The 55,640-nt window shown below is 64.7% G+C and carries 55 protein-coding genes and 1 other RNA gene (2 of these 56 running past the window's edge); 32 read left to right on the forward strand and 24 right to left on the reverse strand.

The genetic code is table 11. The annotated features are described in order from the left end of the window. Positions 1–575, reverse strand: partial view of a hypothetical protein gene (locus NOG11_RS01845; RefSeq protein WP_256617925.1) — the 5' portion only. The gene continues 772 nt to the left of window position 1, outside the view; the window shows 575 of its 1,347 coding nt (coding positions 1–575); the start codon lies at positions 573–575; its stop codon lies off the left edge, out of view. A gap of 452 nt (positions 576–1,027) precedes the next feature. On the opposite strand from NOG11_RS01845, the gene NOG11_RS01850 reads away from it, so the two are divergent. Next, the gene (locus tag NOG11_RS01850) at positions 1,028–2,401 is read left to right on the forward strand and encodes a DUF2254 domain-containing protein (RefSeq protein WP_256617926.1); all 1,374 of its coding nucleotides are present in this window, start codon (positions 1,028–1,030) and stop codon (positions 2,399–2,401) included. 38 nt (positions 2,402–2,439) lie between these two features. Here the strand turns inward: NOG11_RS01850 and NOG11_RS01855 are convergent, their stop codons facing one another. From NOG11_RS01855 to NOG11_RS01865, 3 genes are all read right to left on the reverse strand, one after another. Continuing rightward, on the reverse strand, positions 2,440–2,961 hold the full coding sequence (locus tag NOG11_RS01855; RefSeq protein ID WP_256617927.1) for a dihydrofolate reductase: 522 nt from the start codon (positions 2,959–2,961) through the stop codon (positions 2,440–2,442). Continuing rightward, a complete protein-coding gene (locus tag NOG11_RS01860; protein ID WP_256617929.1) occupies positions 2,958–3,752 on the reverse strand; it encodes a thymidylate synthase in 795 nt (264 codons plus the stop codon). The genes NOG11_RS01855 and NOG11_RS01860 overlap by 4 nt, the downstream gene beginning before the upstream one ends. A gap of 230 nt (positions 3,753–3,982) precedes the next feature. Continuing rightward, positions 3,983–4,915, reverse strand: coding sequence for a D-Ala-D-Ala carboxypeptidase family metallohydrolase (locus NOG11_RS01865; RefSeq protein ID WP_256617930.1), 933 nt, complete (start codon positions 4,913–4,915; stop codon positions 3,983–3,985). Positions 4,916–5,127: 212 nt separating this feature from the next. Here NOG11_RS01865 and NOG11_RS01870 point away from each other — a divergent pair, with 212 nt between their 5' ends. The 3 genes from NOG11_RS01870 to NOG11_RS01880 all read left to right on the forward strand — a co-directional run bounded on the left by NOG11_RS01870 (position 5,128) and on the right by NOG11_RS01880 (position 7,666). Then, entirely contained in the window at positions 5,128–6,417 is a 1,290-nt protein-coding gene (locus NOG11_RS01870; protein WP_256617931.1) for a hypothetical protein, read from the forward strand. A gap of 69 nt (positions 6,418–6,486) precedes the next feature. Continuing rightward, positions 6,487–6,843, forward strand: a transfer-messenger RNA (tmRNA) gene (gene ssrA / locus NOG11_RS01875). Positions 6,844–7,084: 241 nt separating this feature from the next. Further along, complete coding sequence (locus NOG11_RS01880; RefSeq protein ID WP_256617932.1) at positions 7,085–7,666, forward strand: DUF427 domain-containing protein; 582 nt, start codon at positions 7,085–7,087, stop codon at positions 7,664–7,666. 132 nt (positions 7,667–7,798) lie between these two features. Here NOG11_RS01880 and NOG11_RS01885 read toward each other — a convergent pair whose 3' ends face one another. The 8 genes from NOG11_RS01885 to NOG11_RS01920 form a co-directional block, all read right to left on the reverse strand. After that, a complete protein-coding gene (locus tag NOG11_RS01885; RefSeq protein ID WP_256617933.1) occupies positions 7,799–9,295 on the reverse strand; it encodes a SpoVR family protein in 1,497 nt (498 codons plus the stop codon). Positions 9,296–9,421: 126 nt separating this feature from the next. After that, on the reverse strand, positions 9,422–9,724 hold the full coding sequence (locus tag NOG11_RS01890; RefSeq protein ID WP_256617934.1) for a hydroxymethylglutaryl-coenzyme A reductase family protein: 303 nt from the start codon (positions 9,722–9,724) through the stop codon (positions 9,422–9,424). A gap of 4 nt (positions 9,725–9,728) precedes the next feature. Next, positions 9,729–10,094 (reverse strand): hypothetical protein, encoded by a 366-nt coding sequence (locus NOG11_RS01895; protein ID WP_256617935.1) that lies wholly within the window; start codon positions 10,092–10,094, stop codon positions 9,729–9,731. Continuing rightward, a complete protein-coding gene (locus NOG11_RS01900; protein WP_256617936.1) occupies positions 10,087–10,413 on the reverse strand; it encodes a hypothetical protein in 327 nt (108 codons plus the stop codon). Before NOG11_RS01900 ends, NOG11_RS01895 begins: the two co-directional genes overlap by 8 nt. A 37-nt stretch (positions 10,414–10,450) precedes the next feature. Beyond that, entirely contained in the window at positions 10,451–11,761 is a 1,311-nt protein-coding gene (locus NOG11_RS01905; RefSeq protein WP_256617937.1) for a YeaH/YhbH family protein, read from the reverse strand. A 36-nt stretch (positions 11,762–11,797) separates the two neighbouring features. Next, complete coding sequence (locus tag NOG11_RS01910; RefSeq protein ID WP_256617938.1) at positions 11,798–12,031, reverse strand: helix-turn-helix transcriptional regulator; 234 nt, start codon at positions 12,029–12,031, stop codon at positions 11,798–11,800. Further along, the gene (locus NOG11_RS01915) at positions 12,028–12,414 is read right to left on the reverse strand and encodes a hypothetical protein (protein WP_256617939.1); all 387 of its coding nucleotides are present in this window, start codon (positions 12,412–12,414) and stop codon (positions 12,028–12,030) included. The genes NOG11_RS01910 and NOG11_RS01915 overlap by 4 nt, the downstream gene beginning before the upstream one ends. Before the next feature lie 317 nt (positions 12,415–12,731). Beyond that, on the reverse strand, positions 12,732–13,433 hold the full coding sequence (locus tag NOG11_RS01920) for a protein tyrosine phosphatase family protein (RefSeq protein WP_256617940.1): 702 nt from the start codon (positions 13,431–13,433) through the stop codon (positions 12,732–12,734). A 235-nt stretch (positions 13,434–13,668) separates the two neighbouring features. Between NOG11_RS01920 and NOG11_RS01925 the strand changes: the two genes are divergently transcribed. The 5 genes from NOG11_RS01925 (at position 13,669) to NOG11_RS01945 (ending at position 17,577) form a co-directional block, all read left to right on the forward strand. After that, positions 13,669–15,129, forward strand: coding sequence for a hypothetical protein (locus NOG11_RS01925; protein WP_256617941.1), 1,461 nt, complete (start codon positions 13,669–13,671; stop codon positions 15,127–15,129). 25 nt (positions 15,130–15,154) lie between these two features. Further along, positions 15,155–15,439, forward strand: a complete 285-nt coding sequence (locus NOG11_RS01930; RefSeq protein ID WP_256617942.1) for a hypothetical protein — start codon at positions 15,155–15,157, stop codon at positions 15,437–15,439. Positions 15,440–15,527: 88 nt separating this feature from the next. Continuing rightward, a complete protein-coding gene (locus NOG11_RS01935; protein WP_256617943.1) occupies positions 15,528–16,115 on the forward strand; it encodes a LemA family protein in 588 nt (195 codons plus the stop codon). 8 nt (positions 16,116–16,123) lie between these two features. Next, a complete protein-coding gene (locus NOG11_RS01940; protein ID WP_256617944.1) occupies positions 16,124–16,969 on the forward strand; it encodes a TPM domain-containing protein in 846 nt (281 codons plus the stop codon). Further along, a complete protein-coding gene (locus NOG11_RS01945; RefSeq protein ID WP_256617945.1) occupies positions 16,963–17,577 on the forward strand; it encodes a TPM domain-containing protein in 615 nt (204 codons plus the stop codon). The genes NOG11_RS01940 and NOG11_RS01945 overlap by 7 nt, the downstream gene beginning before the upstream one ends. A 328-nt stretch (positions 17,578–17,905) precedes the next feature. Here NOG11_RS01945 and rpoH read toward each other — a convergent pair whose 3' ends face one another. The 3 genes from rpoH to NOG11_RS01960 form a co-directional block, all read right to left on the reverse strand. Then, the gene (gene rpoH, locus NOG11_RS01950; protein ID WP_256617946.1) at positions 17,906–18,817 is read right to left on the reverse strand and encodes an RNA polymerase sigma factor RpoH; all 912 of its coding nucleotides are present in this window, start codon (positions 18,815–18,817) and stop codon (positions 17,906–17,908) included. Between the two features lie 220 nt (positions 18,818–19,037). After that, positions 19,038–20,942, reverse strand: a complete 1,905-nt coding sequence (locus tag NOG11_RS01955) for a matrixin family metalloprotease (RefSeq protein ID WP_256617947.1) — start codon at positions 20,940–20,942, stop codon at positions 19,038–19,040. A gap of 27 nt (positions 20,943–20,969) precedes the next feature. After that, positions 20,970–21,461: a hypothetical protein gene (locus tag NOG11_RS01960; RefSeq protein WP_256617948.1), complete on the reverse strand. Its 492-nt coding sequence runs from the start codon at positions 21,459–21,461 to the stop codon at positions 20,970–20,972. A gap of 367 nt (positions 21,462–21,828) precedes the next feature. Between NOG11_RS01960 and NOG11_RS01965 the strand changes: the two genes are divergently transcribed. After that, positions 21,829–23,412, forward strand: a complete 1,584-nt coding sequence (locus NOG11_RS01965) for a hypothetical protein (RefSeq protein ID WP_256617949.1) — start codon at positions 21,829–21,831, stop codon at positions 23,410–23,412. A gap of 97 nt (positions 23,413–23,509) precedes the next feature. Here the strand turns inward: NOG11_RS01965 and NOG11_RS01970 are convergent, their stop codons facing one another. After that, the gene (locus NOG11_RS01970) at positions 23,510–24,517 is read right to left on the reverse strand and encodes an RluA family pseudouridine synthase (RefSeq protein ID WP_256617950.1); all 1,008 of its coding nucleotides are present in this window, start codon (positions 24,515–24,517) and stop codon (positions 23,510–23,512) included. Positions 24,518–24,561: 44 nt separating this feature from the next. On the opposite strand from NOG11_RS01970, the gene NOG11_RS01975 reads away from it, so the two are divergent. After that, entirely contained in the window at positions 24,562–24,870 is a 309-nt protein-coding gene (locus tag NOG11_RS01975; RefSeq protein ID WP_256617951.1) for a DUF6476 family protein, read from the forward strand. A gap of 75 nt (positions 24,871–24,945) precedes the next feature. Here NOG11_RS01975 and rarD read toward each other — a convergent pair whose 3' ends face one another. After that, positions 24,946–25,902, reverse strand: coding sequence for an EamA family transporter RarD (rarD, locus tag NOG11_RS01980; protein ID WP_256617952.1), 957 nt, complete (start codon positions 25,900–25,902; stop codon positions 24,946–24,948). Between the two features lie 156 nt (positions 25,903–26,058). Here rarD and NOG11_RS01985 point away from each other — a divergent pair, with 156 nt between their 5' ends. From NOG11_RS01985 to NOG11_RS02015, 7 genes are all read left to right on the forward strand, one after another. Further along, positions 26,059–26,778 carry a hypothetical protein gene (locus tag NOG11_RS01985; protein ID WP_256617953.1) on the forward strand — a complete coding sequence of 240 codons (720 nt, stop codon included), beginning with the start codon at positions 26,059–26,061 and terminating at the stop codon, positions 26,776–26,778. An 11-nt stretch (positions 26,779–26,789) separates the two neighbouring features. Continuing rightward, the gene (locus NOG11_RS01990; RefSeq protein WP_256617954.1) at positions 26,790–27,245 is read left to right on the forward strand and encodes a phage holin family protein; all 456 of its coding nucleotides are present in this window, start codon (positions 26,790–26,792) and stop codon (positions 27,243–27,245) included. Beyond that, the gene (locus NOG11_RS01995) at positions 27,245–28,228 is read left to right on the forward strand and encodes a hypothetical protein (protein WP_256617955.1); all 984 of its coding nucleotides are present in this window, start codon (positions 27,245–27,247) and stop codon (positions 28,226–28,228) included. Before NOG11_RS01990 ends, NOG11_RS01995 begins: the two co-directional genes overlap by 1 nt. A 98-nt stretch (positions 28,229–28,326) precedes the next feature. Further along, positions 28,327–28,761 carry a tellurite resistance TerB family protein gene (locus tag NOG11_RS02000; RefSeq protein WP_256617956.1) on the forward strand — a complete coding sequence of 145 codons (435 nt, stop codon included), beginning with the start codon at positions 28,327–28,329 and terminating at the stop codon, positions 28,759–28,761. After that, positions 28,758–30,158 carry a 30S ribosomal protein S6--L-glutamate ligase gene (gene rimK / locus NOG11_RS02005; RefSeq protein WP_256617957.1) on the forward strand — a complete coding sequence of 467 codons (1,401 nt, stop codon included), beginning with the start codon at positions 28,758–28,760 and terminating at the stop codon, positions 30,156–30,158. The genes NOG11_RS02000 and rimK overlap by 4 nt, the downstream gene beginning before the upstream one ends. A gap of 5 nt (positions 30,159–30,163) precedes the next feature. After that, positions 30,164–31,195, forward strand: a complete 1,032-nt coding sequence (locus NOG11_RS02010) for a quinone-dependent dihydroorotate dehydrogenase (RefSeq protein WP_256617958.1) — start codon at positions 30,164–30,166, stop codon at positions 31,193–31,195. A 16-nt stretch (positions 31,196–31,211) separates the two neighbouring features. Then, a complete protein-coding gene (locus tag NOG11_RS02015; protein WP_256617959.1) occupies positions 31,212–32,864 on the forward strand; it encodes an amidohydrolase in 1,653 nt (550 codons plus the stop codon). Here the strand turns inward: NOG11_RS02015 and NOG11_RS02020 are convergent. Beyond that, positions 32,790–33,377, reverse strand: a complete 588-nt coding sequence (locus NOG11_RS02020; RefSeq protein WP_256617960.1) for a DUF7010 family protein — start codon at positions 33,375–33,377, stop codon at positions 32,790–32,792. The genes NOG11_RS02015 and NOG11_RS02020 overlap by 75 nt on opposite strands. 132 nt (positions 33,378–33,509) lie before the next feature. Here NOG11_RS02020 and cmk point away from each other — a divergent pair, with 132 nt between their 5' ends. The 4 genes from cmk (at position 33,510) to NOG11_RS02040 (ending at position 37,904) form a co-directional block, all read left to right on the forward strand. After that, positions 33,510–34,142, forward strand: coding sequence for a (d)CMP kinase (cmk, locus tag NOG11_RS02025; protein WP_370468215.1), 633 nt, complete (start codon positions 33,510–33,512; stop codon positions 34,140–34,142). A gap of 268 nt (positions 34,143–34,410) precedes the next feature. After that, complete coding sequence (locus tag NOG11_RS02030) at positions 34,411–35,070, forward strand: VPLPA-CTERM sorting domain-containing protein (RefSeq protein WP_256617962.1); 660 nt, start codon at positions 34,411–34,413, stop codon at positions 35,068–35,070. A gap of 248 nt (positions 35,071–35,318) precedes the next feature. Continuing rightward, positions 35,319–37,019, forward strand: a complete 1,701-nt coding sequence (gene rpsA, locus NOG11_RS02035; protein WP_256617963.1) for a 30S ribosomal protein S1 — start codon at positions 35,319–35,321, stop codon at positions 37,017–37,019. Positions 37,020–37,133: 114 nt separating this feature from the next. Then, positions 37,134–37,904 carry a DUF481 domain-containing protein gene (locus NOG11_RS02040; protein ID WP_256617964.1) on the forward strand — a complete coding sequence of 257 codons (771 nt, stop codon included), beginning with the start codon at positions 37,134–37,136 and terminating at the stop codon, positions 37,902–37,904. Positions 37,905–38,204: 300 nt separating this feature from the next. On the opposite strand, the gene NOG11_RS02045 is transcribed toward NOG11_RS02040, so the two are convergent. From NOG11_RS02045 to rpsU, 3 genes are all read right to left on the reverse strand, one after another. Then, positions 38,205–38,939: a pirin family protein gene (locus tag NOG11_RS02045; protein WP_256617965.1), complete on the reverse strand. Its 735-nt coding sequence runs from the start codon at positions 38,937–38,939 to the stop codon at positions 38,205–38,207. A 134-nt stretch (positions 38,940–39,073) separates the two neighbouring features. Continuing rightward, positions 39,074–41,074: a M36 family metallopeptidase gene (locus NOG11_RS02050; RefSeq protein WP_256617966.1), complete on the reverse strand. Its 2,001-nt coding sequence runs from the start codon at positions 41,072–41,074 to the stop codon at positions 39,074–39,076. Between the two features lie 338 nt (positions 41,075–41,412). Further along, positions 41,413–41,622, reverse strand: coding sequence for a 30S ribosomal protein S21 (rpsU, locus tag NOG11_RS02055; protein WP_173201516.1), 210 nt, complete (start codon positions 41,620–41,622; stop codon positions 41,413–41,415). Between the two features lie 100 nt (positions 41,623–41,722). On the opposite strand from rpsU, the gene NOG11_RS02060 reads away from it, so the two are divergent. Next, positions 41,723–42,421, forward strand: coding sequence for a COQ9 family protein (locus tag NOG11_RS02060; protein ID WP_256617967.1), 699 nt, complete (start codon positions 41,723–41,725; stop codon positions 42,419–42,421). A 26-nt stretch (positions 42,422–42,447) separates the two neighbouring features. Continuing rightward, the gene (locus NOG11_RS02065) at positions 42,448–43,674 is read left to right on the forward strand and encodes a serine hydrolase domain-containing protein (RefSeq protein WP_256617968.1); all 1,227 of its coding nucleotides are present in this window, start codon (positions 42,448–42,450) and stop codon (positions 43,672–43,674) included. Between the two features lie 21 nt (positions 43,675–43,695). Here the strand turns inward: NOG11_RS02065 and NOG11_RS02070 are convergent, their stop codons facing one another. Both NOG11_RS02070 and NOG11_RS02075 read right to left on the reverse strand, forming a co-directional pair. Then, the gene (locus NOG11_RS02070; protein WP_256618236.1) at positions 43,696–44,403 is read right to left on the reverse strand and encodes an SDR family NAD(P)-dependent oxidoreductase; all 708 of its coding nucleotides are present in this window, start codon (positions 44,401–44,403) and stop codon (positions 43,696–43,698) included. 5 nt (positions 44,404–44,408) lie between these two features. Further along, positions 44,409–44,573, reverse strand: a complete 165-nt coding sequence (locus tag NOG11_RS02075) for a DUF2256 domain-containing protein (protein WP_256617969.1) — start codon at positions 44,571–44,573, stop codon at positions 44,409–44,411. Between the two features lie 120 nt (positions 44,574–44,693). Here NOG11_RS02075 and NOG11_RS02080 point away from each other — a divergent pair, with 120 nt between their 5' ends. From NOG11_RS02080 to rfbA, 8 genes are all read left to right on the forward strand, one after another. Then, complete coding sequence (locus tag NOG11_RS02080) at positions 44,694–46,298, forward strand: M28 family peptidase (RefSeq protein ID WP_256617970.1); 1,605 nt, start codon at positions 44,694–44,696, stop codon at positions 46,296–46,298. 186 nt (positions 46,299–46,484) lie between these two features. Continuing rightward, entirely contained in the window at positions 46,485–48,155 is a 1,671-nt protein-coding gene (gene recN, locus NOG11_RS02085; RefSeq protein WP_256617971.1) for a DNA repair protein RecN, read from the forward strand. A 215-nt stretch (positions 48,156–48,370) separates the two neighbouring features. Beyond that, positions 48,371–50,500, forward strand: coding sequence for an NAD-dependent DNA ligase LigA (gene ligA, locus NOG11_RS02090; RefSeq protein ID WP_256617972.1), 2,130 nt, complete (start codon positions 48,371–48,373; stop codon positions 50,498–50,500). A 227-nt stretch (positions 50,501–50,727) separates the two neighbouring features. Continuing rightward, positions 50,728–51,870 (forward strand): saccharopine dehydrogenase family protein, encoded by a 1,143-nt coding sequence (locus NOG11_RS02095; RefSeq protein ID WP_256617973.1) that lies wholly within the window; start codon positions 50,728–50,730, stop codon positions 51,868–51,870. A gap of 53 nt (positions 51,871–51,923) precedes the next feature. Continuing rightward, positions 51,924–52,484 carry a dTDP-4-dehydrorhamnose 3,5-epimerase gene (gene rfbC / locus NOG11_RS02100; protein WP_256617974.1) on the forward strand — a complete coding sequence of 187 codons (561 nt, stop codon included), beginning with the start codon at positions 51,924–51,926 and terminating at the stop codon, positions 52,482–52,484. A 6-nt stretch (positions 52,485–52,490) separates the two neighbouring features. Then, positions 52,491–53,552, forward strand: coding sequence for a dTDP-glucose 4,6-dehydratase (gene rfbB, locus NOG11_RS02105; RefSeq protein ID WP_256617975.1), 1,062 nt, complete (start codon positions 52,491–52,493; stop codon positions 53,550–53,552). Positions 53,553–53,554: 2 nt separating this feature from the next. Next, complete coding sequence (gene rfbD / locus NOG11_RS02110) at positions 53,555–54,442, forward strand: dTDP-4-dehydrorhamnose reductase (RefSeq protein ID WP_256617976.1); 888 nt, start codon at positions 53,555–53,557, stop codon at positions 54,440–54,442. A 4-nt stretch (positions 54,443–54,446) separates the two neighbouring features. Continuing rightward, positions 54,447–55,313 carry a glucose-1-phosphate thymidylyltransferase RfbA gene (gene rfbA / locus NOG11_RS02115; RefSeq protein ID WP_256617977.1) on the forward strand — a complete coding sequence of 289 codons (867 nt, stop codon included), beginning with the start codon at positions 54,447–54,449 and terminating at the stop codon, positions 55,311–55,313. 9 nt (positions 55,314–55,322) lie between these two features. Here rfbA and NOG11_RS02120 read toward each other — a convergent pair whose 3' ends face one another. Beyond that, on the reverse strand, positions 55,323–55,640 hold the final stretch of the coding sequence (locus tag NOG11_RS02120) for a UDP-glucose dehydrogenase family protein (RefSeq protein WP_256617978.1). The gene runs 1,005 nt beyond the window's last position; only the last 318 of its 1,323 coding nucleotides appear in the window; its start codon lies beyond the right edge, outside the window; its stop codon occupies positions 55,323–55,325.

Genomic DNA, 55,640 nt, shown 5'->3' on the forward strand with positions numbered 1-55,640 from the left:
TCGAAGGGTTCGATGCCGCCCACATAGACGAAGGTGCCGCCCTCTGTCTCGTAGGTGCGGCCGGGCTCGATCACCCCATCGGTCGTCACCATGGGCCGGTCGGCGGTGATCCGTGTAAGGAGGGGGAACTGCACCCCTTGTGAGCGGGAAAGGTCACCGCCCATGGCTTCGATGGCCGCGACGTTCTCGGCCGAAAGGAGCCCGAACTGCCCGGTGAAGAGCGCGGCGCTGCCATCGGAGAAGGGGATGAAGGGGGTGTAGTCCTGGCGGATGGGCTCCGTGTGGGGCAGGACGCGGAAGGACAGCTCCGTCAGCGGCCTATCCGACGTGACCGCATCGAAGCCGCCGATGTTCTGGAGGGAGGCACCCTCGGTCAGCAGCGCCCAACGCTCGGCCCTCGTCCCAAGGGCGCGGTCGAAGAGCACGGCTTGCGCCTCCATAGGGAGCATGAGGTCCGCCTGCCACTGCCCATCGCTCAGCTCCACGTCGGCCACCATGGCTACCGATGCACGGTCGGAAGACGGCGTCTCCGGCTCGGTGGCGGTGCAGGCGGCAAGGAGAAGGAGGGCTAGCATTCGGTACATGTGGGCAGCTTGGCTGGGGCGGACGGGGTCCGCAAGGCGGGCGGGACGTGGGTAGTGTCTCAGTTCGAAAGCCTGGCAAGTACCGCCTCCCTCTCCCGCGCCGCGGGAGAGGGACCGAGGGTGAGGGGGTTCTGAGCGCCGTTCGCGATGGTAAGCGCAGCAGAACGGCTTCGCCGAGGCCCTCACCCAAAGCCTGCTACGCAGCCTTTGACCTCTCCCGCAGGCGGGAGAGGTGGGCATTGAGCAAATCTCTCGGACAGGATCCAAACTGAGACACTACCGGGAGCTGAGCGCGCTCGATGAACGCCCTCACCCGAAGCCTGCTTTGGCAGCCTTCGACCTCTCCCGGAGGGAGAGGTGAGATAAGGCCGCGAATGAGAGAAGCTGCGGCAGCCCTATCACCGCCCCTTGCCTTTCCTTGCGTGCGGGTAATCTAACATGCGATGCGAACGTTCCTTATCAGCCTCATCCGTCAGGTCCGCGCGAGCTACTGGTTCCTTCCGAGCGTCATGGTGCTGCTGGCGTTCGTCCTGGCGAGCGGGACGCGCCGCCTCGACCTCGTGATCGACGCCGAAGCGCTGCGCGGTTTCGGGCCGCTTTCGGTGGCCTCGCCCGGCGGCGCGCGGGCGATCCTGTCGGCCATTGCCGGCTCGATCATCTCGGTGGCTGGGGTGACCTTCTCGATCACCATCGCCACGGTCAGCTTCGCCAGCGGGAACTACGGCCCGCGCCTGATCGGCAACTTCATGCGCGACCGGGCCAACCAGGCGACCTTGGGCATCTTCATCGCCACCTTCGTCTACGCCATCCTCATCCTGGGCTCCGTGCGCCAGTCTGGCGAGGCGGGGGAGATCGAGGCGTTCATCCCCTACGCCTCGCTGCTCGTGACCCTGGTGCTGGCGCTGATCTCGATCGGCATGCTGATCTACTTCTTTCACCACGTGCCTGAGTCCATCGATATCCAGCACCTGACGACGGAGATCGGCGGTCAGCTTCGCGACAAGATGACCGACCTCTTCCCCAACGACTACGACGGCAGCGACGAGGTCGAGGCGCTCGGCGAGGACTTCGACAAGGCGGCGGAGGGGCGGGAGCGCATCTCGATCGCGGCGGGCAAGGACGGCTATGTCGAGACGATCGACACTGCCTCCATCGAGAGGCTGGCCGAGGAAGAGGACCTGCTGATCGACCTTCAGTACGCCCCCGGCGACTTTCTGACGAGAGAGGACGTGCTGATGGATGTCATGCCGCCGGCGGGTGTTTCCGAGGGCGTCGCGGACAAGCTCCGCAGCATGTTCTCGGTGGGCAAGCAGAAGACCCCCGACCAGAACGTCCTCTTCCTTGTGGATACGCTGGTGGAGATCGCAGGCAGGGCGCTCTCCCCCGGCATCAACGATCCGCAGACCGCGGCGGCGTGCTTCAACTGGCTGCATGTGGGCGCCAACGCCTACGGGTCGAGAGACGAAGAGGCGGGGCACGGACCGCACCGGGTGAAGATCTCCACAATGACCTTCGACCAGTTCGTCAGCCGCAGCTTCAGCGCGGTCAGGCCCTATGCAGCCACCGACCGCAACGCGGCGCTGCATCTTGTCACGGTGCTGACGGAGGTGGCGGTAAGGCTGCCTGCAGGAAGGCGACTGGCTCGGATCGAGGAGGAGCTCCGCTCCCTGGTGGACGAGGTCGAGGCGCTGAATGGAAACGCCACCTGGACCTCGGAGGTGAACGAGCGCTTCAAGCTGGCTCAAAGAGCACTGCGGTCGCAGGATGCGCGGCTGGCGCTGAGAAACGAGGCGGCCTGGTTCGAGGGACGGGCGTAGGGCGGAGGGGGCACCTTTCTCTAAGCGAGCCTCATTGCTCAGTGCACCGCCCGTGACCAGATCTCGATCCTTGCGTCGTGATCGTCCTTGTCCGACGCCTCGATGCGGGTGGCGGGCTGGATGTGCCACTCCTCGGGGTCGAGCTCGGGGAAGGAGGTGTCGCCCTCGATCTCCTCCTCGATGGTGGTGAGGTAGATGCGGGCGGCCTTGGGCAGGGCCTCGAGATAGATCTCGCCGCCGCCGATGACGCAGAGCTCGTCCTGGCCGTTCTGCTGGGCGTCCATCTCGGCGATGCGCAGGGCTCGCTCCAGGCCGTGCACGACCAGAACGCCCTCGACCTCGTAGTCGCCCTGGCGGGTGACGACGATGTTGGTGCGGCCCGGCAGGGGTCCGCCGATGCTCTCGAAGGTCTTGCGCCCCATGATGACCGGCTTGCCGCTGGTCACGGTCTTGAACCAGCGCAGGTCGGACTTCATCTGCCACGGCATGTCGCCGCTGCGGCCGATGGTGCCGTTCTTCGCGCGGGCGGCCACTAGGGCGATACGGATGTTCTCGTTCATACAGCTATCGGCGCCTTGATCGCCGGATGGGGGTCGTAACCCGCCACCTCGATATCTTCGTAGCGGAAGGCGGTAACATCCCGCACTTCCTCGTTGAGGCGCAGGGTGGGCAGCGGCCTCTCCTCTCGGGAGAGCTGCAGCTTCGCCTGTTCCTCATGGTTCATATAGAGGTGCGCATCGCCGAGGGTATGGACAAACTCGCCCACGCCGAGCCCGGTGGCCTGCGCCATCATGTGGGTGAGGAGCGCGTAGGAGGCGATGTTGAAGGGCACGCCGAGGAAGATGTCCGCCGAGCGCTGGTAGAGCTGGCAGGAGAGCTTGCCGTCAGCGACGTAGAACTGGAACAAACAGTGGCAGGGCGGCAGGGCCATCTCGTCCACCAGCGCCGGGTTCCAGGCGGAAACCACGTGGCGGCGCGAGTGCGGGTTCTGGCGGATCGCCTCTTGGACGCGGGCGATCTGGTCCACCGTGCCGCCGTCATAGTCAGGCCAGGAGCGCCACTGGGCGCCGTAGACAGGGCCAAGCTCGCCGTCCTCGTCGGCCCACTCGTCCCAGATGCTGACGCCGACCTCCTGAAGAGGCCTGACATTCGTTTCGCCGCGCAGGAACCAGAGAAGCTCGTGGATCACCGATTTCCTGTGCACGCGCTTAGTGGTGAGGAGCGGGAAGCCCTCCTGCAGGTCGAAGCGCATCTGATGGCCGAACACCGAGCGGGTGCCAGTGCCCGTGCGGTCGTCGCGAACGATGCCGGTCTCGAGAACGCGGGTGAGGAGGTCGTGATAGGCGCGCATGGATGGGAGTTAGCGCCGATTCGGGGGAGGGGGATGGCTGAGTTATGAACGGTGCCACTAGCGCCTCCCTCTCCCGCTGGCGGGGTTGGGCGTATACGACCGACGGACCGAGGGTGAGGGCTGCTGAGATCGGTTTTAGCGTACCAGCCGTCGTTACGGCTTCGCCGAGGCCCTCACCCGAAATCAGTAGATTTCGACCTCTCCCGTGAACGGGAGAGGTAAGAACGACCCTACCGCCCCCACCTTGCGGGCGTGCCCCGCGTGTCGATATGCACGAACGGCCCATGCGCCGCGTTGGCGGCGTAGCTGCCGATGCCTCCCTTGATGCTGACCTCGGTGTTCGCGGAGGCCATGCGCTCGACCGCATCGTAAAGGTGGTTGGCGTCAGCCTTGTCCACCGTGCCGTCGCCGTTGAGGTCGTCCATGACGCCGTTCTTCGGCCTGATATCGACGAAGACGTCCGCCGCGTCGCCGTAGAGATGGCGCGAATAGCTCGTCGTGTTGCCGATCGCCTTGTTGTACCACGGCGTCCGGTAGCCGCTCATGACGTAGAGCGTGCCGACGTCGAAGCCCTCGTCCTGGATGAGATCGACGGCCTGCTCGAGCTTCAGGAGAAGCTCGGGCCGCAGGACCACATAGCGCGCCTCGGCATCGGTCTCCTGCTTGCAGATGAACTGGCCGAGGCGGAAATGCGGTGAGACCTGGACGTCCTTCGTCTCCTCGCTCACCTCGATGAAGCCCTCGGGGGGCAGGTAGGTGTCCTGGCCGCGCAGGGGCTGCTCTTCGTACTGGCCGATCTTGTAGCCGTTGAGGGCGCCGTCCTCGATATCGCTCTTCGGATAGCCCACCAGCACGTTGAGGGTGAAGCGGTCCCCGGTGGTCTCGTCGGTGATGGTGAGGGGGTAGTGGCCTGGCTCGTCCGGAGCCTTCCAGGCCAGCTTCATCTCGCCTTCCAGCGCCTCGCCGCGGTCCGGTGCGTCGAAGCGGATCTCGTTCTCGCTGGGCCGACCCATGACCTGAAGGTCGAGCACCTCGCCGGGGATCATGGGCGCGAAAAAGACCTCGTACTCGACCGTCAGATCCTGGACCTGAACCTTGAGCGGCTCGGCCAGGGCGGGTGTGGCTGCGGCAAAAAGGGCGGAAAAGAGGGGGGCGAGGCGCATGACGCGGGCTCCTTGGCGAGAGGACGTAAGGGCTCAACACGCCTCGCGCTCTGGGCTCGCGTGCCGTCCGCGCCTTGTGAACCCCACCATGGCTAACCCGCATTAACCGAGCGGTCGTTATTTTATACCGAACCTTTTACGCCCCGCTGCAACCTAGGCGAGCTCCCGAACCAACCAGCAATCTCTGTTACGGGGAGAGAAAGGAAGCAGTCATGACGAGTTTCACCTCGATCGCCAGCGGTTCGCTGTACGGATCGAACAATTACGACCCCTATGCATCGTCCCTCTACGACCGGATCAAGGCGCAGGAACTGGCCACGCTGGAAAAATCAGCGGAGCTGAAAAGCCTTCAGAACACGGCCGCCCGGCTGACGGTCTCGAGCGAGATCGACCTCGCCAAAAGTTTCCTCGAGGGGCTCGGCCAGGCCTCCTACCGCACGGTGGTCAGCGACGAGGACCGCTACGAGGCGCTGTCGGCCAAGCTTGCCGAGCTGGACAGCTTCACCGCCTCGGTCACCGAGGCGAGCGTGGACGGGGAGGTCTCGCTGTCGGGACTTAGCCGCCCCGAAGAGCTGGCTGTTGGCCTCACCGCGCTGGAGGATGCAACGAGACCCGACGAGCTGACCTATATCGCGGGCAACGACGCGGTCATCGTCGACGCCGAGCAGTACACGGCCAACAACGCAGGCGCGGACGGTGCGCCGGTCTGGGTGGCGAACTCCGCCAATGACCGGATGTACGCCACCGAGGTCGCAGGCACCTACCAGTACCGCGACGCCGATGACGTGACCGCCAACGCGGCCCGCCTCGACTACAAGATCGACTTCGAGGAGGCAGGAACCTACACCGTCTGGGTCCGCGGCCATGCAGGCTGGTACGGCGACACGGACAGCAACTCCGTCCATGTGGGCCTGAACGGCGAGGTCTCCACGGGCGAGGGCGGCATCGCGCTGAGCACCACCGCCATGACTTGGGAGACCGGCGACACCTTCACCGGCCAGGCGGTGACCATCAATGTGGCGGAGGCGGGCACCCAGACCCTGAACCTCTGGGTCCGCGAGGACGGTACGGCGGTGGACGCCCTGATGCTGACCAAACAGGCGGGCTTCGACCCGAACGGCGCTTCGGGCCTCGCGCTGAGCGAGATCACCACCACCAAGGGCGCTGCCGGTGCGGTAAGCTCCGAAGCGGTGCTAAGCGCAGCCGCCGAGGCCCGCCAGGCGATCCTTGCCGAGATGGAAGGCCTGAAGACCACCGAGAAGGTGGAGTACGGCCCCAACCCCTATCTCGACAAGGTGATCGAGGCCCAGGAGCGGGGGCTGGCGCGCCTTCAGGAGCTGGCCGCCCAGACCAAGGAGCAGCTCGCGGATCAGCGCGGCACCGATCCCGGCAGCTACCGGCAGGTCAACGGCTTTGCAGCCCTCGGGCTCTTCTACTCCTACGACATCACCTCGATGTTCCTGGAGAAGATGCAGGCTCAGGCTCTCGACAAGGAGGCCTAGCTCTCACCGTGTGTTTCATGGGAGCGAACCCGCCGCGAGCCCCTTCCCTCGCGGCGGGTTTTCCTCATTGGTCTGGTCAAACCGAGCTCCCGCCCCTATATGAACAGGGCTGCTTCGGCAGATATGACGATAAATGGCGTTCGTAATAAGCGGACTGGACCCGGGGGCGGTACCCGGCGGCTCCACCAGAGGCCCTGCGGAAGCGGGGGTTCCGGCGGGGCCGACATAGCATCGACAGACGTGTAAAGGCTCTGCTTTCGTTCGGATGGTCTCCGTCATTGGACCGTTTTGATAGTTGCAAACGACAACTACGATGAAGGTTTCGCTCTCGCTGCGTAGCAGCGCGGGAAAACCGACCTTAAAGCCCTAGTGCCTTATCAGCGCTAGGCGGGGCCGCCGGGGGCCTGGCAACAGAACCCCGGCACTTTCTCTCTTATTTATGGCGCTACCGTCGGCCTGACCGGCCTCCTACTTGAGCGCTGGCTCGACTTCGCTTTCGCTTCGCTCGCGTTCATAGCGGGAGAGGTGGGACTGCTGCTTCCTCCCCCTACTAGGGGGAGGTGCCCGAAGGGCGGAGGGGGACTGTCCGCTAGCACCCCACCCTACAAGTCGGATGGGCGGCATATCGTCGGATGTCGTGGCCGCCTGAACGAGGCTATCAGACAACATGGCCGACCTTCCCGATAATCCCGCCTTCATCCGCCGTTTGGCAGCCCACCGTGAGAGCTGGATGGATGCGCCTCATCCAGCGCATATCGAAACCCCTGGCCCTGGTCAGGAGAGCGTCTGGGACTATCCACGCCCGCCTGAGGTGCGCGAGGCCGAGGCACCGCTGAAGGTGGTGTTCGGCGGCGAGGTGGTGGCCGAGACCTCGCGCGGGCTGAAGGTCGTCGAGACGGCCGGGGCGCCGGTCTACCACTTCCCGCCCGAAGACGTTCGCAAGGAGCTGCTGACGCCCTCGCCGGGTAGCACCTTCTGCGAATGGAAGGGGGAGGCAGCTTACTTTGATCTCACCGTGAACGGACAGACGGCGAAGCGAGCGGTCTACTGCTATCCCGACCCGTTGGACGATCTGGGGCAAGGCTTCTCCCGCATCGCCGGATGGTACGTGTTCTACGCGGGCGCTATGGACGAGGTATGGGTGGGGGAGGAGAGGGCCACGCCCCAGCCCGGCGGCTACTACGCAGGCTGGGTGACGAGCCGGATCACGGGGCCGATCAAGGGTGCTCCGGGTTCGGAGGGGTGGTAGTTTTCTAGTCCTCCCCTTCAGGGGAGGTGTCAGCGAAGCTGACGGAGGGGAGTTGCAATTAGCGACTTCGCTAGAGCATGGTCCCCCTCCGCCCTTCGGGCACCTCCCCCTGGAAGGGGGAGGGGAACCGGCCTACCCCTCAGCACTCTCCTGCTCAAGCTCCACGTCGTAGCCCCAGAGGAACCGTAGGTGCCCCAGCACGGCGTCCTTGGTTTTCTTGTCCAGCACACGGTCCTTGTACACCGTATGGCGGATCTTCAGGGTGCGGTCGCCCTCTAGGTCCGCGCCGGTGACCTGGAGGTTCGGCTCGTGCATGCCGAGGTCGTACATGGTGGCGAGGGCGTCTCTCGTGTCGCGGTAGCCCGCCTCATCATGGATGGAGGCGACGCGGTAGTAGGGCTTCTTGCCGTCATCGCCCAGGGCGAAGAGGCGGAAGTCGCGGATGACCTTGGGCGAGAGGTACTGCTGGATGAAGCTCTCGTCGCGGAAGTTCGCCCAGGCGTCCTTGAGCTCGCCGCGCCAGTCGCCGTGGCCAGCCATGGCGGGGAACCACTCGCGGTCTTCGTCCGTCGGGTCGGTCACGATGCGGACGATATCCTCCATCATGGCGAAGCCAAGCGCATAGGGGTTGATGCCGGAATAGCGGCGGTCGTCGAATTCCGGCTGGAACACCACGGAGGAGTGGGAGTGCAGGAACTCGAGGATCGCCCCGTCGGAGATCTGCCCCCTACGGTGCATCTCGTTCATGATGTAGTGGTGAACGAAGGTAGCGCAGCCCTCGTTCATCACCTTGGTCTGCTTCTGCGGATAGAAATACTGGCTGACATTCCTCACGATACGGATCAGCTCGCGCTGCCAGGGGCGCAAGGAGGGTGAGGCCTTCTCCACGAAGTAGAGGATGTTCTCCTCGGGTAGCTTGATGTTCTTGACTTCGCCTAGGCGCGCCTCGACGGCCTCGTCGCTCTCTTCCTTCTGCGGCAGAGTGCGCCAGAGGTCGTTGAAGTTCTCGCGCTCATGTTCGAGGCGTGCCTGCACCTTGGCGGCGGCTTCGGTCTGGGAGAGCTTGGGCGGGCGGTTGTAGCGGAATACGCCTTGGTCCTGAAGGGCATGGGCGGCGTCCAGGGTCTGCTCGACCTCCTCCCATCCGTACTCGTCCTCGCACCGCGTGATATACTTCTTGGCGAAGTCGAGATAGGTGAGGATGGACCCTGCATCCGTCCACTGACGGAAGAGGTAGTTGTTCTTGAAGAAGTGGTTGTGACCGAAACAGGCATGGGCCATGACCAGCGCCTGCATGGTCATGGAGTTCTCCTCCATCAGATAGGCGATACACGGATCACTGTTGATGACGATCTCATAGGCGAGGCCCGTATAGCCCTTCTGGTAGTTCATCGAGTCGCGTGCGAACGCCTTGCCGAAGCTCCAGTGCCGATACATGAGCGGCATGCCGTGGGAGGAGTAGGCGTCGAGCATCTGCTCGGAGGTGATGATCTCGATCTGGTTCTTATAGACGTCGAGGCCGAGATCATTGAGGCCGATATCCTCGATGGCATCGAAGGTGCGCTGCAGGTCCTCGAAGGTCCAGGCGGCCTCGTCGAACAGAAGCTGTGTCTTCGGTGTCGCGCTCATATCTCAAGCCCCAGGGTTCACCCGCAGCTTTCTTGCCGCGCGGGCAGCCGTTCTAGCATACATGGTTAACGGCAAACAGGGTGTGAAGATCGGGGAAGGTTGGGCTGGGCGGCGGCGGAGGCGGTTCTAGGAGCTGATCTCTTCAGCGTGGAACTCGCCGATCGGTCCGTCGTGCGTCGTGGCCATGGGGATATAGAAATGGCCCTGGGCGTGCTCTCCGTTGATGTGGAGAAGGCCTGCGAGGCCCATGAGGACCTGCGCCACACCGAAAAAGTTCTCCGTGTTGCCCTTGAGGAGAGCGGGGTCGATGGAGCCTGAGGTGGTGAGGGTGGCGCCGGTTTGCTCACGGATGAATTCGGCGCGGATGCTAGCGGCTTCGGGGGTGGTGTTGTCGGACGGGTCGCGGGGGATGCGGGGCGGAACGGTCACCAGTCTATGTCCTAGAAAGAGCTTTGATCCGGTCAGCTGAGTGATCTATTGTAAGCAGCTCCAAACCATTCAGCTTCGACTCAGCCTCGGCAATCGTATCGGGATCAGCAGAGTTTTCTCGAAGCGTCGAAACAGATTTGCGAGCACGCTTTTTCTCACCCTCAATAGTCTGGTCTGCAAGCCAGTTACCAAACCTGATCTTCAGGTAAGACCAAGCAAGCCCTAGTAGCTGAGATACTGGGGGCGTAATAAGTAATAGTATTGTTTTTGTTATTCCATCTGGAATCTGAACAAGTATGGCCGTAATTCCGGTTCCTGCTGCCCCGCCAACGATTAGAGCGTCATTTGTTCCACGGCTATCCTTACCCATCAACAATATCCTTGAGGGTAACGCCATTTTTGCTGAGCCGATTAATCGGGGACTCTTCAAGACGCGAGAGTGCGTCGTGAAGCTCATCCAGTCGTTTTTGCATACGCTGCAAATCCTCTGAGGAAAGACCAGGCTCCTTAGTAGCGCTATCTATCTCCTTGAGCTCTTGAGTTATTTCTTCTCTAATATTATTCCACCTCTGAATTATAACCGTTCCACGGAAGGTAAACAGAGATCGAGCCATATAGGCAGTAACAAAACCAAAGGAAAACGCAGCTACTAAAGTAAGAACCAAACTTATATTGACGCTTTCAACCATCTATTCATGTCCAATGCCGCGTAAACGCTAACTTAGTCTAAGCCGCCGCGCCCTTCTTCTCCTTGCTGAACAGCTCACGGAACACCGGGAAGATGTCCCTGGGGTGTGCGATCCGCGTCTGCGCAAATCTTGGGTCCTGGATGCTGCGATAGGCGCGCCAGAGCTCCGCCCCTGCGTCGGGGTCGCTGAACACGTCCATCTCGCGCTCGTCCAGGATCTCGATATAGGCGTAGTACTGAAGGATCGGCAGGACTTCCTCATTGAGGAGCTGCACGCAGCGCTGGGCGTCGCCTGACTGGGTGTAGCCGTCCGAGGCCTGGGCGACGTAGATGTTCCAGTCGTCCGTCGGGTAGCGGTCGCGCTGGATGTCCTGCATCACTTCGATCGCGGTGCTGACGATCGTGCCGCCCGACTGGCGAGAGTAGAAGAAGGTCTCCTCGTCCACCTCCTCGGCATGGTGCGTGTGCCGAATGAAGACAACATCCACCTTCTCGTAGCGCTTCTGCAGGAAAAGGTAGAGAAGCATGTAGAAGCGCTTGGCGAGGTCCTTCTCGCGCTCGCCCATCGAGCCCGAGACGTCCATCAGGCAGAACATGACCGCCGCCGTGGTCGGCACGGGCTGGGGCGCGAAGGCGTTGTAGCGCACGTCCAGCGGGTCGATATAGGGCGCCCACCGCCTGCGTGCTTCGAGCTCTTCGAGCTTCGCGAGCACGGCCTTGATCTCCGCCCGCTGATCTTCGTCCGGCTGGTCGATGCGTTCGAGAGCGAAGAGGCGCTCCTTCAGCTCGTTGATCTCCGCGCCCGAAGGGCGTTTGAGCGCCAGGCGCCGCCCGTGGGCGTTCTTCATGGTGCGGACGAGGTTGAGGTTGGTCGGCGCGCCGGTCACGGTGACGCCCGCCCGGCGCCACTTCCACGCCGTCATCTCCTTGAGGGAGGTTTTGACGAGGTTGGGCAGCTCCAGGTCCTCGAAGAAGATGTCGAGAAACTCTTCCTGGGTGAGGGTGAAGGAGAAGCTGTCCTCGCCGTCCCCTGAGTCCGAGGCATCCTTGCCGCCGCGCCCGCCGCCCGAGGGGGGCTTTCTCAAACGGTCGCCGGTGGTGAACTCCTTGTTGCCTGGGTGCACGTGGTGCCGTCGCCCGGAAGCGCCGTCGAGGCGGAAGCGCGGCTCGGCGGTGGATTTCGCCGGGATCGAGATCTTGCCCGACTTGTCCAGCTCCTTGACCGAGCGGTCACGCAAGGAGCGGTTCACCGCCTCCTTGATCTGCCCCTTGGCCCTTCGGAAGAACCGCTGGCGGTTTCCTAGCGACTTACCCTTGGGGTTGAGGCGGCGGTCGATAAAGTGGGACATCACCGAACATGGTAAACGCTTTTCCTTGGCGAAGCGCTAACTTTTTGGACGGTTCGGCTCTTCTTCGGCGCTTCCGCGATAGGGATTGCTGAAGAGCGCCTCGGTCTCGCAATCGAAGACCGCCGCCAGCCGGTAGGCAAGGTCCAGGGACGGCTTGTGTTTACCGGTCTCCAGCGCGTTGATGGCCTGGCGCGAGACCCCGACGCGTTCGCCGAGGTCCTTCTGGGTGAGGCCCTTCTCCTCCCGCCTTTCGCGCAGGGTGGTTCTCACGAGCGGCTCGTGTTCACGACCGGCGTAGCTATGCCGTAGAAGAACCAGAGGAGGGGGTAGATCAGCCAGGCGGGGGCGGCGGCGACGCCTGCGAACTCCGTCAGAAACCCCCACCCCGTGAAGACCGCGATGGCCAGGGTGGCGCCCACGATGAAGGGCCGGACGACGGTGCCCGCCACATACTCGTCGGCATGGCGCATCAGGCTCAAGACCGCCCAGAGCTGCCCCACCACCGGCGCGGTCACCGCGAGGGCGAGGACGTAAGAGCCGGGCGCCCGAATATCGTCAAAGGCTCCGAAGATGAGCGCCACCATGATGGCGACATAGCCGCCCATGAACAGGACGGTGCGGATGACGTAGCTGCGGGTCGGGTTCTTCTGCATGGTGGACCTCCAAGTCTGATGTCAGGTTATCCTGACACGCCGGAGTGTGTCAAGTCGACCTGACACTGGGTGGTTGTCCTGATGAATCCAATTCACAAGGTTTGTTTGACGCCCACCTCTCCCGCCCGCGGGAGAGGTCAAAGGCTGCGTAGCAGGCTTTGGGTTAGGGTTTCGGCGAAGCCGTTCTGCAAGGCTTGCCATCACGACCTGCGCTCAGAACCCCCTCACCCTCAGTCCCTCTCCCGTAAACGGGAGAGGGAGGCGGTACTTGCTAGGTTTTCGAACTGAGAGGGTGCCTAGCACTGTGCACTGTTCGCCTACTCGCGGCGCAGCAGCGTCTCGGTAAGGAAGCTGCCCAGGGGTTGGGGTTCGAAGCTGGCCTTGACGGCGTCGCGGTCGTAGCGGCTGTGGACCCAGCCCAGGAAATGCTCGCGGTTCGGCTGGGTACCGTCTGCCCTCGCATCGGCCTCGTAGGTGTCGATGAAGTGGTCGAGGACGCCGGTCTTGCCGCCCCTGATGTGCCCGTAGCGCAAGGAAAGCTGCTCTCGCGCCTCGCTCAGCGGCTGGCCCAGTTTGAGGAAGGCGTAGAGGAACGCGCCGAGGCCTGCCCGGTCCGCGCCGGACTTGCAGTGCATCAGCGCGGGATAGGCGATGGTGCGAAAGAGCTGGTCGATCTCCTCGATGAACTGAGGCTTGGGCGCCTCGCGGGAGTAGGCGCGCAGGTCGACGAGCTCGATCCCGTGCTTCGCCGCCGCCTCGCGCTCCAGGTGCCAGAAGCCGGGCTGGCGCTCGTTGTTGCGCAGTCCGCGCAGGTTGATGATGGTGCGGAAGCCTCGCGCTGCCAGCCTCTCGATGTCGCCGGGGGAGGGCTGGGCCGAGCGCCACATCCCGCCGCCGATCTCGTGCTCGTTGCGGTGGACCTTGCGCAGGAAGCCGTGGTCCTCGAGCCATAAGGATCGCGCCGCGCCCCTTCGTCCCTGAGGGCTGTCGAACTCTTCGGGGAGGAGGAAGGTACCCATCGGCGGCGCGCTTAGGGGCTGCCGGGCGGGGCGGCAAGGGAGGCCCGGACAGGGTGGTGTTTCAGTTCAAAGGTTTGGCAACGAGCGCCTCTCCCCAGCCTGCGGAAGAGGTGGTTTCGAAGCAAACCACTTGAATTGAACTCAAATCGAGACACTGCCCCCACCCAACCAGCTTGCCGAAACAGTAACTTCGCCTTAATCTTTACCCCAGGCGGCACAGGGCGGTTGGGTAGTCATGGTCAAGGTCATCACGGTGCATGGGACGTTCGCCCATCGCGACAGCGACCACGGCGATAGCTGGTGGCAGGTCGGCTCGCCCTTTCAGAAGCTGCTGCAGAACCTCATTCAGGAGCCCCTGGACGTCGAGCCCTTCCACTGGTCGGGGGCCAACTCCGAGGTGCAGCGCCGCAAGACCGGCGCGCGGCTGGCCAAGGTCATCGGCCGCTCGGAGGAGCCGCCCCTGGTGATCGGCCACAGCCATGGCGGCTCGGCGGCCATCCAGGCGCTGCTGCTGCTCTACCTTCAGAAGGGCAAGCGCTCCTGCGCGGCGCTGCGGGGCATCGCCACCATCGGCACGCCCATGTTCCGCTTCCGCTGGAACAGGAACCCCTTCTCCCGTTTCGACGTGATGGGGAGGCTGATGCTGCTCTTCGCCATCGGGCTCCTGGGTATGAAGGGCGGAGACCTCGCCAACCAGCGCACGCCGGACGACCTCTTCACCGGGGTGCAGCTTCTGCGGCAGTTTTTCGTCTCGGTGGAGGTGGCGTTCGCCAGCCTGATCCTCTTCCTCCTCTACGCCTACAGCTACCGCAACGCGAAGCGGCAGGATCTCTTTCGGCTGAACACCCTCTTCGGCAGCTACTCGGACTGCTACGTCGCGCTGAACCACGAGCGGGACGAGGCGATCAACGGCCTGCGCAGCGTGAAGATCCTGAAGCCCAAACTGATCAAGACCCACTCGGTCTTCGTCAGCCTGTTCTCCTTTCTGAGCCTTCTTCTGGTGGCGGTCTTCTTCGTGGCGCAGCTTCTGAAAGCGGCGGCGCTTCAGTTCCCGCCGCTGCTCGAGACGGTCTACCAGGGCATGCGGTCCTTACTGATCACGCCCACGGAAGCGGCGATCGAGCGCAATGTTCCAGGCGCCAACAGCGGAGGAATGGTGCAGGAGCTCGCCGAGGCGCTGAACGTGGTGCCGATCCTGGCCATTGTGGGTTTCTCGGCAGCGATCTCCTTCGTCATCGCGGCCATCATCACCCCGAACCTCGCCAGCTTCGTCGCGCAGCAGATCAAGGGACAGAGCTTCGGCGATGACGGCTTCGGCGAGACGATCATGCATGTGGCGCCCGGCCTCGACTTCGAGCAGGAGCAGGTCGGCACCCTGCCCCAGGAGGTGGAGGACGAGATGCAGGAGCACTCGCTGGAGGACGCCACCGACGCCATCGCCCGTCTGAGGGAGCTTCTGTCCTCGGGCGAGCTTCTCGACCGGGAGGGCGCCGACCTGATGGCCCAGGCCACCAAGTTCGAGAAGTCCGAGCTGATCCACAACGCCTACTTCCACTCGCGCCTCTTCGTCAGCTACCTCGCTGCCGTCCTGGTCCACCGTTTCGGCCTCAACCCCAGCGACGCCTTCCACCGGGACAACGCGGCCATGAGCTTTCTTCACGAACTCGAGGGCAGCGCCTCGCCGCTTGAGGGTTGAAGCGAAGTACGGGTAACCCGGCCCGATGACCGACAGCCAACTGCCCGAAGACGCCCCCGCCGCCAGCGATGAGAGGCGCGACGCCTTTCGCAAGGCGCGGGCCATGGTGGTCTGGACCGTGGCCGTGGTGCTCGCGGCGATCACGGCGGTGGTCGTCTTCGCCCCGCCCGCCTTCATGGAGTTCAGGCTGTCCGTTCTGCTCAAGCTGGGCGCGGGCGTGGTGGCGACCGTGGTGCTCGCCTCGGTCCTGATGGCGGCGAGCTTCTACTCGAACCGCACCGGCCATGACGACGAGCCTTCGGGCCACTGACCCGCCGAAGAAGACGTGCTCTGCCGCTGCCTCTGGCATGTACGGGCGAAGCGCCTAGATAGATGTCACACCGGTAAGGGAGAGCTTCATGCGGATGGTTTTGGTGGTGCTGGCGGCGGTCACGCTGTCGGCTTGCGGTATCAACGACGTGCCGGAGAAGAAGAACAACCTCGACGCCTCTTGGTCGGAGGTGCAGAACCAGTACCAGCGCCGCGCGGATTTGATCCCCAACCTGGTCAACACCGTCGAGGGCTTCGCCCAGCAGGAGCGGGACGTGCTGCGCGAGGTGGTCGAGGCCCGCTCCCGCGCCTCCTCGATCCAGCTTTCGGCGGACGACCTCACCGATCCGGCCAAGGTGCAGCAGTTCCAAGCGGCGCAGGAGCAGCTCTCCGGCGCCCTGTCGCGGCTTCTCGTGACGGTGGAGCGCTACCCCGATCTCAAATCGAACCAGAACTTCCTGGCGCTCCAGTCGCAGCTCGAAGGCACGGAGAACCGCATCGCCATTGCGCGGCGCGACTACATCGCGACGGTCCAGGACTACAACCGCGAGTTCATGGTGCTGCCCGACCGCTGGGTGGCGGCCATCTTCAACGGCTCCTACGAGCGCGCCGCCACCTTCGAGGCGCCTGCCGAGGCGCAGAGCGCGCCCAGGGTCGAGTTCGGGCGGGATAGCTGATCCTTCCCGTGCGGTTCTTCATCGGCCTTGCCGCGCTGATTGTCCTGGTGCTGCCTGCCTCGGCGCAGGTGGTCACGGAGGAGAACGCGCCCAAGCTGACGGGCCGGGTGGTGGACGAGGCGAACATCCTCAGCCCCCAGACCGAGGCGCTTCTGACCACCAAGCTGCAGGCTTGGGAAGACCAGTCCTCGGACCAGGTGGTGGTGGTGACCGTCCCCGACCTCGGCGGTTCGGACATCCAGACCTACAGCTACCAGCTAGGCCGCGTCTGGGGCATCGGCGTCGGTGAGGATGAGGAAGGGCGCGACCTCGACAATGGCGTCCTCCTGGTCATCGCGCCGAACGAGCGCGAGGTCCGCATCGAGGTGGGCTACGGGCTGGAGCCGCAGCTCACCGATGCGAAGTCCTCGCTCATCATTCAGAGCGGCATCCTTCCCGCCTTCCGCTCCGGCGACTTCGACGGCGGCGCCATCAGGGGGGTGGACGGCATCGTCGGTGTGCTGTCGGGTGACGAAGCGGAGTGGATGGACCGCAGGCGGAGGGCGGGCGAGCGGCCTGTCTCCGAAGGGGAGGGGAGCTTTCCCTGGCCGCTTCTCATCTTCGTCGTTCTCTTCGTGCTGCCGAGACTCTTCGGCAGGAAGCATCGCGGCCGCATCCTCTACGACAGCGATCGGCGCAGGCGCCGCCGCTACGGCGATCCGGGTGCGGACGCCCTCGCCTGGATCATCGCCTCGCAGATGGCGGGCGGCGGCAGGCGAGGCGGCGGCGGTTTCGGCGGGGGCGGCGGCTTTGGCGGCGGTTTCTCAGGGGGCGGGGGCAGTTTCGGCGGCGGAGGCGCATCGGGCTCATGGTAGAGGTGTTCACGGACGAAGAACGGGCTGAACTGGAGGCGGCGGTCGCCGCGGCCGAGGCCAGGACCAGTGCGGAGATCGTCGTCATGGTAGTGCGCTCCGCCACCGACTATCGCACGGCGGAGATCATGGCGGCGGCCATCGCGTCCCTCGCCCTGCCCGCAGCCCTTCTTCCGTTCACGGCCATTCCGGCCTTCGTCATCTGGATCGCGCAACTGGCGCTGTTCGTCGGGCTGGCCCTTCTGTTGCCTGCCATGTCGGCGGGACGCTTTCTGGTAGGACGCTCGCGCGTTGCCGAGGACGTCGCTGCCAGAGCGAGGGCCGAGTTCTTCGCCCACGGCCTACGGCGCACGGAGAAACGCGCGGCCGTGCTGATCTTCGTGGCCTTGGCCGAGCATGTAGTGGAGATCCTACCCGACGACGCAGCGGCAGAGGCGGTGAGCGCGGAGGATTGGGGCAAGGTCGCGGGTGACCTAGCGGCAGCCATCAAGAGCGGCAAACTCGTCGACGGCCTGAAGGCTGCCAGCGATCAGACAGCGGATCTTCTCAGCGGCACCATGCCTGCAGGGGAAGACAAGCGGGACGAGCTGCCTAACGTGATTACGGCCTAGGCTGCGCGGTCATCAGCGGACCCTCCTCCCCTTCAGGGGAAGAAGGCCACGGCAATGGATGCCATCAAGGACTTCGCTAGCGGACAGTCCCACTCCGCCCTTCGGGCACCTTCCCCTGAAGGGGGGAGGGAAGCCGCACTGTAGCAAAGACCCTTCGAAGCTGGACGATGCCGCGGGAAGGCACCCGGCCGGGTGCCCGGCGCCACTGCGCCGCCCCGCCGGAGCGCCTTGGCGCGTGAGGCAAAAGAACAGCGAAGCAAGGCACCCGACCGGGTGTCCGGACCGGTCAGGTCCGCCCCATCGGAGGCGCCGCGCGCCGTGAGATCAGTCAGTGCACCGTGCCCTGGCGCATCTCCTTGTCGAGCTTCTTCATCGCCTTCTGCAGCTTCTCGAAGGCGCGGACCTCGATCTGGCGGATGCGCTCGCGGCTGACGCCGTACTCGCCGGAGAGCTCCTCCAGGGTCTTGGGCTCTTCGGTGAGGCGCCGCTCGGTCAGGATGTGCTGCTCGCGCTCGTTCAGCGAACCCATGGCCTCGGTGAGAAGCTCCATGCGGGTGTCGAACTCGTCATCCTTCGCAAGCTGACTCTCCGCGTTCACCGCGTTCTCGTCGACGAGCCAGTCCTGCCACTCCGCCGTGCCCTCGCCGTCGCCGCGCATGGGCGAGTTGAGGGAGTTGTCGCCGCCCGCCATGCGGCGGTTCATCGACACCACCTCGTCATGGGTGACGCCGAGCTTGGTGGCGATGTGCTCGACTTCGGCAGGCTTGAGGTCGCCCTCGTCGACGGCGTCGATCTGGCCCTTGATCTTGCGCAGGTTGAAGAAGAGCTTCTTCTGCGCCGCCGTGGTGCCGATCTTCACGAGGCTCCAGGAGCGCAGGATGTACTCCTGGATCGCCGCCCTGATCCACCACATGGCGTAGGTCGAGAGGCGGAAGCCCTTATCCGGGTCGAACTTCTTCACCGCCTGCATGAGGCCCACATTGCCCTCGGAGATGACCTCGCCGGTGGGAAGGCCGTAGCCGCGGTAGCCCATAGCGATCTTGGCCACGAGGCGGAGGTGGGAGGTGATGAGCCTGCGCGCGGCCTCGGGATCGTCATGCTCCAAGAAGCGCTTGGCCAGCATGAACTCCTCGTCCTTCTCCAGCATGGGGAACTTGCGGATCTCGGACAGGTAGCGGCTGAGGCCGCCCTCGGGGGTGAGGGGGGCGCCGCTGGTCGTGGTCAGTGCGTTTCCGGCCATGGGTTCGCCTACGGTTCCTTCCGCAGCGGGAGATGCCCGCCGCTCTGTTCTCGTCATGGTTGCTGGTCGCTTTGGTGCTCCCAACACAAAGCGATGTTCGTTCTCTCCGCCTAAATGGTGACGCTTCGGCGAGAATGGAACCCCTGATGGAGAGCGACGCACGAAAAACGGCGGACCCGAAGGCCCGCCGTTCATGGTTTCCAGCAGTGCTGGTGTCTCTTTACTCGGCAGCGGAGACGGTGGCGATGTCCATCAGCCAGACGCCGGAGCCGAGGGGTGCATAGTCGGCGCCGTCCACCGAGAGGAAGGAGCTGCCCGGTGCCGTCTCGTTGTCGATGGCCACGAAGGCCGGGGGGAAGCCCGAGGGGCCGGCGACGAGGTTATCGGCCTCGGCGATCAGGATGAGGTCCAGTGTCGGGTCCGCCTGGAGCAGGAACTTGGCCTGCCAGGTGGCGAACAGCGTGCTGTTGAAGACGACCGGAGCGGTGTCACTGTCCTGGCCGAAGCTCTTCCTGACGGTTTGCAGGTCCTTGACGACCTCCAGCGCGCCGGTCTCCTCGTTCACCCGGCCGACGGACAGGCGCAGGCGGTCGAACTGGACGGGGAGGGACGCATCGAGCGTGCCGGTGCGAATGTTGCCGCTGACTAGGGCGGTGGAGCCGTCGAGGGCTGCAAGAACGGCCTCGCCGTCGAACACCTCTGCGTAGCCGAGCGACGTGGCACCGAAGATCGCACCGGTGCCGATGAAGTTCACCGTGCCGTCATTGTTCGAGATCAGCCCCTCTTCGTTGAGGACGAAATCGACTTTCTGGCTGAAATAGCCGGAAGAGTAGACGACGCCGTCGAGGTCGGGACGAAGCTCACGGTCATCCTCGAAGAAGCTGCTCCAGCCCTCTTCGGGGAAGTTGGTCTGACCGAGAATGTCGCCGATGATGGCGTTGGTGCTGATATTGCCAGCGGCGGCGGGGTCGCCGTCGAGGGCCTGCATGTCCAGGGCGAAGGCCTGGCGGCGTGCCACCACCAGCTCGTACTCGCCGCTGAGTGCGCCCTCGGGGAAGGCGAACAGGCCGACACCGGGAAGCTCGAAGGCAGCCGAACGGCCGCTATAGGTCATGTTGGAGCGCCGACCCTCGCGGTTCGTGGCGGTGATCGCCGCGCCGAGAATGTTGGTGCCCTCGCCGTCGGTCACTTCGCCGCGGATGACGTCGTAGACACGGTTGAAGCGCTTGTCGCCGCGCTGGATGGCGGCGATGCCGCGGCGGGACGAGCCTTCGGGGTAGATGAACGCCGAGACGGCAAGATCATCTGTGTGCAGCTCCCGCGTCGCCAGCTCGGCCTGGGGGTCGCCGGTGTCGATGAAGGGGAACATGGTCGAGCTGGTGCCGTCCTCATCCGAGATCTGGTTGATCAGGGCGTGGTTGAGGCCGTGGCTGTGGCCGAACTCGTGGGTGGAGACGGCGTCGATGTCCGCAGCGGTGCTGGCGGTGGGCTCGGTCTCCCAGAGCACGGTGCTGCTGAACTGGACGTCGTTGTCGAGGATGGTGCCGGCCTTGTAGTCGCCTGCGGGGAACTCGATGTCACCGTCGCCATCCGCGTCGAAGCAGGTGTTGCGGCCTTCGGCTGCCGGATCGAAGACGTCGGAGTCGCCGTCGAGGTCGAGGTCGTCGCCAGCGTTGAAGGTGCTGTCGGCCGAGAGGGAGGTGGAAGGCGAGCTGGCCAGCGCCCCGAAGCCCGGAGCGGTGACGAAGGTCACCTCGTTGATGAAGTCACCGGCCACGCGGGGACGGTCGCCGAGATCACGCTGCTCGGTAACGTTCAGCTCGATGAACGAGGCGGGGTTGGCGTTCCAGCGGTCGAGGCCCGTCTGAATGATGGCGACGGTCTCGTCGGCGCTGATCGGGGCGCCGAAGGCTGCGTTCGGTGCGCCCGCAGTGTTGTAGGTGTACTCGACGGAGGCGCAGCGCTCGTCCCAGAAGATGCCGACGATCGGAGCGACGCCGAACTCGGTGCCGTCGATGACCTGCGTCTCGGTCGGCACGGCGATGATGTCGAGCTGCCTGCCGGTTTGGGCGTGCGAAGCGCCCAGCGCCGCCAGAACGGCGGTCGTGGAAAGAAGATATTTCATAAGATGTCCCTAACCCTGATCGTCAGATTACTTGTCGGCTTTTTCGCGCGCGACGGCGCTCTTGGCCTTGTCCAGGCTCACCATGCCGCCCTTGTCGTTGGGCAGAGCGACCTTGCCGGTGACGACCGGGAAGATGCCTTGGTTGTAGCCGACCACGTTCAGGCCGTCAGCGGACTGATCGAGCAGCAGCAGCGCCTCGCTGTTGACGAAGAAGGAGGGCGAGCCCGCCACGACTTCGCCCATCGGGACGAGGGTGTTCTGAAGGCGGCCACCGGGGAAGCGGACGGAGAACGTCCCGCCGACCTGACCGAAGACCGTGTCCTGGGTGTCGAACTCGGTGACCGTGTAGACCTGGCCGTCGCTCTCGACGATGGAGCTGCCTGTGACCTTGCCGACGACGGCGATGTCGGCCGCGTCGACGGCCTCCGCGAAGGTCAGCTTCTCGAGCGTCTCAGCACCGGCCGTCGATGCGAGCGCCGCGACCGCGGCGGCGATCGCCATGCTAGTTTTGATCTTCATTCTGTCCCCGTTAGATTTGCTGATGAACCAGTGCCGCAGCCTCCTCGCCCAGCGTGTCGGACGGCGACGATTTCATGGCACAAACAAGCATCATACACAAACTTTTAACCCTTGATCGTAGCCACTTATTCCAGCGCGAAAAGTTTTTGTGACTTTATCTTATTTCTTGACAGATTGATTACGTTGCTCGAACGTTTCGGCAAGGGCCGGGCAGAGAGAAACTTCATTGAACGTTCGGCGTGCGGGTTGCCTGACATCTTTTGGGCGACAATGTATTCAGCCCGTCAGGGGCTAGGGAATGGGAACTGAGTCTGTGAAAAAAACAAGAAACACGGCAATCTCCACCGTTCTGCTTGCTGGCGTCTCTATGCCTGCTTTCGCGCAGACCGGGGTCGATGCTTCGCAGTACCAACTTGAAGTGCTCAACGACTGCGTTACCGAGTGCGGCCTGCCCTCTTTCGAGAGTAAGGAGCAGGCGATGGACTACCTACGCAGCATCGCAGCCGCAGCAGGTGTGGGCACGGCTCCGGTCACGGCGGGCGGCTCGCCTGAGCAGTTCGGCAAACCCGGCAACGGTATCGGTCTCGGTCTTGGTCTGCGCAACAATGCGCCCCAGACCGTCTACCTGAACTTCCAGCCTGGCGACCCTACCTACACGTTCAGTCTGTTCGGCATCACGCTGACGTTGCCTGATTTCGAGTATACCGAAGCAGACAAAGAGGAGGTACGTGACCGCATCGCCGCCGACTACGCGCCGTATAACTACGAGTTCGTGCTCGAGCGGCCGACCGAGGGTGAGTATGTCGAGCTGCAGTTCAACTCGAACGATGCACCCGGCGCCGGTACCGCTGGCGTCCTTCCCTCCGGCGGCATTCTCTTCGGCTCTGCCGGCCAGATTGATTTTGGTAATGACGATCGCTCCGTCGTAGCGATCAATGACGCCAACCTCTGGCCGTTCCTGACCGCCCTCGACCCTTTCCTCGGTCTTCCATCCGGCTTCTTGCTGGAGAACAACTCCGGTATCGACGTTCAGGGTGTTCTCAGTGACGGTCCCGATGCCCTTCCGGTGGACGAAGCCGTCCGTTTGGCGGTGATCAACCAGTCCGCCAACACGGGTGCGCACGAACTCGGCCACGGTGTCGGTCTGCGCCATTACGACGCTTGGGGTCCAGTTGGCGGCGGTCTGCCCAATACCGGTCAACCCGAGCCGACCTCGTTCTTCCCCTACTACACCCATGGCCAGAACGCCGATGAGAGCACGCTTCATGTGATGGTTTCCGGGGCGAGCGCGGGTTCCACCCTCGCGGACTCGGCCAACCGCGACCGCTTCTTCTCGGAGCGCTCTACGATCAAGCTCGCGATCAACCAGCGTGGCCGCTTCATCACCGACGAGCAGGCGAATGCCGGCAAGGCTGGTCTGAAGAAGCTTCAAGTCGTCAGCCAGATCGAAGAGGGCGACAACGCGGACGGGCGCTACGACGTCCGCAACATCGTCGTCGAAGGCGAGATCGAAACCATCGGCGAGGTCGATACCCTGACCTTCGATGCCAAGGCTGGTCAGATCTTCAACGCCGAGATGATCTCGGATGTCGAAAGCTCGTTCTTCCCCAACTTCGACGTCATCTTCCCCGCGCTGACGCTTTTCCTGAAGAACGACGATGGTTCGCTAACCGAGGTGGCCTACAACTCTGATGAGTTTGAAAGCTTCGACGCCTTCATGCTCGATGTAGAGCTACCGGAGACCGGCACCTACGTACTGCAGATGGAAGCTCCAGCTGACGTCTTCCTGGGGAATACGACCGCGACCGGAGAGCCGATCACCATCCCGCTGGCAGCGTTCGGTGCGGCGACGGAGGCTTTCTACCGTACCGGACAGTACATCACCAACGCCTATATTGTAGAACCGAAAAACGGTCGCGGCCCAAAGAAGATTGGCGGTCCCAGCAAGTAGGTACCGACCTCTAACCCTATGGAAGAGGCCCCGTCCCCAAAAGGCGGGGCCTCTTTTATAGGTCTCATACGAATTTATAGGTCTCATACGAAGATTGCTAAAGCGCCCGCAGCGACTTCCGCAGCCAGGCGAAATCCTCAGGCGCCTCGGTCGTGAAGCTCAGCTCCTCCCCCGTGACCGGGTGCTCGAAGCCGAGCGTGTGGGCGTGCAGGGCCTGGCGCTTGAAGGCGCGGACGGCTTCTCTGGCGGTGACCACCGCTTCTTCCTCGCCGCCTAGCCCCGCAATGCCCGCCTTGCCGTAGAGCCTGTCGCCGATGAGCGGGTGGCCGGTGGTGCTCATATGCACGCGGATCTGGTGGGTGCGGCCAGTCTCGAGGCGGCATTCGACGAGGCTGGCGACGGGCTCGCCTGCGACTTTTCCGCGCCCCGCGCCGTAGGCCTCCAGCCGCTTGTAGTGGGTCACGGCCTCCTTCGCGTCGGGCCGCTCGAAGCTCCAATCGGCCTCGCGCTTGAGGCGGTCCTTGCGCGAGCGGGCGATGGGGATGTCGATCGTGCCCGAAGCGGGTCTCGGATCGGCGTGGCAGAGGGCGAGATAGGCGCGCTCGATGTCGTGGACGGAGAAGAGGCGCCGGAGCCCCCGGTGGGCCTCGTCGTTCTTCGCTACGACCATCACGCCGGAGGTGTCCTTGTCGAGGCGGTGGACGATGCCCGGCCTCGCCACCCCGCCAATCCCGGAGAGGCTGCCGCGGCAGTGGTGGAGGAGGGCGTTGACCAGCGTGCCGTCCCAGTTCCCCGCCGCCGGATGCACGACCAGCCCTGCGGGCTTGTCGAGGACGATCAGGTGCTCGTCCTCGAACAGGATATTGAGGGGGATGTCCTGCGCCTCGGGCGCCGCCTCCTTCACCGGGGGAGGGGTGAGGGCGATGACGTCGCCGAGGGCCACCTTGCGGGTGGGGTCCGTCATGGCCTCGCCGCCGACGGTGAGGGCGCCCTCCTTGATGAGGTTCTTGACCTGCGTGCGGGAGGGGTCGGCGCGGTCCGCAACCCAGCGGTCGATGCGCTCGCCCTCGCCCTCCTCGACGTTCAGCTCGATAGGTTCTTTCATCGGCCCCCCGTGCAAAGCGGGAGGCTTTCTGTCAAACGGCGCGGATGGAAAACGAACCTGCCGCGCCTCCTGCCCCTAGCCACGCCGCCGCCAAGGGGCTGGCCCTAGGACTGGGCGTGCTGCTCCTCGGCGGCACGGCGCTCCTGATCGCTTTGCTCGTCACGCGGGAAAGTGAGACGCAGGTTCGTGACATACCTAGGATTGAACTGGGCGAGGGAGAGCGGGTGGTGAGCGTCTCCAGCGATGACGGCGTTCTGACTTTGCTTGTCGAAACAACGACTAACCAGCAACGTATCATCGTTCTCGACTCTGCAACCGGAAGGCGAACTGAGGTGGAGGTTCACACCCCTTGAACGAAACGTAACCCTGTCACGGGGTTCTTTTTTCGCTCCTGTCTGCCATGTGATTTGCGAGGGTCGTTTTCGACTCTAGGCGGGGCGCCGCTCCCCTCGTTCCCCCTCAAGGTGCCCCGCCGCTCTTTCCCTTCTCTCCCGCCGTCTGACCTGGCCCTGCCGTATCGCGTCGAGGGCGAAGACCGCTGCCGCCGTCCAGATGAAGGCGAAGCAGATCTGATGGGGGCGGCTGAAGTCCTCTCCGTCGATCAGGCCCACCACGAACTGCAGGGTGGGGCCGATGAACTGCATGAAGCCCAGCGTGCTGAGCGACAGCCGCCTTGCGGCGATGGCGAAGCAGAGAAGGGGGAAGACGGTGACCGGCCCCGCCGCGACCAGCATGGCGGTGATGCCTGCGCCGTCGCCGAAGGCGAGCTTCGAGGGATCGACCCAGAGAAGATAGACGAGAGCGAAGGGACTAAGCAGCAGGGTCTCGATGAAGAGGCCTGGCATCGCGCCGACGGGGGTCTGCTTCCTGAGGTAGCCGTAGGCGGTGAAGGTGACGGCCAGGACCAGCGCCACCGCCGGGAACTTGCCGCCGTAGAAGGTCAGCACCGTGACCCCGATGGCGGCGAGAAGCACGGCGAGCTGCTTGCCGCGGCTCAGCTTCTCCCGCAGCACCACGACGCCCACCAGCACGTAGACCAGCGGGTTGATATAGTAGCCGAGCGCCGCCTCGAAGAGGTTCCGGTTGTCGACCGCGATGATGTAGATAAGCCAGTTGATGGCGATCATGGCCGAGCTGCCCGCCAGCGCCATCACCACGCGAAGGTTTCTGAGCGCGCTCACCACCTCCGGCCACTGCGAGCGGAAGGCGATGATCGCCGCGCCGAAGGGGACCGACCAGAGGACCCGGTGCGCCAGGACCTCCTCCGGCGCGGTGCCGCGGAGCGCGATCAGGAAGACCGGCAGCAGCGCCCCCCACCAGCCATAGGCGAGGACGGCGGCGATCAGTCCCGTCTTGGCGGTGTTTTCCGGCGGTTTCTCGGTCATGGAGCGGCGCGTAGCACTGCGGGGGCGATGGGCAAGAGTTAATGCTGTGCGCCGCTTCCCGCCTCGAGTGCGGAACGCTCTTCACAGCTCCTTTACCGTGCAAACGAAGTGCCTGCTTCGCCTGTCTCCTTCCCGTCGCAACTTTGAGAGAACATCATGGCCGATACCACATCGACCCCCGACACCGGGAGCACCGCGCCGAACGCGACGGCGCAGGACCCCGTGTGGAAGGACAAACAGCACGAGGTCGAAGCCGAAGCCAAGCAGACTGCCAAGCGCGCTGGCTCGCTCGCCTCGAACACCGCCGCCAGGAAGATCGACGAGCACAAGTCGGAGCTTCAGCGCACCATCGAGAACGTCGCTTCGGGCCTCGAAAAGGGCCAGGAAGAGCTCGACCGCTCGCAGCTTCAGGATCTGACGCTGAGCGCCGCCGAGCAGCTTCGCCGCTTCGCATCGAACCTCGACACCACCGACGGGCAGGCGCTGATGCAGCGTCTCGGTCAGGAATCGCGCAAGCGTCCCGTCAGCTCCGCGCTCGCCGGCGCCATCGCCGGTTTCGCCATGGGCCGTGCCCTGAGGGCCACCCCGCAGACCGCCGATAGCTACCCGCAAACGGGTGACCGTCAGCCCACCGACAACCAGTTCGGCAGCGCCTCGACATCGAGTTTCGGCGACACGGCTGCGGCTTCGCCCTCAACGTCCAGCACCTACGGCGCCGCCTCGCCGTCGGTCAGCACGCCGACTCCCAGCCCCGCGGCCACCACGTCCGGCACTTCGCCGAGCGCGTCCTTCGCGGACAACGATATCCAGTCCGAAGCCCCGGTCGACCCCGACAGGCCCGCCGCCGCTTCGCCGACCATCAAAAGCACCGACTAAGGGAGCCCTTCATGTCCGAGACGACCTACACCAACGGCGCATCCGACACGGGCTACCGTGCCGAGACCGCCTATCGCAGCGACACGGCGCCGCGCCGCGGCATCACCGACATCCTTGCCTCGATCACCCAGAACGCAGCGGACCTTGCCTCGGCGGAAGTCCGTCTGGCTAGGGACGAAGCGATCGACACCGGCAAGGAGAGCATCACCGGCGGCATCCTGACCCTGTTCGCAGGCGTCATCGGTATCCCGGTACTGATCTTCCTCGGCCTGGCCCTTTCCGCAGGCCTGATCGGCCCGCTCGGCCCGGTCGCCGCCAACCTCATCACCGCAGCCGTCTTCACGGTGGTCGCCCTCGTTCTCTACTTCGTAGGCAAGAGCAAGATCGGCGGCACCGGCGAGCCCCTCCACCGCACGCGTGAGAACCTTCGCCAGGACCGTGAAACCGTCAGGGAGAACCTTCACTAATGACCCAGACCCGCAAATATGACAGTGTCGCCGATGCCAAGCGCCATGCCCTGGCCAGCGACCTCGCCGAGCTGAAGGACCGCCTTCGCGCCACCGATCTCATCGGCACGCTGGGCCGTCAGATCGGCGTCGATGTGGACGGCTTCAAGCGCTCCACCGGGGCCGACAGCAAGACCATGCCCTACGCCCTGATCGGTGTCGGCACCGCGCTTCTGGCGGGCCGCTACTATGAGGAGCAGAAGGCTCAGCCCGATACGGACGGTCTGCATGAGGATGACTATCATGCTGCCTCCGATATCGGCCTGGCTCACCGCCGTCTCCGCCGCCGCGAGAACGAGACGGACGACCTCTACGCTCGCCGCACCTATGAAGAGTACGGCCGTAGGCTGAACGTCGAGCGCTACGACAATGAGGACGATCACGGCTTCTTCGACCGCGTCGATGATGCCCTCCACGGCCTGTCCGCCCGCGTCAAAGGCGGCGCACGGGCTACTGGCTCGGCCGTCTCGAGCGCTGGCAGCTCCGTCGCCCACGGCGCGGCAGCCGCAGGCCGCGGCACCAAGAACGTTGCGACCTCCATCGGCAGCGGTACGGCCTCGGCCGCCTCGAGCGCCGCTTCGGGAACACGGAACGCCGCATCCGCCACCAAGCGCAGCCTGTCCGAAAGGGCTCGCTGGCTGAACGACCACGCCGCCGCCACGAGCCGCGGTGCTCAGGACCGTCTGGCGCAAGCGAGAATGCGCAGCGAGCAGCAGCTCTCCAAACTGAAGTCCGCCCATGAGGACAACCCCGCGGTCGGTACCGGCCTCGGCATGGCCCTAGGCCTTCTCCTGGGTGCGCTGACACCGCCGACCAACCGCGAGAAGCGGGCGACGGACGGTCTCGCCGATGCCCTGATGGACGCCGCTCAGGGCGCCCTGGCGAAGATGAACGAGAACATCTCGCATCTCGAACAGCAGGAGCAGGCGGAAACCCGCCACTAACGCTTCCGCTGACAAGCTACAGTGAGAAGAGGGCCTGGGCGTTGACCCAGGCCCTTTTTCGTTCGTAGGGCCGGGCTCGAGAATGTTGGAGATTCGCGATGGCCAGCCCCGTTCCGCAACTGTCTGCGCAGGAAGCGATCATCTACCTGATGGTGATGGCATCGGCCGTGGACGGCTCCATCAACCCCTCCGAGCTGATGACCATCGGCCGGGTGGTCAGATCCTTCCCGCTCTTCTCGAAGGACCATGAGGACAAGCTCGTCGAGATCTCCGAGGAGGCCGGCGCGCTAATGGGTTCGGATGGGGGGCTTCACAAAGTCATCCACGCCGCTGCCGAGGCGTTGCCCGAGCACCTCGCGGAGACCGCCTATGCGGCGGTTGTCGATGTTGTGACCGCCGATGAGAGCCTCAACCCCGAAGAAATCCGTATGCTGGAGCTGATCCGCGACGGCCTCAAGATCTCCGATGACGGCGCGGCAGCGATCGAACACGCCGCCCGCGCGCGGCACATGACCATGGAGGCGCCGCTTTGACCCTGGAACTCGGTTGGGAAGAATGGATCAGCCTGCCCGCCCTCGGCCTGCCGGCCATGAAGGCGAAGGTGGATACGGGTGCGAAGACATCGAGCCTGCACGCCTTCACCGTCGAGCCCTTCGGGCCGGCGAGCAAGCCGAAGATACGCTTCGGCATCCACCCGATCCCGGAGCGGCCCGACATCGAGGTCTACTGCTCCGCAGACGTCATCGACAAGCGTGACGTCACCTCCTCCAACGGCGAGACCGAGCGGCGCTGGACGATCAGCACGGAGATCGAGATAGGCGGCCAGAAATGGCCCATCCTTCTGACGCTGACGGACCGGGAGGGGATGACCTTCCACATGCTCCTCGGTCGGCAGGCGCTGGAGAGCTATCCGGGGGAGGCGCCCAGGGTCAGCCCTACGGAGAGCCATCTGCAGCCCGAGCTGAACTACGACGCCTACCAGAAGATGCTGGCGCAGGCGCCGAAGAAACGTGCTCTGCGCGTGGCGGTCTTGACCAAGGAGCCTAACATCTACTCGACCCGCCGCCTGATCGAGGCAGGGGAGGCGAGGGGGCACGTGGTCGAGCCGATCGACACGTCGCGCTGCTACATGCTGATCAACGCCGAGAAGCCCGAGGTCCATTATGACGGGCGCGCGCTGCCGAGCTACGACGCCGTGATCCCCCGCATCGGCGCGTCGATCACCGCCTACGGAACGTCCGTGGTCAGGCAGTTCGAGACGACGGGCGCCTACTGCGTCAACCGCTCCGATGCGATCCTGATGAGCCGCGACAAGCTGCACGCCCACCAGATTCTCGCGCGCGAGGGCATCAACATGCCCACCACGGCCTTTGCCTCCAGCCCCAAGGACACGGACAGCATCGTCGATCTGATGGGCACGCCGCCGATCATTCTGAAGCTGCTTGAGTCGACCCAAGGCAAGGGCGTGGTGCTGGCCGAGACCAAGAAGGCGGCTCAGTCGGTCATCTCGGCCTTCCGTAACCTGAAAGCCGACTTCCTGGTGCAGGAGTTCGTCAAGGAGGCGGGCGGCGAGGATGTCCGCTGCCTCGTGGTGGGCAACAAGGTGGTCGCCGCGATGAAGCGCACGGCGGCGGCTGGCGATTTCCGCTCCAACCTCCACCAGGGCGGCACCGCCAAGGTCGAGCGCATCAGCAAGGAGGAGCGCGAGGTGGCCGTGCGGGCAGCCAAGGCGCTCGGTCTTGGCTTCGCCGGTGTGGACCTCCTGCGATCGAGCAGCGGCGCGAAGGTGCTGGAGGTGAACTCGAGCCCCGGCCTCGAGGGCATCGAGAAGTCGTCCAAGAAGGACGTGGCCGACCTCGTCTTCCAGCATATCGAGCGCCGCGCTGCGAGCACGGTCAAGCGTCGCCGCCGCGTCAGCGCTGCTGCCTGAGGACGATGAGCAAGCTAGGCGTCCGTGCACTGAGCCTGCTGCCGCCCGAGAAGGCCCATGAGGCGACGATCAGGCTTCTGCGTTCACCCCTTGCGCCGAGGCCGAAGGTGGTTTCGGATGCTATCTTACGGACGGAAATAGCGGGGCTCGACCTCCCCAACCCCCTCGGCATGGCCGCCGGGTTCGACAAGAACGCCGAGGTTCCGGATAAGCTGCTTCGCTTGGGTTTCGGCTTCGTCGAGGTGGGCGCTGTCACACCCAAGCCCCAACCCGGCAACGCCAAGCCGCGTGTCTTCCGCTTGCGGAAGGACGAGGCGGTCATTAACCGCTACGGTTTCAACAATGACGGGCTGGAGGCCATCGGCGAGCGCCTCGCCGCGCGTGCGGGCACGCCAGGGGTGGTCGGCATCAATCTCGGCGCCAACAAAGACAGCAGTGACCGGGCGGAGGACTATGTGAAGGGGCTCGTCGCCCTCGAACCCCATGTCTCCTTCCTCACCGTGAATGTCAGCTCACCGAACACGCAAGGGCTGCGAGATCTTCAGGGCAAAGCGGCCCTCGGCGAACTTCTAGGCCGGGTCCTCAGGGCGCGGAAGACGGACAAGCCCGTCTTCGTCAAAGTGGCGCCGGACCTCATCGACGAGGACAAGGCTGACATCCTGGACGCGGCCACCGAGGCAGGCATCAGCGGTCTCATCGTCTCCAACACCACCCTGTCGCGCGAGGGGGTGAGCGGGCCGGACGCCCATCAGAAGGGCGGGCTGTCGGGCAAACCGCTCTTCGAGCGATCAACCGCGGTGCTGCGCGACTTCGCCGTGGCCAGCGAGGGCAAGATGCCGCTGATCGGGGTCGGCGGAGTGGCCTCTGCCGAGGACGCGCTCACCAAGATCAAGAACGGCGCCTCCGCCGTGCAGCTCTACACCGCCCTCGTCTATCAGGGGCCGGGGCTCGCCAAGACCATCATCGAAGAGCTGCCGGACCTTCTGAGGCGCGACGGTTTCACAAATGTGGCGGACGCGGTAGGAGCGGCGCTGTAACGAAAGGGGCCGCCCCATGATCACCGCTGTCTTCTCGCTGCTCGCCCAGGGCGCCTGCGACGTGACCGTCATCCAAGGGCGGATCGAAACGCCGACCAAGACCCACGAGGCGCTCGCCATCGCCTCGGGCCGGGTGCGGCAGATCGGGACCATGGCCCAGATGCCGAGCGTGGAGGAGGGGTGCCTCATCGAGCTGGCTGACGACGAGACCGCTTTTCCGGGACTTACCGACAGCCACGTGCACCTCATCGGTATCGGCTTTCGCGAGATGGAGCTGAACCTCGACCAGGCCCGCTCGGTGAGAGACGTCCAGGAGGCGCTGCGCCGGAAGGCTACAGAGCAGCTCGAGGGCATCATCGCCGGACGCGGCTGGATCGAGACGGCCTGGCCGGAAGGGCGTGCACTGAACGCTGCCGACCTGGACGCCGTGGTCAGCGACCGCCCGGTCTTCCTAGTCCGAGCGGACGGGCACGCAGCGGCTCTCAACAGCGCAGGGCTGGAGGCGGCTCAGATCACGGACGATACCCCCGACCCCGTGGGCGGCAGGATCGTGCGCGACGCGGACGGCAAGGCCACCGGCTATCTGATCGACGCAGCCATGGACCTCGTCTCGCCGCTCCTGCCGCAGGTGGATGACGAGCGGCGGCGCGAGGCGCTGCGGCGGGGCGCCGAGGTCTACGCATCGCGCGGCTGGACCTCCGTGCACAATATGTCGGTGGGCGCTGAGGAGCTGCGCCTGATGGAGGAGCTCGCGGCCAGCGGGGAGCTGCCCTTGCGGGTCGCCAACTTCGTGACCCAGGACGCTATGCCGGGCCTTATAGAGGCTGGGCCGGGCTGTGACGAGACGGGGCTTGTCTGCCATCTCGGCGTCAAGTTCTACGCGGACGGCGCGCTTGGCTCACGCGGCGCGCTCTTGAAAGAGCCCTATGCGGACGAGCCGGGAACGATAGGCCTCCGCCTCCTGACGGAAGACGATGCCAAGAAGGCTTATCGTCAAGCCGTCGATGGAGGGCTCCAGGTTACCACCCATGCCATCGGCGACCGGGCCAACGCCGACGTCCTCTCCTGGTACGAAGAGCTGCGCGAGGACTACCCTCGTGCCGTCTTCCGCATCGAGCATGCCCAGATCGTCAGCCCGTCCGACATCGAGCAGTTCTCGGAAGTGGGCGTCATCGCCTCCATGCAGCCAAGCCACGCCGTCGGCGATCTTCACTTCGCGGAGGACCGTCTGGGCGAGGAGCGTCTTGAGGGCGCCTATGCCTGGAACAGCCTGGCTAGCGAGGGCACACTGATCGTCTTCGGCTCCGACGCTCCGGTGGAGCAGGGCGACCCGCGCATCGAGCTCTACGCCGCCTCCGAACGCCGCGACCTCAGCGGTTTCTCCGGTGAGAACTGGCACCCTGAAGAGGCGCTCGGCCGGGCTGAGACACTCGCGCTCTTCACCACCGCGCCTGCGCTTGCCATCGGCAGGGGAGGCAGCCTCGGCACGCTGGCGCCGGGCTTCGCCGCCGATCTCTCCGTGTTCCGCGGCGACCCCTTCGCCGGGCCCGAAGAGGCCGAGGCGGTGGCCACCATGATCGGCGGGGCCTGGGTCTCAGGCCGCTACGCTCCGCCCCCCGCGCCGGTTGAGGACGAAGAGGTCGAGGAGGATGCCGAGGACGGTCGCTAGATAGATCGCCGCAACCGTCAGCGGAATGACGACCAGGCGGTCGTCGGGGAAGGCGTGCCACAACCAGCCGCAGAGCACTGCTCGGGCCACGGCGTGGGCGCTGTAGAGCGCGGTCCTGCCATAAGTCCAGCCGATGACGGGCCAGTGCCCGGACATGCCAACCGCGAGGATCAGCACGATCATCTCGGGCGCGGCGGAGACGGCGGCCGGAATGAACGACCAGAAGAGCAGCATGCTGATGAAGGCTGGCAGAAGCGCGCTGCCTACCGCTGCCTTGTCCTTCAGGAACTCCACACCGAAGAGCTTCGAGAACAAAACGGCCATCGGAAAGATCAGCCCGCTGCCGTAGAACGCCGCCATGGCCCAGCTTCCAAGCTGCCAGATGGTGCCGAGATAGGCGAGCGCCAGCCAGTAGACCGCGCCGGCCAAGGGAATGGGGAAGCCGCCGCGCAGCCGGTAATAGGTGGCGATACGGCTTTCTTTCAGTGCCAGCCTCAGTTCATCGTCGGTCATGAATACCCCTACCTTTCTGCAAGGCCGTTCTAGGCCGACCGGCCCTCGTAAACCAAGCTTGGTGCGCCGCATGAGCTTGCCTGCTTGCTCACCGCGCGGCCTCTGCTAGAGGCCAGGGTCATGTCAGAGCCGCTGATCATCGCCATCGACGGACCCGCCGCCAGCGGGAAGGGGACGCTGTCCCGCAGGCTGGCTAGCTTCTACGGCCTACGCCATCTCGACACCGGCACGCTCTATCGCGGGGTCGCCTGGATCATGCTGCGCGACGGGTTTGAGCCGCGCGACGAGGCGGCCGCCGTGAAGGTGGCGCGGGCCTTCGACCCGGAGATCCTAGGCTCGGCCGACCTTCGCACCCCAGCCGTGGGGCGCAGCGCCAGCCTGGTTGCCGTCCATGAGGGGGTGCGCAAGGCCCTGTTCGACTTCCAGCGAAGCTTCGGCCTTCAGAAGCCTGGCGCCGTGCTGGACGGGCGCGATATCGGCACTGTGATCTTCCCCGACGCCACGGTGAAGTTCTTCATCACCGCCAGCCCCGAGGAGCGCGCCCAGCGCCGCTATCTCGAGCTGCGCGCCTCGGACGAGGGCGTCACCTATGAGGGGACCCTCGCCGAGCTCAAACGCCGCGACGAGCGCGACCAGAGCCGCGAGGAAGCCCCTCTCAAACCGGCGGCGGAGGCGGAGATTATCGACACCTCCAAACTGACCCCCGACGAGGTCATGGCGCGGGCCGTGCGGATCATCGACAATGTGGTGCGGGGGCGTACGTAGAACCATCCGTATGCAGTGGAGCTCGGTCCGCACTGCGGCGGGTGACTCGGACGGGCCTACTGGTCCGGCACTAGTATCTCACCTCATCAAGAGGCTGAAACTCAGACCGCGCCGGACCTTCAGAGAAGTTTTCCGTGCGCGAATGCGACGAACCCGTTGGTATCCGCGACGAGGGCAGGACCCACGATATTGATGACTTGACGCTTCCTGATCACAACTTTGTGAGGCCGTCATCAAGGCGCCGTTTCACCAGCTAGGAGGCATGAGGGTGGGTAGATTTTCCAACAGTGTATTGAAGGGTCTCGTCGCGGGCATCGGGCTTTCAGCCTGGAGCAACGCAGCGGCTTCACCGGTGACGATCGACTTCGAGAACGTGGATCTGAGCAAAGAGCAAGAGCCAGGGCAGGCCATTTTCGATTCCGGTGAGACCATGCTGGTTCAGGACGGCTTTGTGGTGGAAGCTAGCGGCGTCTCGCAGGCTCATGTCAACGGTCCGGACCACTGGCTGGGAACGCCAACGGGTTCGAACTACAGTCTTCTTCGCGCGTTTGGGAACACCCCTAACTACAACGGTTTCTCTGTCCGGTCACAGGACGGTAGCAGCTTCAGCCTGACATCCTTCATTGCGGTCACCGCGCTGCGGGACGCGGATGCACGCTTCCAAGTGAACTTCGAGTTGGAAGATGGCTCGTTCGGGACGACGGGTCCTTTCCAGCTCACCGGTTCCCTGCAAACGATCTTTCCGCAGCTCTCCGGAATCGTAAGTGCCGCCTTCTTCGCTGTGCCGGACTCGAATGGTTTTACGTCCAGTATTGCCATCGACGATATCGTCCTCAACGGCGTTTCCAGTGTGCCGGTTCCGGCAGCGGCTTTTCTCTTCCCGTTGGGTATCGGAGGTTTTCTCGCTTCTCGCCGCCGAAGAGGCTAAGTCTCGGCAAAATAGGCAAGGGAGCAGGTCCGCTCCCTTGCCATTTCGCCGCTTTTGTGCCTAAGCGTGCCCTGTTCGCGGCGCTATTTTGCGCCGGGCAGGGTTTGATGGAGGAAGAGCGCTAGCAGCCGATCGTCCCGAGCAGCCCGCCCGGCTTCGATCCAGCGCTTTGTTCCATCGCCCCTCTAGCCGCAATCCTTGCAGTCCGGGGCCTCAACCCAAGCGGCTCTGCCGCACTGAAGGCTGATTTGTCTGAAACCCTAAGCCCCTCGGTCGAAGATTTCGCCGAGATGTTCGAAGCCTCCGTCGTTGACCGCGACAGCTTCGAGCAAACCGTCGTCAAAGGCACCATCACCGGTATCGAGAAGGACATGGCGATCGTCGATGTCGGTCTCAAAACCGAAGGCCGCGTCCCCCTCCGCGAGTTCGGTCTCAAGGAAGGCGAGCCTACCGTGTCCGTCGGCGACGAGGTCGATGTCTTCATCGACCGTGTCGAGAACGCCCATGGCGAGGCGGTCATCTCCCGCGAGAAGGCCCGCCGCGAGGAAGCCTGGGAGCGTCTCGAGAAGGAATTCGAAGGCGACGAGCGCGTCAACGGCGTGATCTTCAACCGCGTCAAAGGCGGCTTCACCGTAGATCTCGGCGGCGCCGTGGCCTTCCTGCCCGGCTCCCAGGTCGACATCCGCCCCGTGCGCGATGCGACCCCGCTGATGAACCTCGAGCAGCCGTTCAAGATCCTCAAGATGGACAAGCGCCGCGGCAACATCGTCGTCTCGCGCCGGTCCGTCCTTGAAGAGGACCGTGCCGAGCATCGCCAGGAAGTCGTCCGTGACCTGAACGAGGGTGACGAGCGCGACGGCGTGGTGAAGAACATCACCGATTACGGCGCCTTCGTCGAGCTGGCGCCCGGCGTCGACGGCCTCCTGCACGTGACCGACATGAGCTGGTCGCGCGTCAACCATCCGTCGGAAGTGCTCAACGTCAACGACACCGTCCGGGTCAAGATCATCAAGATCAACCCCGAGACGAGCCGCATCAGCCTCGGCATGAAGCAGCTCCAGCCCGACCCCTGGGAAGGCGTGCAGGCCAAGTACCCGGTCGGCGCTGTCTTCAAGGGCAAGGTCACGAACATCACCGATTACGGTGCCTTCGTGGAGATCGAGGACGGCATCGAAGGCCTGGTCCACGTCTCCGAGATGTCCTGGGTCAAGAAGAACATGCCCCCGAGCTCCATCGTCGAGCCCGGCCAGGAAGTCGACGTCATGGTGCTCGAAGTGGACGAGTACAAGCGCCGCGTCTCCCTGGGCCTTAAGCAGACCCTGGACAATCCGTGGGAAGCCTTCGCCGAGAAGCACCCCATCGGCACGATCCTCGAAGGCGAGGTCAAGAACATCACCGAGTTCGGCCTGTTCGTCGGCATCGACGAGAACATGGACGGCATGGTGCACCTCTCCGACCTCGACTGGGACCGCTCCGGCGACCAGGCGATCGGCGACTACGAGAAGGGCCAGCAGGTCCAGGTCAAGGTCCTCGACGTCGATCCGGACAAGGAGCGTATCTCCCTCGGCATCAAGCAGGTCGACAACGACCCGATGGATGCCATCGGTGAGCTGAAGAAAGGTGACGACGTGACCTGTGAGGTCTCGGCCGTCGAGAACGGCGGCATCGAGGTGCGCGTCGGCGGCGATGGCGGCCCCAAGGCCTTCATCCGCAAGTCCGACCTCTCCCGCGACCGCAACGAGCAGCGCCCCGAGCGCTTCGCCGTCGGCGACAAGATCGACGCCCGCATTGTGGCGATCGACCGTCAGTCCCGCCGCCTCTCCCTCTCCATCAAGGCCCGCGAGATGGCCGAGGAGAAGGAAGCCGTGGAACAGTACGGCTCGGCCGACTCGGGCGCGTCGCTCGGCGACATCCTGGGCGCCGCCCTCAAGGACACCGACGACGCGTAAGCGATCTGAAGGTTAAGAGAACGAGAAAAGGCCCCGCTTCGGCGGGGCCTTTTTGTTGCGGTTCTGTCCATCTCGCTTAACGCATGCTTAACGGCGGGGCGGGCAGATAGCTCTATGCTCGAACTCGTCCTTCTCACTGGCAACCTCGCCATCAGCTCGAACTGGATGCAGACCGGCACCATCGAGGCCGAGGAAGATCAGTGGTCGGGAGCGGTAAGGTTCAACCTCTCTTCCGCGACGGGCAACACGGACAATACCGTTCTGGGCGGGAAGGTGATCCTCGCCAGAAAGTACGGCGCCATCACCCACGCGATCGAGGGGGGCGGCAACTTCACCGAGACCACGACGGTGGACCAGGACGGCGCCGAGAACACCTCCACCACCCAGAACAACTGGTTCAGCCAGTACCGGATCGAGGTGCAGACAGGCGACCGGACCTTCCTCTTCGGCAGGCTGCGCTACGAAGAGGACCAGTTCTCCGGCTTCGACCGGAAGGCGTTCGCAGGCGCCGGTATCGGCCACGCGATCTACGAGCGCGAGACCCGCGACCTACGCATCCTCGCCGGCCCCGGCGTGCAGTATTTCGAACGCACGAGGCCGCTGCCGCTCCCCGAGGACTTCGAACAGGAAGAGACCAGCCTCGCCTTCTTCTTCGGGCAGACTTTCCGTCAGCAGATCGTAGAGAATGTCGAGTTCGCCCAGAGCTTCGATGCCACCTGGGCTTCGGAGAACTCGACCATTGCTCCCGCCTTCGAGGTGAAGTCCGACCTTACCGATAAGATCAGTCTGCGCACGGTATACACGGTCAAGCACGAGACCGACCCGCCCGAGGGGCGGGAGAAGACCGACACGCTCCTCAGCGTCGCCATCGGCTACGAGTTCTAGGACGCTGCCTCTCAAGAAGAGCGTTTGTATTGTTTGCAAACGGGCGGAGGCGTCAGCGCTGCTTGCGCCTCCCCCTCAGCCTGCCGGCAGCTCCCCCTCTAGAGGGGGAGCGACACAAGTTGCGAAGCTGCCTTCTTTCTCCCTCCCCCACTTCGAAGCCGGTTCAACGAAGGTGAAAGAAAAGGTCCGGGGGACCTTTTCTAGGCGAAGAAGGCCACGGCAGTGGCGGGGGGAGGTGCCCGAAGGGCGGAGGGGGCCGCCTGCGCTTCTAAAAGATACAAGCGTCGAGAGAGGACTTCGCTAGCTGCTCAGCCGCTCCAGATCGAAGAGCAGCACTTCGGCATCGTGACCGTCTGAAAGGACGATCTCGCCCGGCTCCAGTACCGCTAGGCCGTCGCCTCGGCGCAAGGTCTCGCCGTTCACCGTGACCTCACCGCGAGCCACCTGAACCCAGGCCCGGCGGCCTTTCCGCAGACTGAACGACGTCTCTTGATCGCCGTCCAGCGTCGCCGCGTAGACTTCGGCAGGTGCCAGCGTGTTGATCGAGCCCTCCCGCCCGTCCGCAGAAATGATCAGCGCAAGCCTGCCATCCTTCTCCTCGGGCGCAACGTCGAGAGTCTGGTAGCCAGGCTCGGCGCCGCGCTCCTTGGGCAGAAGCCAGATCTGCAGGAAGCGGACCTTCTCATCCTCGCTCGGATTGAACTCCGAATGGGTGACCCCGGTGCCGGCGGTCATGTACTGCACGCCGCCGGCCCTCACCACCGAGCCGTTGCCCAAGCTGTCCTTGTGCTCCAGCGCGCCGTCGAGAACGTAGGAGAAGATCTCGAAATCCGCATGGGGATGCATGGGGAAGCCCGCGCCGCCCGCCACCTCGTCGTCATTGATCACGCGCAGGGCCTCGAAGCCCATATGGCGCGGGTCGTGGTAGCTCGCGAAGCTGAAGCTGTGTGCCGAGCGCAGCCAGCCGTGATCGGCCATGCCCCGCTCCTCGGCGGGCCTGAGAATGGTGCGGGGCGTATCGCTTTGGGTTTGCATCTTGTGCCTCCTGTCGTTGGAGGAGATGTCGGGAGGCGGCGCTGCTTCGCAACCTCAGGTTTGCGCAAAGCAGCGGTGCCGCAAACGAAAACGGGGACCCGAAGGCCCCCGTTTCCCCATTGATGTTGCCGGACCTAGCGGCGGTAGGAGTAGGGTCCCTCGCTGGCGAGGTTCCCTGCAGCGTCCTGACCCTCGAAGTAGAAGCTGTAGGTCGTCCCGCAGGAGCCGTTGAAGGTCACGGAGTGCGACGTCTTCAGCGTGTTGTCGGAGTAGGTATAGTTGTAGTCCGGGAACCGCACCTGGCTCGTCGCAGGCTCGTTGGAGTTCCAGGTCAGCCTGAAGCGGCAGGAGGAGAGCCTGCGTGCCCCGAAGTTGGAAAGATCCGGGGGCGTCGTGTCGGTGTTGCCGCCACCTCCGCCGCCGCCGCAGGTGGAGGGCAGGGCGTAGCTCGGCGAGGCGCTTCGCGAACCCATGGAGGAGCCAACCCCCATGCCGAACTCGGCAAAGGCTTCCCAGACCAGACAGTCCTTCGCGCCGCCGACGGCGTCGAGGATGCCGTCCCGCATGTCCATGTAGTCAGGGCCCGGCGCGGTGAAGTTCATGCCGTCCACGAGGTCGCCCATGAGCTGGTCCGCGGTGTAACCGTTGGCCTCGTAGAGAGCCTTCAGCCTCCAGATGGTCGCGGCGTAGATCTCGCCGTCGCGGTGCACGGAGGTGCCGGTGAAGTCGCCGATATCCTTCGGGTAGTTCGTGTACCTGGCCGAGCGGATACCGTTCGGGTTCGCCGCGCTGTACTCGCCGACGCGGTCGTCATTGTTGATGAGGATCGACAGCACGTCCGCCATGCCCTCGCCGATGGCGCCCGAGATCGAGCCCGACATGTTGCCGATCATCCGCCAGGTGAGACCGTGGCCGTACTCGTGGTAGACGATGTCGCTGTCGAGGTCCCCGTCGCGATAGGGGTTCGTCAGGTTCCAGATATACATCTGCATGCGCGGGTTCGAGCCGTCGCCGGGGGTGGCGAAGTTGGCGTTGTTGAACCCGCCGCCGTCCTGCGCCTCGGCGTTGACGCTGTCCGAGCCGAAACCGCCCTTGCCGAAATTGTTCTCCTGGAAGTTGCCCGCGCTCTCGGTGAAGCCGTGGGTGTAGAGAATGTCGTGGATGCGGTTGTTCAGGTAGAAGAGGTTCTGGATCGCCACATACTGGTTCGATGTGGTCGAGGGGTCCTGGTTCAGGCTCGCCGCCGTGGTGAACACACCGTTGGTCACCGCGCCGCTGGAGGTGTCGGGCGCGTTATTGTTGTTCCGGTCGAGATAGGCTGAGACGTTGTTGCCGCGGATATAGTTCCTGTACTGCGTGCCGGAGAAGAGCCAGCCGTTGGGCGACTGTGCGTTGCCCGAGCCTGGGCCGTTGACGACCACCTGGTTGCTGTTGCCCGGATGATCGGGGAAAATCGCGTACTGATCGCGCGAGGTCCTGTCCTCGACGTTCAGCACCCGGCCGTTCGGCCCGATGAGCGTATGGAACAGCTCGTTGCTGTCCGCGCTCCAAAGCTTCACTTCGTAGCCGATGACGTTGCGGCCACGGCGAGCGATGACGACCTCCTCGACCTCGGGGGCCTGGTAGTAGAAGTCGTTCTCGGCGAAGGTGGTGACGAAGCCTTCGGTCGACGCCGCGGAGACGTCGGGAGCCGCGGGGAAGTGCCGCTGACGCGCGATCTCCAGGGCGTCGACCGCGCTGATACCTGCGCGGCGGGCCTTGCCGTTCCTGCGGTCACGCAGGCGGTTGCGCAGCTTTTTGAGGTCACCGTCCTCACCGAAGTTCGCCGTCACCGATGCGCCGTAGACCCGGCGGCCATCCACCACCTGCTCGAAGCGCTGGTGCACCCGGCCCTTGCCGTCCCTGTGCTCGCGGACGAGCACGAGTTCGGCGTCCTGGCCGATATCGCCGCGCTTTCTGAGAGCACCGCGTACCCGCTCGGCCCTGCTGCCGCGAAGAGAGGAGGCGTTCAGCTCCTCCGCGGTGACGACCGTGGGTTTCGTATCGAGAAGAATGTCCTGCTCCTGCGCGTGGGCAGCAGCGGTGGAGACGGCAAGGATCGCCGCCCCGCTGAGGAGGCGTTTTTGAAGGTTCATGCTGTTCTGTCCCTGATGGCGACGCGGAAACGGGGGGATTGCGCCAACCAAGAGCAGAAGCTGTCAGAGTTGCGGGCTCGTAAGCAAGCGGAATGTCAGCGGATATTATCCGCAAACGGTTAAAACAGATCACGCCAATGCGGCAAAATGGCGTGGAACCAAACCGCGGTTCCTTACAAACCGTAACATTCTGCAACGTGCTGTGTTAGGCGGTTTGCCTTAGGTTAAGATACGCGCTGTGGTTGCGCCGAGCGCCGAGGAGCCTGACGCAGCAAAAAGCCGCCTCGGCGGGGCCGGGCGGCTTATTAGGGTCGTGTGAAAGCTGCCGGGGCGGCTGGTTAGGCCAGCCCCTCGCGCTGCATCTTCTTCCGCTGCAGCTTGCGGGCCCGGCGCACGGCTTCGGCCTTCTGACGAGCGCGCTTCTCGGAAGGCTTCTCGTAGAACTTGCGGGCTTTCATCTCACGGAAGGTCCCCTCGCGCTGCATCTTCTTTTTCAGCGCGCGCAGGGCCTGTTCGACATTGTTGTCGCGGACGACGATGTTAACGATGGGTCTAACTCCTCAAAGGTGGCAGCTTTCGCGAAGGGTAGCGCCATAGTGGCGAATGGCGCTCTTGTCGAGGCTTTGCGGTACGGAATAGAGCATTGTCATGGACCAATCCCAAGCTGAGCCGAGAGACCCCGAAGAGCAGCGCCGCGAAGTGCTGGAGATGCTGCTGAGCGAGGCGGCCTTCGACGGCTTCACCGAGACCACGCTGAAGCGCGCCGCACGCCAGGCGGGGCTGGAGGAGAAGGCGCTGGCCGACGGTCTTCTCCACCGCCTCTTCCCCCGAGGCGTGCAGGACGCGCTGGCCTTCTGGTCCGAGGAGGAGGACCGGCGCATGGCGGAGAGCTTTAAGGCGCTGGAAGCCACGCCCCACGGGGTCACCGACAAGATCAGGTGGCTCATCAAGGACCGGATCGAGGGGCTCGACTGGAACCGCGAGGCGGCTAGGCGCGCAGCCTCCACCCTGGCGCTGCCTCAACACGCCGGGACCGGGGCGAAGCTCGTCTGGCAGACCGCGGATAAGATGTGGCGGACCATCGGCGACACCAGCACCGACTTCAACTGGTACACCAAGCGCACGAGCCTGTCGGTGATCTACGGCGCGACCCTCTCCCACTGGTTCCAGAACGACGGCGATGCCGCCGCGGACGATCCCTATGCCGAGACCTGGGCGTTCCTGGACCGGCGGCTGTCGGACCTGATGAAGTTCGAGAAGGCCAAGGGGAAGGCGATCAAGGCTGCGCCAGACCCCGCTGGCATCGTAGGATTTCTGGGGCGTTTGCGCTACGGCTCGGGCAAATAACAACGAGAACCTGGGGGGCCGCCACGATGCGCCGACTTTTCTTCATCCTCTTCTGCGCGCTCTGCGCTGCCGTGGTCGGGGCCTCGGTCTACTTCTTCAGGCCCTTCTCGGAGTTCTCGCCCCAGGAGGTCGTCTCCATGGTGGACACCCCGGACCGGCGCGAGGCCTACCGCATGATGGAGAAGATCTACCCCTCCAAGAACCTCGGCAGGGCGGAGCAGGTGACCACCTTCGAGCGGGACCTGAGGGAGCTCGACCTCACCTATAAGTGGCAGGGCGAGCCCCGCGACTTCGAGACCTTCGCCGAGGAGCGCAACGTCCAGGGCATGATGGTGCTGAAGGACGGCAGGGTCGTCTATGAACGCTATCTGGGCGAGGCCGAGCGGGGCAGCGGCTTCACCTCCTGGTCGGTGGCCAAGAGCGTCACCGCCAGCCTGATCGGGATCGCCCTGGCCGAGGGGGTGATCGACAGCCTCGACGACCGGGCGGCCCGCTACGCCGTCCAGTATGCCGGCACCGATTACGGCGACACGAGCATCCGCCACCTCCTGATGATGTCCTCGGGCATCGACTTCAACGAGGACTACGAGGCCGAGGGGTCCGACATTAGGAACCTCTTCATTAATACCTTCCTCTTCAACAAGGATGTGGACGGTGTGCTGAAGCCCTATGAGAGGAACCGCGAGCCGGGGGAGGATTTCGACTACATCTCCTCGAACACCCAAGTCCTCGGTGCAGTGCTGCGCGGCGCCTATGACGGCCGGGATCTCGGCAGCCTGTTCCGGGAGAAGCTGGGCGAGCCTCTAGGGATCTCCTCCGGCACCTGGCTGACCGACCGCCAGGGACCTGCGGGCAAGGTGCTGGCCTATTGCTGCCTGCAGCTCACCCTCGAGAACTACGCCAAGCTCGGCCAGCTCTACGTCCAGGACGGTGTGGTGGGCGAGACCCGCGTCTTGCCCGAAGGCTGGCGCGACTTCGTCCGCACGGCGCCGACCGAGGACCACGAGGCCAAGAACGAGATCGGCTCCATGGGCTACGGCCACCATTTCTGGCTCCACGGCGCGGATGAGGGCGCCTTCTCCATGCAGGGCTATGACGGCCAGTACGTCCACATGGACCCCGAAGAGGGGGTCGTCATCGTCATGGCCTCCGCCGACCGCTCCGGCCAGCGCTGGGAACACCCGGCGCTCTTCAGGGCCATCAAGGACCAGCTCCGGGACGGCGAGGAAGGCAGGCGGGCGTCGCGGGGGTAACGTCCTTTGCTTGAAGGGGGGTCAGAACTCGATCCGCTCCCCTGCATAGTCGAACACGTCGCCCGACTGTTCGGGCGCTAGGCCATCGACCACCTTCAGCATGGCCTCTGCCGAGTACCGAGGTGTGAAGAGCTTCCCCTCCGGCACGTTGCCCTGGAACGGCTCGGAGAGGGCCGTGTCCACCGTGCCTGGGTGCAGCCCTGCAATCACCGCGCCCTTGTTCCGCCTAGCCGTCTCGATGGCGATGTTCCTGAGCAGCATGTTCAGCGCCGCTTTGGATGCGCGGTAGCTGTGCCAGCCGCCTAGGCGGTTGTCGGAGATGCTGCCGACCCTAGCTGACAGAGCCGCGAAGACCGAGCAATCCTTGGCGAGATGCGGCACGACCGCCTTGGCGATCAGCGCGGGCAGGAGGGCGTTGGTCCGCATGACCGAGAGGAACGCCTCCTCCTCAAGCTGACGCAGCGCCTTTTCCGGCTGGTAGCGCTCGGCGTGCAGCGTGCCGATCGCGCAAAGGACGAGATGCAGCGGTCCGCCGCTGGCCGCCTCTTCAGCGGCCGCTTCGATCGAGCTTTCATCCTCGGGGTCGTAGCGAACGCCGCTGCCCGAGCGGCTGACCCTTACGAGGCTGCCGCATCGCGGGTCGCCCTCCAGCGCATCGCAGAAGGCCTGTCCGATCCCGCCGGAGGCCCCCCAGACCAATGCGCGGTAGCCCTCGGGCAGGGAAGTCATCGAGATCACGGCTGCTCCTTCGGTCTCTCGCGGCGGCAGCGGTCGGAGCAGTACAGCACCTCTTCCCAGACCCGCTCCCACTTCTTGCGCCAAGTGAAGGGCCGTCCACAGGTGCGGCAGTCCTTTTCGGGCAGGTCGCCCTTCCTCACCGTCTTGCCACTTCGTTTCATGAAGGGGAGCTAGCGCACCGGCGCGACGTTTCGAGCGGGACAGCTTGACGCGCAAAGCATGGACGGGGGGTGTTACAACGGCTAGCTGCAGTTCCATTGGTTCACATTCGAAGGAACGCCATGATCCAGCTCACAAAGCCCGCCCTCGGGCTCCTCGCCTCGGTCAGCCTGATCGCCTGCGCCTCCGTGCCGGGTCTTGGTGGGGGCTCCCTCGACGAGCGGCTGGAGGCCCATGTGGCCACCATGGCTTCCGATGAGTTCGGCGGCCGCGACACGGGCAGCGAGGGCTACGACCTGGCAGCCGACTACGTGGCGGGTTTCATGCGCGAGGCGGGGCTCGAGCCTGCGGCGCCGGACTACTTCCAGACCGTCCCCCTTTACCGCACCGACCCTCAGTCCATTCAGGGGGAGCTGACGCTTCAGGCGGGCGGCGAGACCATCGAGCTCACCCCCGGCGAGACCGTGGCCTTCTACCCAGGCTCCGACATGCCTGACGGGTCTGAGACGCTTGTGTCCGGCGATCTCGTCTTCGTCGGCGACGGGGTGGTGGCGCCGGCTCTGGGCATGGATGCCTATGAGGGCGTCGATGTGCGCGGCAAGATTGTCGTCTTCTTCTCCGGCACGCCGAAGATTGAGGACAACCCCGCCGCCGTCCATCTCCGCCGCTTCGACGTGAAGCTGGCCGAGGCCGAGAAGCGGGGCGCGGCGGGCGTGATCTATCTCGACGCCAGCGACCGTGCCATCGGTCAGTATGCCCGCTATCTCGGGCGCGCCTCGGAAGGGCCGATCTCCATCGGGGCGGGCTTCGACCGCCAGGTGCCCACGGCTCTTCTCGGCATGGAGCCGGCCAAAGAGCTCTTCGCTGCTTCGGGCCGAGACCTCGACGAGGTTGTCGAGCAGGTGAAAGCGGGTACGGCGCAGAGCTTCGCTCTGGACGCCAGTGCCGCCATCTCGGTCACGGCGGAGGCTGCGCCGGTGAAAGCCTACAACGTCATCGGCAAGATCGAGGGCACCGATCCGAGCTTGCGGGGCAAGGCGGTGGTGGTCACCGCTCACCTCGACCATGTCGGCACCCGCGACGACGGCGACCCGGAGACCGACGACATCTATAACGGCGCCCTCGACAACGCGACGGGCACGGCGATCATCATGGAGGCCGCGCGGATGCTGGCTAAGGAAGGCGGCCACAAGCGCACCATCATCGTCGCTGCCCTGACCGGCGAAGAGAAGGGCCTGCTCGGCGCGGCGCATCTCGCGCGCAATGTGCAGGAGCTCGGCTACGAGCCGGTGGCCAACGTCAATATCGACATGCCGGTGCTCACCTATCCGGTGCGCGACATGATCGCTTTTGGTGCGAAGTACTCGACCCTCGGTCCGGTCTTCGACGCGGCGGCGGGCGAGGTGGGGCTGCGCGCCACCCCCGACCCGGTGCCGGAGATGAGCCTCTTCGTCCGCTCCGACCACTACCGCTTCGTGCAGGAGGGCATTCCCTCCCTCTTCCTCTTCAACGGCATGGAAGGGGAGGGGCTGGAAGGCTTCCAGGCCTTCATGGCAACCCACTACCACAAGCCGTCCGACGACATGTCCCTGCCCATCAACTGGGAGGACGGCGCGAAGTTCACCGAGCTGACCGCCGAGATCGTCGGCCGCATCGCCGATATGGATGAGCGCCCGCGCTGGAACGAGGGCGTGGTGTTCGCCAAGGATGAGGGGCCTCGGGGGTAGGAACCCTTTCAGACGCTTTCCTATGGTCGCGCAGCGATCCATAGGACCCATCTCCTGACGGGTTACCCAGTTGAAGCCGCAGGAGTTGGGTCCCACGGACAAGCCGTGGGAAGGCGTCGATATAAATGCCCTCCCCACGCCTTGAGTTGACGAGCGCCCCGGCTTGGCCTTTCACCTCTTTCGTCTATGCTGATCGAACTGACCATCCAGGACATCGTCCTGATCGACCGTCTGACCCTTCCCCTTGGTGGAGGGCTCAGCGCGCTGACTGGGGAGACCGGGGCGGGCAAGTCGATCCTCCTCGATAGCCTCGGCCTCGCTGTCGGCGGCAAGGCCGAGCGGGGCCTCGTGCGCCAGGGGGCGGAGCAGGGCTCGGTCCAGGCCGTCTTCGAAGTTGCTGATGTCCATCCCGTCTGGGCGCTCCTCGAAGAAGAAGGCCTCACACCCGAGGACGACCTCGTCATCCTGCGCCGTATCCAGAAGGCCGACGGCAAGTCCCGCGCCTTTGTCGGCGATCGGACGGTGCCCGTCAGCATGCTGCGCCGCATCGGGCAGAGCCTGATCGAGGTGCACGGCCAGCACGAAAGCCAGGGCTATCTCGACCAGTCCGTGCACCGCGCTCTTTTAGATGATTACGCCGCCCTGGAGCGCGACCGGGAGGGGGTGAAGGCCGCCTTCCGTGAGCTGAAAGCCATCCGTTCGGAGATAGCCGAGCGCGAGGAGCAGCAGGACCGCGCCGTGCGCGAGGCGGACTATCTGCGCCACGTGGCGGGGGAGCTCGAAAAGCTCGCTCCAGAGCCGGGCGAAGAGGCTGAGCTTGCCGAGCGGCGCGCCGTGCTGCAGGCGGCGGAGAAAGTGTCCGAAGACCTCTCTTCCGCCATCGCGGCGCTCGGAGATGACGGGTTAGAGGCCAAACTGTCCTCCGCCGCCGGACGGATCGAGCGGGCGGCCAGTCGGCTCGGCGAAGACGCCGCTGCGCCGCTGATCGAGGCAGCCACCCGCTTGGACGCAGCGCTCAGCGAGTTCGGCGAGGCGCGTTCGGCGGTCTTGGATGCCGCCGAAGCCTTCACCCAGGACGAGGACGCCCTGGGCGAGACCGAGGAGCGGCTCTTTGCGCTCAGGGCGGCGGGCCGCAAATATGGGCGTGCTCCCGATGACCTTCATGCGTATCGGGAGGAAGTGGAGCAGCAGCTCACCCTCCTCGACGAAGGCGAAGCCAGCTTCGAGGAGTTGCGGGGCCGGGAGAAGTTGGCCGCTGGTGCCTATGCCGAGAAAGCCGCTAAGCTCTCCGCCAAGCGCCAGAAGGCGGCAGGAAGGTTCGCGAAAGAGGTAATGGGCGAGCTCGCCCCCCTCAAGCTCGACAAGGCCAAGTTCAAGGTGGTGGTCGAGCAGCCGGACGGCCTGGAGGGCGAGGCGGGCATCGACCGCGTCGCCTTCGAGGTCTCCACCAACCCCGGCGCGCCCTTTGGCCCCCTCAAACAGATTGCATCCGGCGGCGAGCTCAGCCGCTTCGTCCTGGCGCTGAAGACCGTGCTGACGGCGAAGGACGGGCGCTCGGTCATCGTTTTCGACGAGGTGGATTCCGGCGTAGGCGGCGCGGTGGCGGACGCCATCGGCGAGCGGCTGGCGCGGATCGCGGACGATGCCCAGACCCTGGTGGTGACCCACTCGCCCCAGGTGGCGGCCCGCGCTCGCAGTCATCTCAAGGTGGAGAAGGCCGGCAAGAAGACCGTCCGCACCGATGTCCGCGTGCTGAGCGAGGAGGAGCGGCGCGAGGAGATCGCCCGCATGCTCTCCGGCGCGACGGTGACCGAAGAGGCAAGGGCTGCGGCGAAGAAGCTCTTGGAGGCGGCGTAACCACCGTCATCCCGGAAGCTCGAAGAGCTATCCGGGACCCATGGCCTAATCGGTTCGCATAATCTCGCCGGTAGCGTTTCTTCGGAACGTCGGTCCATGGGTCCCGGATCGCCTACGGCGTCCGGGATGACGGCAGGGGAGGCACGGGGAAAACTGCCCGGTCGCCCTGCAGCTACCGAACCTCTAAGTTCCTCTCTCCACCGCGCGAAAGAGCCATGACCGAACAAGAAGCCGCCGCCCGCCTCGAAGAGATCGCCCGCCTGATGGAAGAGGCCGACCGGGCCTATGACGAGGCCGATCCGCTGATGACGGACGCCGAGTACGATGCGCTCCGGGCCGAGAACGCGGCGCTGGAAAAAGCCTACCCGCACCTCAAACGCGCCGACAGCCCGTCGGAGAAGGTGGGCTCGGTGCCGACGGGGCGGTTCCCCAAGCACACCCATGCCAAGGCGATGCTCAGCCTTGATAACGCCTTCAACGATGAGGATGTGCACGACTTCGTCGCGCGGGTGCGGCGGTTCCTCAACCTGTCCGAGGACGTGCCTGTGGCCCTGGTTGCCGAACCGAAGATCGACGGCCTCTCCGCCTCCTTGCGCTATGAAGGGGGCAAGCTGACCATCGGCGCTACGCGAGGAGACGGACGGGTGGGAGAGAACGTCACCGCCCAGCTCAAGACGGTGGAGGGCGTTCCGCACACGATCGAAGACACACCACACGTGCTGGAGGTGCGCGGCGAGGTCTATATCTCCAAATCAGACTTCGCCGCCATGAATGAAGCCTTCGAGGCTGCGGGGGAGAAGGTCTTCGCCAACCCCCGCAACGCGGCGGCGGGCTCCCTCAGGCAGAAGGATGTGGAGGTCACCGCTTCCCGCCCCCTCAAATTCTTTGCCCACGGATTGGGCGAGCTTTCCGCCCCCCTGGCCGAGACGTTCTCCGGTACGGTGGAGGCGCTTGAGGCTCTCGGGTTTCCGAAGAACCCACTCGCCAAGCCTTGTAAGGATGCGGAGGAAGCGCTCGCCCACTACCGCTCGATTGAGGAGCAGCGGGCCAGCCTCGACTACGACATCGACGGGGTGGTCTACAAGGTGGACCGGCTCGACTGGCAGGAGCGGCTAGGCGCCGTGGGCCGAGCGCCGCGCTGGGCCATCGCGCACAAATTTCCTGCCGAGCAGGCGACCACGATGCTCGAAGAGATCGAGATCCAGGTGGGCCGCACCGGTGCGCTGACCCCCCGCGCGAGGCTGACGCCGGTTACCGTCGGCGGCGTCGTTGTCACCTACGCGACGCTGCATAACCAGGACGAGATCGAGCGCCTCGGCGTGCGCAAGGGCGATACCGTCCGTATCCAGCGCGCCGGTGACGTGATCCCCCAAGTGCTCGGCGTGGTGGAAGAGAAGCGCCGCGCATCATCGAAGCCGTTTGTTTTTCCGACCCAGTGCCCCGCCTGCGGCTCCGACGCCGTGAGGGAGGAGAACCCCCGCACCGGCGAGCGCGATGTGGTGCGCCGCTGTACCGGCAACCTCATCTGCCCGGCCCAAGCAGTGGAGGGGCTCAAGCACTTCGTCTCCCGCACACGGATGGATATTGACGGTCTAGGCGAGCGCCAGGTGGAGGATTTCTTCGCCGCCGGGATGGTCCGTCAGCCTGCCGACATCTTCACCCTCGCTGCTCGCGAGGAAGCCGGAGCATTCAACGACGAGGAAGGCCGCTCGCCCCTCAAGAGCTACAAGAAGAAGACCGTGAAGGGCGAGGCGGTGCTGACCCATGAGGTCACCAACCAGAAATCGCTCGACAACCTCTTCGCCTCCATCGAGGCGGCGCGGACGAGGCCCCTGGGCCGGGTCATCGCCGCGCTCGGCATCCGCCATGTGGGCTCCATCACCGGCGGGCTCCTGGCCGACCGCTACCCGTCGAAGGAGGCGTTCCTGGAGCTGGGCCGCCGCCTAGCCGAGGGCGACGAAGAGGCGAGGGCGGAGCTTCTCGCCATTGATGGCCTCGGCGAGACGGTGGCCGACGCTCTGGCGCGCTTCTTCCATGAGGAGGGCAACACCAAGGCCGCCGAAGCGCTGTTCGCCGAGCTGAGCCCCGCCGCGCCTGAAGCGAAAGCCACCGAGGGCGAGCTTGCGGGCAAGACCATGGTCTTTACTGGAACGCTGCAGGAGATGACCCGCGACGAGGCCAAGGCCCTGGCGGCAAGGCTGGGCGCGAAGGTGTCGGGCTCGGTATCGGGCAAGACCGACATCCTCGTGGCCGGGGAGAAGGCCGGGTCCAAGGCGAAGAAGGCTGCGGATCTGGGGGTCGAGGTCTGGGATGAGGCGAGGTGGCTGAAGGCGGCGCGGGGGTGAGAGAATTAGCGCCGTCATCCCGGAAAGCCGAAGGCTTATCCGGGATCCATGGACCGAACCGTTGCAACAGCTTTCTGCGTTCTGTCCATGGGTCCGTCGATCCGCTCTGCGGCTCGACCCCCGCTTCGCTGCGGCCGGGATGACGGCGAGAAGGAAGCGACAGCACCAAACCCTTGCCATCTGCCCCGCCCCGCGCCACGCCATCCCCAACCAAAGGGAGGCCCACCATGGCAAAGGACTTCGATATCGTCGTCTACGGCGCGAGCGGTTTTACGGGGCGCCTAGTCGCCGAGTATCTGGGCTCCATCGGCCATCAGCGCTTCGCCATGGCTGGGCGCAACGAAGCCAAACTGAAGGAAGTCCGCGATGAGCTCGGCATCGACGCGCCGCTCCTCATCGCCGACGGCGAGGACGAGGCGGCGCTCAAGAAGCTTGCCGAGAGCACGAAGGTGGTCACCACCCTGGTCGGCCCCTACCAGCTCTACGGCGACAAGCTGCTCAAGGCCTGCATCGACGCAGGAACCGACTATACGGACCTTTGCGGCGAGCCTGCCTGGATGGCGGAGAAGATCCGCGAGGCGAACGATACGGCCAAGGCTTCGGGCTCGCGCATCGTCTTCTCCTGCGGCTTCGATTCGATCCCCAGCGATATCGGCATGTTGGACCTGCAGGAGAAAGCGAAAGCTGCGGGCGCCCCGGCGGAGCGGGTCAAGCTCTTTGTGCGCGGCATGAAGGGCACCTTCTCCGGCGGCACGGCGGCGAGCTTCAAGGCGACCATGAAGGCCGCCTTCTCGAACCCGCAGGTGCTCGAGGACCTCAAAAACCCCTTCTCCCTCTGCCCCGGCTTCACCGGGCCGAAGCAGCCCAACCCCCAGGCGGTCAGGTATGACGAGGAGGCGCAGACCTGGCTCGCCCCCTTCATCATGGCGTCGATCAACACCAAGAACGTCCACCGCTCGAACTACCTTCAGGGCCACGCCTACGGTGAGGGTCTCGTCTATGACGAGATGATCCCGACCGGCGACGGCGAGGAGGGTAAGGCGCGGGCGGAGGCCATCGCGAACGACAAGTCCATGGCTGGCGACGACGCGCCTAAGCCCGGCGAGGGGCCTTCCAAGGACGAGCGCGAAAACGGCAGCTTCCACCTCCAGCTCATCGGCAGCGGGCCGGACGGCGTCATCGCGCAGACAGAGGTGAAAGGCGACAAGGACCCAGGCTACGGCTCCACCTCCAAGATGATCTCCGAGGCCTCGATCTGCCTGGTGGAGGACAGGCCGGACGGGCAGGGCGGCATCACCACCCCCGCCGCTTGCCTGGGTTCCGACCTGCGCAAGCGGCTTCACGAGCGGGCAGGGGTCACCTTCTCCTAACGGGCGTCCGGCACGAAGCTTGCGGTAGCGCTAGGAAAGTTTAGGGCATTCCCATGTTCACACGCCTCGCCATTCCCGATGTCATCCTCGTGCAGCCCAAGCGGCATGGGGACCACCGCGGCTTCTTTGAAGAGAGCTTCGTCGCCTCCCGCTACGCCGAGGGGGGGATCGAGGGGCCGTTCGTGCAGGACAACCACTCGCTGAGCGGTGGGGTGGGCACGCTTCGCGGGCTGCACTTTCAGACCGAGCCGTCACCGCAAGGCAAGCTCGTGCGCTGCACGCGCGGGCGCATTCTCGATGTGGCGGTGGATATCCGGCAAGGCTCACCGACCTATGGCCAGCATGTGAGCGAAGAGCTTTCGGCCGAGAACGGGCGGCAGCTCTGGGTGCCGGCAGGCTTCGCCCACGGCTTCGTCACGCTCGAGCCCAACACGGAAGTTCAGTACAAGGTGACAAGCTACTACGACCCCGAAGCCGATAAGGGCCTCGCCTGGGACGATCCGGCGCTCGGCATCGACTGGGGGCTTGGTGGGAAAGAGCCGGTGCTCTCGGGCAAGGATACACAGCACCCGGTGCTCGCTGACCTTCCGACCTACTTCACCTATAAGGGCTGAACCATCATGGCCAAGAAGATCATCGTCACCGGCGGCGCAGGGTTCATCGGTTCAGCGGTCATCCGTCATCTGATCGGCGATACCGACGCCGAGGTCGTCAATGTCGACAAGCTGACCTACGCGGCGAACCTCGACACCCTGAAAAGCGTCGCGGACAACCCGTGCTACAGCTTCCACCAGCTCGACATCTGCGATGCGGGCGCCATGGTGCAGCTCTTCGAGCGCGAGAAGCCGACCCATGTCATGCACCTCGCCGCCGAGAGCCATGTGGATCGCTCGATCTCCGGCAGCCGGGCTTTCGTCGAGACCAACATCATGGGCACCTACAACCTTCTGGAGGCTGCGCGCGGCTACTGGATGGGGCTGAGCGACGGCGCGAAAGAGGACTTCCGCTTCCATCACATCTCCACCGACGAGGTCTACGGATCGCTTGGCGCCGACGGCCTCTTCGAGGAGACCACGCCCTACGATCCGTCCTCACCCTATTCAGCGTCGAAGGCGGCCTCGGACCATCTCGCCATGGCCTGGTACAGGACCTACGGGATGCCGGTGGTGCTGTCGAACTGCTCGAACAATTACGGCCCCTACCAGTTTCCCGAAAAACTCATTCCCCTGATGATCCTCAACGCGATGGACGGCAAGGAGCTTCCCGTTTACGGTGACGGCTCGAACATCCGCGACTGGCTTCACGTGGACGACCACGCCAAGGCGCTGGTGACCATCCTCACTAAGGGGCGTCTGGGCCAGGGCTATAATGTCGGCGGACGGAATGAGCGCACCAACCTTCAGGTGGTGCACACGATCTGCGACACGCTGGACGACAAGATGAAGGCGAACGAGCCTCGTCGTGAGCTGATCAAGTTCGTCACCGACCGCCCTGGCCACGACCAGCGCTACGCCATCGACGCCACCAAGCTCGAGCGTGAACTCGGCTGGAAGGCCGAGTACAATTTCGACACGGGCATTCAGCAGACGATCGAGTGGTATCTCGAAAACCGCGACTGGTGGGAGCCGCTCCGCAACAAAGTCTATGACGGCCAGCGCCTCGGCCTGGTCGGGAAGAAGTAGTCATGGCGAAGATTCTCGTTGCAGGCCGCTCCGGCCAGGTCGCGCAGAGCCTTGCGGAGGCTGCCGCTGATCGTCCGGGTATGGAGCTAGTCTGCCTGGGACGCCCGGACCTCGACATCGCGGATCTCGATAGCGTCAAGAAGGCGTTCGCCGCGCACGCGCCGGACCTCGTCATCAACGCGGCGGCGTACACGGCGGTGGACCAGGCGGAGACGGACCGCGACGAGGCCTATGCGGGGAACGAGGGCGGTCCGAAGAACCTAGCCGAGGCGGCATCGGCTGCCGGTGTTCCGCTCTTTCATATCTCCACGGACTATGTCTTCGACGGCGAGGGAACGGAACCCTACGAAGAGACGGACCCGGTCTCGCCTTTAGGTGTCTACGGATCGTCCAAGCTGGCCGGGGAAGAGGCCGTTCTTAAAGCGCACGAACAAGCCGCGATCTTCCGCACGGCCTGGGTCTACGGCGTCTACGGTAAGAACTTTCTCAAGACCATGCTGCGCCTCGCGGCGGACCGTGATGAGCTAGGCGTGGTCGCCGACCAGAGGGGCGCGCCGACCTCCTCACACGACATCGCGAAAGGCCTTCTGGACGTCGCCGAAGCCTGGCTCGGCGGCAAGGTGGAGCGGGGGATCTACCACATGACGGCGGGCGGTGAGGCGGTGTGGGCGGACTTCGCCGAGGCCATCTTCGAGGAGAGCGCGGCGCAGGGCGGCCCCTCCGCCACCATCAGGCGTATTCCGTCTTCGGAGTTTCCAACCCCGGCGAAGCGCCCCTCCTACTCCGTTCTCTCCTCCGACAAACTGGCAGCGACCTATGATGTCCGTCTGCCCCACTGGCGCGACCGGGTGGCCCCCATCGTGGCGCGCGTTCTCAACGAAGGGTCCTGATCCGATGAAGGGCATCATCCTCGCAGGCGGCCACGGCACGCGGCTCTACCCCATCACCCGCGCGGTCTCGAAACAGCTCCTGCCGGTCTATGACAAGCCGATGGTCTACCACCCGATCACCACGCTGATGCTGGCGGGCATCCGGGAGATCATGCTGATCGCGACGCCGGACATGATGGACCTCTACAAGCAGCTGCTCGGTACGGGCGAGCAGTGGGGCGTCGAGTTTCAGTACGCGGTACAGGATGAGCCGCGCGGCCTCGCCGAAGCGTTCCTGATCGGCGAAGAGTTCGTAGGCGGACAACCCTGCGCACTCGCCCTTGGCGACAACATGTTCTATGGCGCTGGGTTGTCCGGCGAGCTACAGCAGGCGGGAAAGATCGAAGACGGCGCCGTGGTTTTTGCCTACCGCGTGCCCGATCCCGAGGCTTTCGGTGTCGTCGAGATCGATGAGAACGGCCGGGCGCTGAGCATCGAGGAGAAGCCGCAGAAGCCGAAAAGCGACTGGGCGGTCACGGGCCTCTACTTCTACGACCAGGACGTCACCAAGATCGCCAAGGAAGTCAAACCCTCCGCCCGCGGAGAGCTGGAGATCACCTCGATCAACGACGCCTACCTCCAGGCGGGCAAGCTGAAGGTCAGCCGCCTTCCGCGCGGCACGGCCTGGCTCGACGCAGGCACCTTCGACGGCCTCCTTCAAGCCAGCCAGTTCGTACAGACCCTGGAAGCGCGCCAGCGTTTCAAGATCGCTTGTCCGGAGGAGGTCGCCTTCCGCAAGGGGTTCATCACCAAGGAAAGGCTCATCGAGCTGGCCGACGCGTTCAAGAACGACTACCAGACCTATCTGCGCGACGTAGCCGAGAACGGCTGAGCCAGGCGACTACTCGCGGCCGATCGAGCGGTACTGGAAGCCTGCCCCGCGCACCGTTTCAGGGCGGTAGATGTTGCGCAGATCGACCATGATGGGCGTGTTAAGCGCCGATTTGATCTTCTTGAGGTCAAGCGCTCTATAGGCGTCCCACTCGGTGACGATGACCACGCAGTCGGCCCCCTCGCACGCATCGTAGGGGCCGGTGCAGTAGGTGATGGCGTCCTCGCCCAGTAGCTTGCGGGCCTCTTCCATCCCCTCCGGGTCGTGCGTCCTGATCGAGGCGCCCGCTTCTCTCAGCATGGGTACGATATCGAGGCTGGGGCTGTC

Source organism: Parvularcula maris, from assembly GCF_024505085.1.
Classification (GTDB): domain Bacteria; phylum Pseudomonadota; class Alphaproteobacteria; order Caulobacterales; family Parvularculaceae; genus Parvularcula; species Parvularcula maris.

Excerpts from the sequence above, each read along its gene's own strand:
- NOG11_RS01850 (WP_256617926.1), top strand. The coding sequence starts at position 1,028 with ATGCGAACGTTCCTTATCAGCCTCATCCGTCAGGTCCGCGCGAGCTAC.
- NOG11_RS01855 (WP_256617927.1), bottom strand. The coding sequence starts at position 2,961 with ATGAACGAGAACATCCGTATCGCCCTAGTGGCCGCCCGCGCGAAGAAC.
- NOG11_RS01860 (WP_256617929.1), bottom strand. The coding sequence starts at position 3,752 with ATGCGCGCCTATCACGACCTCCTCACCCGCGTTCTCGAGACCGGCATC.
- NOG11_RS01865 (WP_256617930.1), bottom strand. The coding sequence starts at position 4,915 with ATGCGCCTCGCCCCCCTCTTTTCCGCCCTTTTTGCCGCAGCCACACCC.
- NOG11_RS01870 (WP_256617931.1), top strand. The coding sequence starts at position 5,128 with ATGACGAGTTTCACCTCGATCGCCAGCGGTTCGCTGTACGGATCGAAC.
- NOG11_RS01880 (WP_256617932.1), top strand. The coding sequence starts at position 7,085 with ATGGCCGACCTTCCCGATAATCCCGCCTTCATCCGCCGTTTGGCAGCC.
- NOG11_RS01885 (WP_256617933.1), bottom strand. The coding sequence starts at position 9,295 with ATGAGCGCGACACCGAAGACACAGCTTCTGTTCGACGAGGCCGCCTGG.
- NOG11_RS01895 (WP_256617935.1), bottom strand. The coding sequence starts at position 10,094 with ATGGGTAAGGATAGCCGTGGAACAAATGACGCTCTAATCGTTGGCGGG.
- NOG11_RS01900 (WP_256617936.1), bottom strand. The coding sequence starts at position 10,413 with ATGGTTGAAAGCGTCAATATAAGTTTGGTTCTTACTTTAGTAGCTGCG.
- NOG11_RS01905 (WP_256617937.1), bottom strand. The coding sequence starts at position 11,761 with ATGTCCCACTTTATCGACCGCCGCCTCAACCCCAAGGGTAAGTCGCTA.
- NOG11_RS01915 (WP_256617939.1), bottom strand. The coding sequence starts at position 12,414 with ATGCAGAAGAACCCGACCCGCAGCTACGTCATCCGCACCGTCCTGTTC.
- NOG11_RS01920 (WP_256617940.1), bottom strand. The coding sequence starts at position 13,433 with ATGGGTACCTTCCTCCTCCCCGAAGAGTTCGACAGCCCTCAGGGACGA.
- NOG11_RS01925 (WP_256617941.1), top strand. The coding sequence starts at position 13,669 with ATGGTCAAGGTCATCACGGTGCATGGGACGTTCGCCCATCGCGACAGC.
- NOG11_RS01930 (WP_256617942.1), top strand. The coding sequence starts at position 15,155 with ATGACCGACAGCCAACTGCCCGAAGACGCCCCCGCCGCCAGCGATGAG.
- NOG11_RS01935 (WP_256617943.1), top strand. The coding sequence starts at position 15,528 with ATGCGGATGGTTTTGGTGGTGCTGGCGGCGGTCACGCTGTCGGCTTGC.
- NOG11_RS01945 (WP_256617945.1), top strand. The coding sequence starts at position 16,963 with ATGGTAGAGGTGTTCACGGACGAAGAACGGGCTGAACTGGAGGCGGCG.
- rpoH (WP_256617946.1), bottom strand. The coding sequence starts at position 18,817 with ATGGCCGGAAACGCACTGACCACGACCAGCGGCGCCCCCCTCACCCCC.
- NOG11_RS01955 (WP_256617947.1), bottom strand. The coding sequence starts at position 20,942 with ATGAAATATCTTCTTTCCACGACCGCCGTTCTGGCGGCGCTGGGCGCT.
- NOG11_RS01960 (WP_256617948.1), bottom strand. The coding sequence starts at position 21,461 with ATGAAGATCAAAACTAGCATGGCGATCGCCGCCGCGGTCGCGGCGCTC.
- NOG11_RS01965 (WP_256617949.1), top strand. The coding sequence starts at position 21,829 with ATGCCTGCTTTCGCGCAGACCGGGGTCGATGCTTCGCAGTACCAACTT.
- NOG11_RS01970 (WP_256617950.1), bottom strand. The coding sequence starts at position 24,517 with ATGAAAGAACCTATCGAGCTGAACGTCGAGGAGGGCGAGGGCGAGCGC.
- NOG11_RS01975 (WP_256617951.1), top strand. The coding sequence starts at position 24,562 with ATGGAAAACGAACCTGCCGCGCCTCCTGCCCCTAGCCACGCCGCCGCC.
- rarD (WP_256617952.1), bottom strand. The coding sequence starts at position 25,902 with ATGACCGAGAAACCGCCGGAAAACACCGCCAAGACGGGACTGATCGCC.
- NOG11_RS01985 (WP_256617953.1), top strand. The coding sequence starts at position 26,059 with ATGGCCGATACCACATCGACCCCCGACACCGGGAGCACCGCGCCGAAC.
- NOG11_RS01990 (WP_256617954.1), top strand. The coding sequence starts at position 26,790 with ATGTCCGAGACGACCTACACCAACGGCGCATCCGACACGGGCTACCGT.
- NOG11_RS01995 (WP_256617955.1), top strand. The coding sequence starts at position 27,245 with ATGACCCAGACCCGCAAATATGACAGTGTCGCCGATGCCAAGCGCCAT.
- NOG11_RS02000 (WP_256617956.1), top strand. The coding sequence starts at position 28,327 with ATGGCCAGCCCCGTTCCGCAACTGTCTGCGCAGGAAGCGATCATCTAC.
- NOG11_RS02010 (WP_256617958.1), top strand. The coding sequence starts at position 30,164 with ATGAGCAAGCTAGGCGTCCGTGCACTGAGCCTGCTGCCGCCCGAGAAG.
- NOG11_RS02015 (WP_256617959.1), top strand. The coding sequence starts at position 31,212 with ATGATCACCGCTGTCTTCTCGCTGCTCGCCCAGGGCGCCTGCGACGTG.
- NOG11_RS02020 (WP_256617960.1), bottom strand. The coding sequence starts at position 33,377 with ATGACCGACGATGAACTGAGGCTGGCACTGAAAGAAAGCCGTATCGCC.
- NOG11_RS02040 (WP_256617964.1), top strand. The coding sequence starts at position 37,134 with ATGCTCGAACTCGTCCTTCTCACTGGCAACCTCGCCATCAGCTCGAAC.
- NOG11_RS02045 (WP_256617965.1), bottom strand. The coding sequence starts at position 38,939 with ATGCAAACCCAAAGCGATACGCCCCGCACCATTCTCAGGCCCGCCGAG.
- NOG11_RS02050 (WP_256617966.1), bottom strand. The coding sequence starts at position 41,074 with ATGAACCTTCAAAAACGCCTCCTCAGCGGGGCGGCGATCCTTGCCGTC.
- NOG11_RS02060 (WP_256617967.1), top strand. The coding sequence starts at position 41,723 with ATGGACCAATCCCAAGCTGAGCCGAGAGACCCCGAAGAGCAGCGCCGC.
- NOG11_RS02065 (WP_256617968.1), top strand. The coding sequence starts at position 42,448 with ATGCGCCGACTTTTCTTCATCCTCTTCTGCGCGCTCTGCGCTGCCGTG.
- NOG11_RS02070 (WP_256618236.1), bottom strand. The coding sequence starts at position 44,403 with ATGACTTCCCTGCCCGAGGGCTACCGCGCATTGGTCTGGGGGGCCTCC.
- NOG11_RS02075 (WP_256617969.1), bottom strand. The coding sequence starts at position 44,573 with ATGAAACGAAGTGGCAAGACGGTGAGGAAGGGCGACCTGCCCGAAAAG.
- NOG11_RS02080 (WP_256617970.1), top strand. The coding sequence starts at position 44,694 with ATGATCCAGCTCACAAAGCCCGCCCTCGGGCTCCTCGCCTCGGTCAGC.
- recN (WP_256617971.1), top strand. The coding sequence starts at position 46,485 with ATGCTGATCGAACTGACCATCCAGGACATCGTCCTGATCGACCGTCTG.
- ligA (WP_256617972.1), top strand. The coding sequence starts at position 48,371 with ATGACCGAACAAGAAGCCGCCGCCCGCCTCGAAGAGATCGCCCGCCTG.
- NOG11_RS02095 (WP_256617973.1), top strand. The coding sequence starts at position 50,728 with ATGGCAAAGGACTTCGATATCGTCGTCTACGGCGCGAGCGGTTTTACG.
- rfbC (WP_256617974.1), top strand. The coding sequence starts at position 51,924 with ATGTTCACACGCCTCGCCATTCCCGATGTCATCCTCGTGCAGCCCAAG.
- rfbB (WP_256617975.1), top strand. The coding sequence starts at position 52,491 with ATGGCCAAGAAGATCATCGTCACCGGCGGCGCAGGGTTCATCGGTTCA.
- rfbD (WP_256617976.1), top strand. The coding sequence starts at position 53,555 with ATGGCGAAGATTCTCGTTGCAGGCCGCTCCGGCCAGGTCGCGCAGAGC.
- rfbA (WP_256617977.1), top strand. The coding sequence starts at position 54,447 with ATGAAGGGCATCATCCTCGCAGGCGGCCACGGCACGCGGCTCTACCCC.